Source organism: Amniculibacterium aquaticum, assembly GCF_003852705.1.
GTDB lineage: Bacteria > Bacteroidota > Bacteroidia > Flavobacteriales > Weeksellaceae > Amniculibacterium > Amniculibacterium aquaticum.
In genome coordinates this window covers 1-57,671 of sequence record NZ_REFA01000013.1, presented here as the reverse complement: position 1 = coordinate 57,671, position 57,671 = coordinate 1, and the positions used below count along the sequence as shown (strand labels likewise).

45 protein-coding genes (1 of these 45 running past the window's edge) are annotated in these 57,671 nt (G+C 36.3%); 23 read left to right on the top strand and 22 right to left on the bottom strand.

Annotation, left to right across the window (positions count from 1 at the left end; genetic code table 11):
- From EIY84_RS07270 to EIY84_RS07245, 6 genes are all read left to right on the top strand, one after another.
- Nucleotides 1-201: the 3' end of a T9SS-dependent choice-of-anchor J family protein gene (locus tag EIY84_RS07270; RefSeq protein WP_124641715.1), read on the top strand. The gene continues 603 nt to the left of window position 1, outside the view; only the last 201 of its 804 coding nucleotides appear in the window; its start codon lies beyond the left edge, outside the window; its stop codon occupies nucleotides 199-201.
- A 124-nt stretch (nucleotides 202-325) separates the two neighbouring features.
- Nucleotides 326-1,699 carry an oxygen-independent coproporphyrinogen III oxidase gene (gene hemN, locus EIY84_RS07265; RefSeq protein WP_124641713.1) on the top strand — a complete coding sequence of 458 codons (1,374 nt, stop codon included), beginning with the start codon at nucleotides 326-328 and terminating at the stop codon, nucleotides 1,697-1,699.
- A 271-nt stretch (nucleotides 1,700-1,970) separates the two neighbouring features.
- Nucleotides 1,971-4,868, top strand: a complete 2,898-nt coding sequence (gene secD, locus EIY84_RS07260; RefSeq protein ID WP_124641710.1) for a protein translocase subunit SecD — start codon at nucleotides 1,971-1,973, stop codon at nucleotides 4,866-4,868.
- Nucleotides 4,869-4,958: 90 nt separating this feature from the next.
- A complete protein-coding gene (gene priA, locus EIY84_RS07255) occupies nucleotides 4,959-7,409 on the top strand; it encodes a replication restart helicase PriA (protein ID WP_124641708.1) in 2,451 nt (816 codons plus the stop codon).
- Nucleotides 7,410-7,562: 153 nt separating this feature from the next.
- Nucleotides 7,563-9,035: a D-alanyl-D-alanine carboxypeptidase/D-alanyl-D-alanine endopeptidase gene (dacB, locus tag EIY84_RS07250; protein ID WP_187478082.1), complete on the top strand. Its 1,473-nt coding sequence runs from the start codon at nucleotides 7,563-7,565 to the stop codon at nucleotides 9,033-9,035.
- Between the two features lie 79 nt (nucleotides 9,036-9,114).
- Nucleotides 9,115-9,438, top strand: coding sequence for a hypothetical protein (locus EIY84_RS07245; protein WP_124641706.1), 324 nt, complete (start codon nucleotides 9,115-9,117; stop codon nucleotides 9,436-9,438).
- 189 nt (nucleotides 9,439-9,627) lie between these two features.
- Here EIY84_RS07245 and pnuC read toward each other — a convergent pair whose 3' ends face one another.
- The 12 genes from pnuC to EIY84_RS07185 form a co-directional block, all read right to left on the bottom strand.
- Nucleotides 9,628-10,281 (bottom strand): nicotinamide riboside transporter PnuC, encoded by a 654-nt coding sequence (pnuC, locus tag EIY84_RS07240; RefSeq protein ID WP_124641704.1) that lies wholly within the window; start codon nucleotides 10,279-10,281, stop codon nucleotides 9,628-9,630.
- 211 nt (nucleotides 10,282-10,492) lie between these two features.
- Nucleotides 10,493-11,629, bottom strand: coding sequence for an acyl-CoA dehydrogenase family protein (locus tag EIY84_RS07235; protein ID WP_124641702.1), 1,137 nt, complete (start codon nucleotides 11,627-11,629; stop codon nucleotides 10,493-10,495).
- Nucleotides 11,630-11,780: 151 nt separating this feature from the next.
- Nucleotides 11,781-11,978: a YgaP family membrane protein gene (locus EIY84_RS07230; RefSeq protein WP_124641700.1), complete on the bottom strand. Its 198-nt coding sequence runs from the start codon at nucleotides 11,976-11,978 to the stop codon at nucleotides 11,781-11,783.
- Nucleotides 11,979-12,191: 213 nt separating this feature from the next.
- Nucleotides 12,192-12,752, bottom strand: a complete 561-nt coding sequence (locus tag EIY84_RS07225; protein ID WP_124641698.1) for a DUF6705 family protein — start codon at nucleotides 12,750-12,752, stop codon at nucleotides 12,192-12,194.
- 67 nt (nucleotides 12,753-12,819) lie between these two features.
- Complete coding sequence (locus EIY84_RS07220) at nucleotides 12,820-13,488, bottom strand: outer membrane beta-barrel protein (RefSeq protein WP_124641695.1); 669 nt, start codon at nucleotides 13,486-13,488, stop codon at nucleotides 12,820-12,822.
- A gap of 431 nt (nucleotides 13,489-13,919) precedes the next feature.
- Complete coding sequence (locus tag EIY84_RS07215) at nucleotides 13,920-14,129, bottom strand: YgaP family membrane protein (RefSeq protein WP_124641693.1); 210 nt, start codon at nucleotides 14,127-14,129, stop codon at nucleotides 13,920-13,922.
- Nucleotides 14,130-14,214: 85 nt separating this feature from the next.
- On the bottom strand, nucleotides 14,215-14,511 hold the full coding sequence (locus EIY84_RS07210; RefSeq protein WP_124641691.1) for a P-II family nitrogen regulator: 297 nt from the start codon (nucleotides 14,509-14,511) through the stop codon (nucleotides 14,215-14,217).
- Between the two features lie 71 nt (nucleotides 14,512-14,582).
- On the bottom strand, nucleotides 14,583-17,792 hold the full coding sequence (locus tag EIY84_RS07205) for an efflux RND transporter permease subunit (protein ID WP_124641689.1): 3,210 nt from the start codon (nucleotides 17,790-17,792) through the stop codon (nucleotides 14,583-14,585).
- A 148-nt stretch (nucleotides 17,793-17,940) separates the two neighbouring features.
- Entirely contained in the window at nucleotides 17,941-19,029 is a 1,089-nt protein-coding gene (locus tag EIY84_RS07200) for an efflux RND transporter periplasmic adaptor subunit (RefSeq protein ID WP_124641687.1), read from the bottom strand.
- A gap of 224 nt (nucleotides 19,030-19,253) precedes the next feature.
- Nucleotides 19,254-20,564 (bottom strand): TolC family protein, encoded by a 1,311-nt coding sequence (locus tag EIY84_RS07195; protein ID WP_124641685.1) that lies wholly within the window; start codon nucleotides 20,562-20,564, stop codon nucleotides 19,254-19,256.
- Between the two features lie 104 nt (nucleotides 20,565-20,668).
- Nucleotides 20,669-21,748: a DNA replication/repair protein RecF gene (gene recF / locus EIY84_RS07190; protein WP_124641682.1), complete on the bottom strand. Its 1,080-nt coding sequence runs from the start codon at nucleotides 21,746-21,748 to the stop codon at nucleotides 20,669-20,671.
- 3 nt (nucleotides 21,749-21,751) lie between these two features.
- Nucleotides 21,752-22,321, bottom strand: a complete 570-nt coding sequence (locus tag EIY84_RS07185; RefSeq protein ID WP_241154753.1) for a hypothetical protein — start codon at nucleotides 22,319-22,321, stop codon at nucleotides 21,752-21,754.
- A gap of 299 nt (nucleotides 22,322-22,620) precedes the next feature.
- Here EIY84_RS07185 and EIY84_RS07180 point away from each other — a divergent pair, with 299 nt between their 5' ends.
- Nucleotides 22,621-28,377, top strand: a complete 5,757-nt coding sequence (locus EIY84_RS07180) for an alpha-2-macroglobulin family protein (protein WP_241154752.1) — start codon at nucleotides 22,621-22,623, stop codon at nucleotides 28,375-28,377.
- A 128-nt stretch (nucleotides 28,378-28,505) separates the two neighbouring features.
- Here the strand turns inward: EIY84_RS07180 and EIY84_RS07175 are convergent, their stop codons facing one another.
- Both EIY84_RS07175 and EIY84_RS07170 read right to left on the bottom strand, forming a co-directional pair.
- A complete protein-coding gene (locus tag EIY84_RS07175; protein ID WP_124641676.1) occupies nucleotides 28,506-29,684 on the bottom strand; it encodes a porin in 1,179 nt (392 codons plus the stop codon).
- 184 nt (nucleotides 29,685-29,868) lie between these two features.
- The gene (locus tag EIY84_RS07170) at nucleotides 29,869-30,192 is read right to left on the bottom strand and encodes a translation initiation factor (protein ID WP_124641674.1); all 324 of its coding nucleotides are present in this window, start codon (nucleotides 30,190-30,192) and stop codon (nucleotides 29,869-29,871) included.
- 111 nt (nucleotides 30,193-30,303) lie between these two features.
- On the opposite strand from EIY84_RS07170, the gene EIY84_RS07165 reads away from it, so the two are divergent.
- From EIY84_RS07165 to EIY84_RS07140, 6 genes are all read left to right on the top strand, one after another.
- Nucleotides 30,304-31,230, top strand: a complete 927-nt coding sequence (locus EIY84_RS07165; RefSeq protein WP_124641672.1) for a mevalonate kinase family protein — start codon at nucleotides 30,304-30,306, stop codon at nucleotides 31,228-31,230.
- 68 nt (nucleotides 31,231-31,298) lie between these two features.
- Nucleotides 31,299-32,189, top strand: a complete 891-nt coding sequence (locus EIY84_RS07160) for a UbiA family prenyltransferase (protein WP_124641670.1) — start codon at nucleotides 31,299-31,301, stop codon at nucleotides 32,187-32,189.
- 56 nt (nucleotides 32,190-32,245) lie between these two features.
- A complete protein-coding gene (locus tag EIY84_RS07155) occupies nucleotides 32,246-33,418 on the top strand; it encodes a proline dehydrogenase family protein (RefSeq protein WP_124641668.1) in 1,173 nt (390 codons plus the stop codon).
- 60 nt (nucleotides 33,419-33,478) lie between these two features.
- Nucleotides 33,479-34,684: a TCR/Tet family MFS transporter gene (locus EIY84_RS07150; RefSeq protein ID WP_124641666.1), complete on the top strand. Its 1,206-nt coding sequence runs from the start codon at nucleotides 33,479-33,481 to the stop codon at nucleotides 34,682-34,684.
- A gap of 75 nt (nucleotides 34,685-34,759) precedes the next feature.
- The gene (locus tag EIY84_RS07145; protein ID WP_124641664.1) at nucleotides 34,760-35,104 is read left to right on the top strand and encodes a Sec-independent protein translocase subunit TatA/TatB; all 345 of its coding nucleotides are present in this window, start codon (nucleotides 34,760-34,762) and stop codon (nucleotides 35,102-35,104) included.
- Between the two features lie 5 nt (nucleotides 35,105-35,109).
- Complete coding sequence (locus tag EIY84_RS07140) at nucleotides 35,110-35,694, top strand: phosphatase PAP2 family protein (RefSeq protein ID WP_124641662.1); 585 nt, start codon at nucleotides 35,110-35,112, stop codon at nucleotides 35,692-35,694.
- Here the strand turns inward: EIY84_RS07140 and rlmH are convergent.
- Nucleotides 35,691-36,164: a 23S rRNA (pseudouridine(1915)-N(3))-methyltransferase RlmH gene (gene rlmH, locus EIY84_RS07135; RefSeq protein WP_124641660.1), complete on the bottom strand. Its 474-nt coding sequence runs from the start codon at nucleotides 36,162-36,164 to the stop codon at nucleotides 35,691-35,693. The two genes, EIY84_RS07140 and rlmH, sit on opposite strands and share 4 nt — an antisense overlap.
- Nucleotides 36,165-36,287: 123 nt before the next feature.
- On the opposite strand from rlmH, the gene EIY84_RS07130 reads away from it, so the two are divergent.
- The gene (locus EIY84_RS07130) at nucleotides 36,288-37,244 is read left to right on the top strand and encodes a YihY/virulence factor BrkB family protein (RefSeq protein ID WP_241154751.1); all 957 of its coding nucleotides are present in this window, start codon (nucleotides 36,288-36,290) and stop codon (nucleotides 37,242-37,244) included.
- Nucleotide 37,245: 1 nt separating this feature from the next.
- On the opposite strand, the gene EIY84_RS07125 is transcribed toward EIY84_RS07130, so the two are convergent.
- Nucleotides 37,246-37,938, bottom strand: a complete 693-nt coding sequence (locus tag EIY84_RS07125; protein ID WP_241154750.1) for an MgtC/SapB family protein — start codon at nucleotides 37,936-37,938, stop codon at nucleotides 37,246-37,248.
- A gap of 91 nt (nucleotides 37,939-38,029) precedes the next feature.
- Here EIY84_RS07125 and EIY84_RS07120 point away from each other — a divergent pair, with 91 nt between their 5' ends.
- From EIY84_RS07120 to EIY84_RS07095, 6 genes are all read left to right on the top strand, one after another.
- Entirely contained in the window at nucleotides 38,030-39,610 is a 1,581-nt protein-coding gene (locus EIY84_RS07120; RefSeq protein WP_124641658.1) for a histidine kinase, read from the top strand.
- A gap of 104 nt (nucleotides 39,611-39,714) precedes the next feature.
- Complete coding sequence (locus EIY84_RS07115) at nucleotides 39,715-42,276, top strand: zinc-dependent metalloprotease (protein WP_124641656.1); 2,562 nt, start codon at nucleotides 39,715-39,717, stop codon at nucleotides 42,274-42,276.
- A gap of 95 nt (nucleotides 42,277-42,371) precedes the next feature.
- A complete protein-coding gene (locus EIY84_RS07110) occupies nucleotides 42,372-45,710 on the top strand; it encodes a SusC/RagA family TonB-linked outer membrane protein (protein ID WP_124641654.1) in 3,339 nt (1,112 codons plus the stop codon).
- Between the two features lie 13 nt (nucleotides 45,711-45,723).
- Nucleotides 45,724-47,043 (top strand): RagB/SusD family nutrient uptake outer membrane protein, encoded by a 1,320-nt coding sequence (locus EIY84_RS07105; protein ID WP_124641652.1) that lies wholly within the window; start codon nucleotides 45,724-45,726, stop codon nucleotides 47,041-47,043.
- An 80-nt stretch (nucleotides 47,044-47,123) separates the two neighbouring features.
- Complete coding sequence (locus tag EIY84_RS07100) at nucleotides 47,124-47,888, top strand: LytR/AlgR family response regulator transcription factor (RefSeq protein ID WP_124641650.1); 765 nt, start codon at nucleotides 47,124-47,126, stop codon at nucleotides 47,886-47,888.
- Nucleotides 47,889-47,979: 91 nt separating this feature from the next.
- Nucleotides 47,980-48,702 carry a DsbA family oxidoreductase gene (locus EIY84_RS07095; RefSeq protein WP_124641648.1) on the top strand — a complete coding sequence of 241 codons (723 nt, stop codon included), beginning with the start codon at nucleotides 47,980-47,982 and terminating at the stop codon, nucleotides 48,700-48,702.
- A gap of 132 nt (nucleotides 48,703-48,834) precedes the next feature.
- Here the strand turns inward: EIY84_RS07095 and EIY84_RS07090 are convergent, their stop codons facing one another.
- The 3 genes from EIY84_RS07090 to EIY84_RS07080 form a co-directional block, all read right to left on the bottom strand.
- A complete protein-coding gene (locus EIY84_RS07090) occupies nucleotides 48,835-49,242 on the bottom strand; it encodes a GNAT family N-acetyltransferase (protein ID WP_124641646.1) in 408 nt (135 codons plus the stop codon).
- A 295-nt stretch (nucleotides 49,243-49,537) separates the two neighbouring features.
- Nucleotides 49,538-49,849: a rhodanese-like domain-containing protein gene (locus tag EIY84_RS07085; RefSeq protein ID WP_124641644.1), complete on the bottom strand. Its 312-nt coding sequence runs from the start codon at nucleotides 49,847-49,849 to the stop codon at nucleotides 49,538-49,540.
- Nucleotides 49,850-49,910: 61 nt separating this feature from the next.
- On the bottom strand, nucleotides 49,911-50,513 hold the full coding sequence (locus EIY84_RS07080; protein ID WP_316248111.1) for a Crp/Fnr family transcriptional regulator: 603 nt from the start codon (nucleotides 50,511-50,513) through the stop codon (nucleotides 49,911-49,913).
- A 148-nt stretch (nucleotides 50,514-50,661) separates the two neighbouring features.
- On the opposite strand from EIY84_RS07080, the gene EIY84_RS07075 reads away from it, so the two are divergent.
- Nucleotides 50,662-51,216, top strand: a complete 555-nt coding sequence (locus tag EIY84_RS07075) for a Tll0287-like domain-containing protein (protein ID WP_124641639.1) — start codon at nucleotides 50,662-50,664, stop codon at nucleotides 51,214-51,216.
- A gap of 106 nt (nucleotides 51,217-51,322) precedes the next feature.
- Here EIY84_RS07075 and EIY84_RS07070 read toward each other — a convergent pair whose 3' ends face one another.
- Nucleotides 51,323-53,545 (bottom strand): TonB-dependent siderophore receptor, encoded by a 2,223-nt coding sequence (locus EIY84_RS07070; RefSeq protein ID WP_124641637.1) that lies wholly within the window; start codon nucleotides 53,543-53,545, stop codon nucleotides 51,323-51,325.
- A 309-nt stretch (nucleotides 53,546-53,854) separates the two neighbouring features.
- Between EIY84_RS07070 and bla the strand changes: the two genes are divergently transcribed.
- On the top strand, nucleotides 53,855-54,754 hold the full coding sequence (gene bla, locus EIY84_RS07065) for a class A beta-lactamase, subclass A2 (RefSeq protein ID WP_124641635.1): 900 nt from the start codon (nucleotides 53,855-53,857) through the stop codon (nucleotides 54,752-54,754).
- Between the two features lie 130 nt (nucleotides 54,755-54,884).
- Nucleotides 54,885-55,328, top strand: coding sequence for a carboxymuconolactone decarboxylase family protein (locus tag EIY84_RS07060; protein ID WP_124641633.1), 444 nt, complete (start codon nucleotides 54,885-54,887; stop codon nucleotides 55,326-55,328).
- Between the two features lie 26 nt (nucleotides 55,329-55,354).
- On the opposite strand, the gene EIY84_RS07055 is transcribed toward EIY84_RS07060, so the two are convergent.
- Together EIY84_RS07055 and EIY84_RS07050 are read right to left on the bottom strand one after the other, a co-directional pair.
- On the bottom strand, nucleotides 55,355-56,056 hold the full coding sequence (locus EIY84_RS07055; RefSeq protein WP_124641631.1) for a LytR/AlgR family response regulator transcription factor: 702 nt from the start codon (nucleotides 56,054-56,056) through the stop codon (nucleotides 55,355-55,357).
- Entirely contained in the window at nucleotides 56,043-57,104 is a 1,062-nt protein-coding gene (locus tag EIY84_RS07050; RefSeq protein WP_241154749.1) for a sensor histidine kinase, read from the bottom strand. Before EIY84_RS07050 ends, EIY84_RS07055 begins: the two co-directional genes overlap by 14 nt.
- Nucleotides 57,105-57,671 lie beyond the last annotated feature (567 nt).

Sequence of the window (57,671 nt, the reverse complement as noted above, 5' to 3'; positions counted from 1 at the left end):
CCTAATCCAACTACAGATGTATTGAACATCGAAACAAAAGACAAATTAAAGTCTGTTTCTGTATTTGACATGTCGGGTAAAAAAATGGATCTTAAACTAAACGGAACTTCTGTAGATGTAAAAGCTTTGAGAAGCGGAGCTTACATGATTTCTGTTGAAACCAACAAAGGATCTCAATCTTTGAAATTCATTAAAAAATAATTTCGAGATTACAAGATAACAATACCGCTGCTCTACAAATTTTGTAGAGCAGTTTTTTATGGATACAACTTTTTGTTTGTGGTTATTTTAAGCTAAATTTGTACATTCAAAAAAAGTAAATTACATGAGTTCGTTAATCGATAAATACAATATTCCAGGACCGAGATATACATCGTACCCTACAGTACCGTATTGGGAATCAGAAAATTTCACCGTAGAAAAATGGAAAGAATCTGTGGTGAAATCCTTCACAGAAAGCAATGACAAAGAAGGCATCTCCATCTATATCCACCTCCCGTTTTGTGAGGTATTGTGTACATTTTGTGCCTGTCATAAAAGAATTACCAAACAACATTCCGTAGAAAACCCTTATATCGCCCATGTTTTGGAAGAATGGAATTTGTATTTGGAATTGTTCAAATCCAAAGGAAACACCCAAAAACCCAAAATCAAAGAATTGCATTTGGGCGGTGGTACTCCAACTTTCTTTTCTCCAAAAAATTTAAGATTATTATTGGAAGGTATTTTTGCTAAGGCAGAAATTGCAGAACACCCTGAATTTTCTTTTGAAGGGCACCCGAACAATACCACCAAAGCACATTTGCAAACCCTTTACGACTTGGGTTTCAGAAGATGCAGTTTCGGTGTTCAGGATTACGATCCCATTGTGCAAAAAGCCATCAACAGAATTCAGCCTTTTGAAAATGTTAAAAATGTAACCGAATGGGCCAGAGAAATTGGCTATACTTCGGTATCTCACGATATTATTTTCGGATTGCCTTTCCAACATTGGGACGCAATGGAATTTACCATAAGAAAGACCCTGGAACTAAGACCGGATCGTTTGGCATTCTATTCCTATGCGCATGTGCCGTGGGTGAAAGGTGTTGGACAGAGAGGTTTTAAAGAAGAGGATTTGCCAAGTGGTGAAGAGAAAAGAAAACTCTACGAAGACGGTAAAAAATTATTAGAAGACCTGGGGTATATCGAAGTAGGGATGGATCATTTCGCCTTCGAACACGACGACCTTTATCAGTCGATGAAAAATGGAAATATCCACAGAAATTTTATGGGATACACCTCCAGCAAAACCCAATTGATGATCGGTTTGGGAATGTCTGCCATATCCGATTCTTGGTACGCATTCGGACAAAATATCAAAACCGTTGAAGAGTACCAAAATACCGTTGCCGAAGGAAAACTTCCCGTTTTCAACGGACATATTTTGAATGATGAAGATTTGATCATCCGCAAACACATCCTGAACATCATGTGCCGATTGGAAACCTCTTGGGACGAAACCAACTTTGTACCGGAGATGGCTCAGGCGGTAGAAAGTTTAAAAGAAATGGAAAAAGACGGCTTGGTAGAATTGGGTGAGAATTATTTGAAAATTACTGAAAAAGGCAGAGCTTTTACCCGAAATGTAGCCATGGCATTTGACCTAAGAATGCTTAGAAACAAACCGGAAACTCGTATTTTTTCGATGACGGTTTAGTTTTTTTAGAATTAAGAACAACAATAAAGCCTCATTTTGGATAAGTTATTCCAAATGAGGCTTTTGTGTTTCTATGATTTTTTCATCTGTTTTCCAGCATGAAGAAGGCATGAAAATTTAATTTTCTATCCTATTTCGGAATTTGTTAATAATTACCTTTAATGATGAATAAAAACATCTTAAAAAGCCTTAAAAATATAAAATTATTAATGCTTAATTCGTCATAATTTCATTATATTTGCCCACTATAAAAATTTAATGTTGTATTAAAATGCAAGGAAAAGGACTAATTACAATGATTGCGATTGTACTTGGACTGATCTGCTTGAACGAGTTTTTACCAACTTGGTATGTCAGCAATCAGGACAAGAAAATCGAAGCAGCAAAAGGTAATTTGAAGGAAATCGAGAAGATTAAAAAAGACACTCTAGATCTTGGTTTCACCAAATTATACTATTCAAAAGCCAAGGAAAAAGAAATGAAACTTGGTTTGGACTTAAAGGGAGGGATCAATGTATTGTTGGAAATCAACCAAAGAGATTTGGTAAACGATTTGGCCAACTATTCGACCAACCCGATTTTAGTAGAATCTTTAGACAAGACCGATTTGGCGATGAAAAATTCATCCAAGCCGTACATCGATGTGTTTTTTGAAGAGTTTGCTAAAGTAAACCAAGCCAAAAATACCAATCTTAAACTTGCAGATCCGGAAATCTTCGGAAATACCAATCTTACAGAAATAAAGTACAATACGACTGATGATCAGGTAAAAGCAATTGTAAAAAGAAAAATCGATCAATCTTTAGGGACTGCATTTGAGGTTCTTAGAACTCGTATTGACAAGATGGGGGCAGTACAGCCAAACATCCAACGAGTACCTGGTACAGGTAGAATCTCTGTAGAAATGCCGGGGATCAAAGATAAGGATAGAGTAATAAAAATGTTGCAGACTTCTGCAAAATTGCAATTCTGGGAAGTTCAGGATGTCAACGAAGTTTACCCTTACCTACAATCTTTGGCGGACGCTATTCCTGCTAAAGCCGATTCTATCGGAGTAGCAAAAAATACCGATTTCATGAAGTTATTGGATCTTCAATCGTTGAAAACCAACGGGGTAGCCAATGTAAAGCTTTCGGATACGGCAACGGTTAACAAAATATTAAATTCTAAAATAGCTCACAACCTTCGTCCATCCAACATCAAGTACACCCAATTCATGTGGGGATATAAGCCGGAGTCTGGTGACGAAAACAAATTGGTACTTTACGGAATCCGTGGAAACATTAACCAAAAAGCTCCTGTTGACGGTGCTGTAGAAAAAGCCAACATCTCTTATGACGAGTTGGGTAGAATAGTGGTGGATATGCAAATGGACTCTAAAGGTGCTAGAGAATGGAAACTGATGACCGAGAAAAACTTGAAAAAATCAGTGGCCGTTACTTTGGACAACCGAGTATACACTGCACCAACAGTACAAAGTGTAATCCCGAACGGTAGAACTCAAATTTCGGGTAATTTTACTCAAGATGAAGCTCAAGATTTGGTGAATGTACTAGGAGCAGGTCGTTTGCCGGCCGGTGCAAAAGTAGTTCAGGCAGATGTTGTTGGTCCATCTCTTGGGGAGCAATCCATTCAAGATGGTCTAATGTCTTTCGGTATTGCATTCGCATTAATTATTGCGTATATCGTTTTCTATTACGGTGGAGCCGGTGTGTATGCAGTAATTGCAATGGTTATTAACTTGTTTTATATTTTTGGTATTATGGATTCGGGTGACTTTACCCTAACCTTGCCAGGTATTGCAGGTATCGTGTTGTCTATGGCGATGGCGGTGGACACCAATGTAATTATTTACGAAAGAACTAAAGAAGAATTGTTCGCAGGTAAAAATATTAAGGAAGCGTATAAAGATGGTTTCAAACATGCACTATCTGCGATTATCGATGGACACGCAACCACATTGTTAACCGCTTTTGTATTGTATTTCTTTGGAACGGGGCCTATCAAAGGTTTCGCAGTTACCTTAATTATCGGTATTTTGATGACATTCTTCACATCAGTAATGTTGTCTAGAGTGATGATTTTTAGTAGATTAGAAAAAGGTAAAGGACTTTCTGTTTGGACTGCTCCAACCAAAAATATGTTTAGAAATGTTTGGATCGATTTCATTGGAAAAAGAAAATATGCCTACATTTTCTCACTAATCCTTACCATCGCTTGTTTGTTCTCCATTTTCACAAACGGATTCAAGTACGGGGTAGATTTCGAAGGTGGTAGAAATTATGTTATTCGTTTTGAAAAATCTGTAGATGCCAACAAAATCGAAGAAAGAATTACACCACTTTTTGCAACTCAAACTGGAAAAAACAATTCAGTAGATGTAAAAACATTTGGGAAAGACAACCAATTGAAAATTACTACGGATTATAAAATTGATGACGAGTCTCTAGCTGCAGACCAAGATATCGAAAAGAAATTGTTCGAAGGTCTGAAAGCGGATTTACCAGCTTCAGCAACTTTAGAACAATTCAAGTCAGCAGATTTAGGACATTACGGAATTGTATCTTCAACAAAAGTTGGACCTACCGTTGCTGATGATATTAAATTGGGCGGTACCATGGCAGTTGTTATTGCTTTGGGTGGTATCTTCATCTATATTTTATTTAGATTTAGAAAATGGCAATTCTCTCTTGGAGCTGTGGTTTCATTGTTCCACGATGCCATCATCATTCTAGGTGCATATTCATTCTTGTACAAGTGGATGCCGTTCAACATGGAGATCAACCAAGATTTCATTGCAGCCATCCTTACCGTATTGGGATATTCCATCAACGATACCGTAATTATCTTCGATAGAATTAGAGAATACCTTCGCGAGAAAAAATCCATTACATTGGCAGGGTTGTTTGATGATTCCATCTCCAGTACTTTGGGTAGAACTTTCAACACTTCATTCACAACCTTATTGGTAATCGCAGCGATCTTTATTTTCGGTGGAGATAACCTTAGAGGCTTCATGTTTGCTTTGTTGATTGGTATTGGTTTCGGTACCTACTCATCCATCTTCATTGCTTCGGCTATTGCTTACGATTTCCTAAAAGGAATTGGCAAAAAAGAAGAACATGTACACGGTAGATCTACTACCAACAAAGACGAAGTAAGCAAGTAATCGTTTATAATAATTTATTAAAATCCTTCAGTTTTTCTGAAGGATTTTTTTATGTACTTTTGTGTTCGATAATTTCTATTCCTCAATCCATTGTTATTTGCTCAAGTTGTATTGCCACTCAATTTAAAAGGAACTTTTACCTACAAAGTTCCGGTAGATTTTCATGAGGTCTTACAAGTTGGGATGCGGGTCTTGATTCCTTTTCGTGGCAAGAAAGTGTACACGGGAATAGTGGTCGAAATTCATACCAACGAGCCCGAAACTTTTGTGGCCAAAGACATCATCAGCCTTTTGGACGATAGAGCCATCTTGCCCAAAGAACAAATTCAGTTTTGGCATTGGCTTTCGGAATATTATCTCTGTACCATCGGCGAAATCTATCGTTTTGCATTCCCCGCTTCGTTAAAATTAGAAAGCGAAACATATCTAAAACTAAAAGCAAATGCCCAGATTGATTATCAAAATCTAGATGCCAACGAAATCTATCTGATCCAAGCTTTGGAAGTCAGACAACTGATTAATTTTACCGACATCGAAGCCTTTATACCGAAAAAACACATCATCAAAACCATCAATTCATTGATTGATTTACAATACATAGAGGTAGATGAAGTGATTGCGGAAAAGTACAAAGCTAAGGAAGTCGTTTTTGTAAAAATTAAAGATCCAAAAACCGTTCGTGATAACTTACCCGAAATTTTATTGTCCCTAAAACGATCGCCCAAGCAACACGAATTGTTTTTGACCATTTTGCAACACGAAACGGAACATCCCGAAAAGGAACTTAGAAAATCCAGTCTTTTTGAAGAAGGTATTTTTGCAGCCAGCCATCTGAAAGGTTTGGTCGATAAAAATTTGGTGGAAGAATATCTAATGTCCGTAGATCGATTGCCCAATTATCAAGGTGATTTAGAGGAAAAGGATCAGCTCTCTCCCGAACAGCAAATTGCTAAAATGGAGATTGACAACGCTTTTGAAGAAGGAAAAAATGTATTGCTCTACGGCGTTACGGCTTCAGGAAAAACCCATGTTTATTTAGAAAAAATTGAAGAAACAGTGGTTGCCGGTAAGACCGTTTTGTTCCTACTTCCGGAGATCGCCATCACCCAACAAATCGTTCAGCGAATAGAAAAAAAATACGGAAATCTACTTTGCTATTATCACCAAAAACTTACAGATTTTGAAAAAGTTGAAGTCTGGAAAAAAGTGAAAAATAACGAAATCCGTGTGTTGATCGGTACTCGAAATGCTTTGTTTCTACCGTTTCAGAATTTGGGCTTGGTCATTGTTGATGAAGAGCACGATTCGGCATACAGACCTCGCGAAGTTTCTCCCTATTTTAATGCCAAAGATGCGGCTTTAATATTAGCAAATTTTTATAAAGCACCTGCAATTTTAGGATCTGCAACGCCTTCTGTTGAGTCGTATTATGCAGCAGAAATCGATAAGTTGAGATGGGTAAAGTTAGAGAATCGTTTTGGAAATGTACCTTTACCAAGTTTTGAACTGATCGACTTTAAAGAAGCTTTGGAACTTAAAAAAGTAAATGGAAATTTTTCCTCAGAGATGCTCAACGAGCTTAGCCACTGTGTAGAAGATCACAGTCAGGCGATCGTTTTGCACAACAAAAGAGGGTATGCAACTGTGGTGGAGTGCGAAGCCTGTGGTCATGTTACCTATTGCTCCAATTGCGATGTGGTGATGGCGTATCACAAATCGTCCAACGAGTTGAAGTGCCATTATTGTGGGAGCAAAGCTGCAAAACCCAATCAATGTCCCAAATGTTTTTCAAATAAACTCAATACACGAGGCATTGGTGTAGAACAAATTCATGAAGAGGTTTCTAAGTTATTTCCAGATTCTGATGTGGAAAGAATGGATGTGGACGCCATGCGGAAGAAATTTGCCTATGAAAAACTTTACGAAAAAATAGAATCCGGAACAACGGATATCGTTGTAGGAACACAAATGATTTCCAAAGGTTTGGATTTTGACAAAATTGAATTGGTCTGCATTCCACGGGCCGACCAAATGCTTTATGTACAAGATTTTCGTGCCGAAGAACGAGCGTATCAACTGATCACCCAAGTATCGGGCAGGGCAGGAAGGGTTTCTGGAAAAGGAAAAGTGATGATACAAACCTACAATCCCGGCCATCCTGTTTTTTTCTTGATCAAAGAACAACACAACCAGGCTTTGGTGTACGATTATCTGTTGAAGGAGAGAAAAAAGAATCTTTATCCGCCGTTTACCAAACTTATTTTTATAGAACTTAGGCATAGAAAAGAAGATAAGGTGGAAAGAGCCAGCCGTTTTTTAAGTTCAGTTTTAGAGAAATATCTACCTCAAGAATGCATTTTTGGACCGGAAAAATCTCCCATTCCCAGGATCAATTCACTCTATCAATATCAGATTTTATTAAAATTACCAAGAGGAAAAAGATATCAAGAATTCAAATCTTTTGTATTGAAAAGTTTTGAAGAATTTGATGAGATCACCGCCTACCAAAGCATTAAAAAGGTCGTATTGGTGGACTTTTAACAAACTTTAACAGAGTTTAAAGCTTTTTAATTCTGAATATCAAGGACGGATTGTTTTTAATTAATACTTTTGACCCGTAGAAAGTTTTCATCATTTGTGTTGCTCGTGCATTTCTTGCAAAAGCACAAGAAATCTTTTATTAAGAAGGTATTTATGATTCAACTAAAAAAAGTACTGTTTTCGATCTCTCTTGTATCGAGCTCTTTATTATGGAGTCAGATTAATTTTTCAGATACAACAAGCTCTTCGGTGTACACATCAACGGCACCTACTTCAGCTCCAGTTTATGTTCAGGCTGTAGCGGTCGAAAAGCCACTCAGTCCAAAAGAACAAATAGATTTTACGCTCACCTCCATGGCCAGCGATCCGGTTTTGAAAAATGCCCATTGGGGATTTGTCGTTTACGATCCAAAAACAAAAAAAATTGTCAGTTCCTACAACGAAAGCCAACCGTTAATTCCAGCATCAACCACCAAATTACTCACTACAGAAACTGCTCTTAGCCTTTTAGGATCAGGATTTCAGTGGCTAACCCAGTTGGATTATTCGGGGACGATTGATGAAAATGGAGTGTTAAACGGAAATTTATATTTGGTCGGAAGTGGCGATCCAAGTTTGGGCACCAGCAAAGCAGGAGCTACCAGTTATGGAATGATCTCCATGGATTTTATCGCTGCTCTGGCAGAAAAAGGAATAAAAAGAGTGAATGGAGATATCATTACTCAAACTGCAGTTTTCAAAGCCAATAAAATACCAACTCTCCCGGAGAATATTGTTTGGTTGGAACACGGTGCATATTACCTCCCTGTGGGATCTAGCGCAGAGATAGATCCGGCGAAAGAAAAAATTATTGTAAAACAAAGCAATCCTTTCGCTCAAGAAAAAAGATATTTTTATGTATCGCCGTACATCAAAAAAATGGTTTATGCGGAAGAGTATCAATCGCTTCCTTTTACGACAAAACTTCCGGATGCACCTGTAGGTTTGGCCAATTCACTAAGAGCAGCCATGATAAAATCCGGAATCCCGGTTTCTGGAAAAGTTTCAACAAAAATGTTGGATACCGATCCTGAAAAAAGAATACTCATCTCCACTTACCGTTCCCCAGATTTGAATGATGTAGTTTTCTATACCAATCAGCACAGTGACAACGGTTTGGCAGAGGCAACTCTTAGGATGGTAGGCTTCCAAAAATTTGGAGATCAATCCTTGGACAGCGGAAGAAGAGCCGTGGTTGGTCATTTGCAATCTGTAGGTTTCGATATGGAAGGTCTTAATTTTGCCGATGGTAGTGGACTTTCCAGAGCTAATATGGTGACGCCCTTATCACAAGTGAAGTTTCTATCGTCTTTGATGACGACCAAATATTTCAAAAATTATTTCGATTCATTGCCCATTGCAGGACAAACCGGAACTTTGAAAAGAATGTTTGTTTACGGAAATGGAAATGGACAAATATTTGCGAAAACTGGTACTTTGAACAAAGTGAAATGTCTGACGGGATATCTAAAAACCAACTCGGGCAAGACTTTGGCATTTTCGCTTTTGGTGAATAATTATGCGGGTTCTACCGATGCTGTAAAACGAAAAATGGAAATGATATTGGAGCCGGTTTTAGGGTATTAATTATTTTTTTTAATACATGATCCTTTCAACAAAAAATTTGTTATCTTTAATTTCATAATAAAACAGCAAAAGAAAAAATATGAAAGAACATGAATTACTAATCAACAAAAAAATCTTATTAGCTCTTGTAATTATTGGTTTTGTTTTAGTTACAGTATCAATTTACCTAAAAATTATAAACAAAAATTTTTCAGAAAATTATTCTCACTTATTTCTAGGAATAGGTTTATTAATCCAATTAATTCCTTGGATAGTTGTGTTAATTGATTTAATCAGAAACCAAATTCATAATAAAATATTGTGGTTTGTAGGAATGTTTTCTTTTGGTTCACTGTGTATAATTCTTTATTTATTAAATCGAGAAAAACACTTGAGATTGTACAAGAGATTTAGAAATGTGTAATAAAACTCCTTCATCGTTTTTTACGAATAGACAATGAAATAACACAAGTGATATCCGTCTTTGACGGATGCTATGCGTAGTTATGAAGTCTTATTGTTGTAGATCCTTTGTGTCTATCCTGAAAAATCGGGACAAGCTGTAGCTTGACCAATAGATTATTTATGTGTTTTTTTGTAATACACAAAGGTTTTACTTAGAATTTCTCCAACTCAGCCAACCTTGAATGGCCAAAATGGTAAAAATAATGTATTGAATTGAGGTGATTCCCAAGCCTTTGTAGATCATCATTGGGATGCAAATAAGATCTCCGATAATCCAAAAAATCCAATTTTCTATTTTTCGTTTTGCCATCAACCACATACCGACCAGGAATAGGGAAGTGGTTATGATGTCCAACCCATTGGCCCAATCCAGATGATAAAAACCAAGCTCTGAATTTTTAAAATTAAAATTGTTGTCGATGACCGGTTTGTAATAATAAACTAATGCTACGGCAATAAGGCTCAGGACGAAGAGTAAGCAGGCGAGCCACCATTCTTTTTTTTCAGTCCACGAAACATGGACATGGACATGATCTTCTGCACTTTTGGACCATAAAATCCAACCGTAAATGCTCATTATGGTATAGTAAATGTTGATCATGCAATCCCCTAACAAACCAAAAACAAATAAGATGTAAACATACAAAGCGGTTGAAACGATACCCGTTGGATAGACCCAAATGTTTTTTTTGATGGAAAAATAGACACTTAGAATACCGAAAGTAGCTGCGATAATTTCCAATGCAATTTGAATTGGAGTATAGCTTTCATAAGGCTGTAAGAAAAGATTGTAGAAGTCCATTGATCAAATTTAAGGATTTGGGATTTCAAATTTTTAAGTTTAATAATTTTTTTTTGAAAATAATTTAGAGCCTGTGATAACTTTGGAAATGCGTGGATTTGTAGGTGTAAACTCGGTATTGTTGTGATTATTCAATAAAAAAAAGACCACCCAAAAAGAGTGATCTTAATTTAATTTTGAAAAGGTGATGGTTTATGATAAAAACATAAATTTACTTTACGATATCTCTACCGATAACCAATCTTTGGATTTCTGAAGTTCCCTCACCAATGGTGCAAAGTTTAGAATCTCTGTAGAATTTCTCTGCAGGGAAATCTTTGGTGTATCCGTAACCGCCAAAAATTTGAACGGCATTGTTGGAAATTCTCACACAAGCCTCGGAAGCGTATAACTTAGCCATTGCTCCTTCTCTGGTCATTTTTTGTTTGGCGTTTTTCAAAGTAGCCGCTCTGCGGATCAGCAATTCAGACGCATCAATTTCTGTTGCCATATCGGCCAACATAAAGTTGATGGCTTGGAATTCTGAAATGGCTTTACCAAATTGTTTTCTTTCGTTGGCATATTTTAGAGCAGATTTATAAGCGCCTCTTGCGATACCCAAAGATAGAGCAGCGATGGAAATTCTTCCTCCGTCTAAGATTTTCATGGCTTGTTTGAAACCTTCGCCAACCTCGCCCAATCTGTGGCTGTCCGGAACTCTGACATTATCGAAAATAAGTTCTGCAGTTTCTGATGCACGCATTCCTAATTTATTTTCTTTTTTTCCGGAAGTAAAACCTGGCATTCCTTTTTCCAAAACAAAAGCTGTGGAATTGTTTTTAGCTCCAATTTCTCCAGTTCTGGTCATCACCACTGCGATGTCTCCAGAAATGGCATGCGTAATAAAGTTTTTGGCTCCGTTGATGATCCACTCATCACCGTCTTTTACGGCAGTTGTACTCATCCCTCCGGAGTCGGATCCCGTATTGTGTTCTGTAAGTCCCCAAGCTCCAATCACTTTTCCTGTGGCCAATTGTGGCAACCACTTCATGCGTTGCTCTTCGTTACCAAATTCGTAAATATGGTTGGTACACAAAGAGTTGTGTGCAGCTACTGACAAGCCAATGGATGGATCTACTTGGGAGATTTCGTCCAAAATGGTTACATATTCGTGATAAGAAAGTCCAGATCCTCCGTATTGCTCAGGGATAACAATTCCCATGAAACCCATTTCCCCTAATTGGTGGAATAATTCTTTTGGGAAAGTCTGACTTTCGTCCCAATCCATGATGTTTGGCCTGATATGAGTTTCTGCAAATTCTTTCGCCGTTTGGGCGATCATTTCAATTTCTGTATTTTCAATAAACATGGTGAAAAATTTTGCCCAAATATAATTAAATTATCAGTTTTACGGATTATATCCCCTATATATTTTGCTGTTTTTTAAAATTTATTTCATTTATTTGGGGAAATAACTTGAATAAGTGAGACATTTAAAATTTTGACCCCATGATAAGTTTCTATCTTTTACAAGAGCTTTCAGTGTCTTTTATCCCCAATTTGTAAAGAATTTGATGCAGTAAACACCAATTGGACATGGAGTTTTGTAAAAGATTGGCGCCTACAAAAGCCGTTATCCAAAGCCAATTTTTGTTGTCGGTGGCGTAGGTGAGTGAGATGCTGGACAAGATGAGTATTCCTGCAAATGCGTGTGCTATTCTTTTGAACTAAACCATCAGTAGCTTTTCCCTAAAAATACGCAAATTCAGACACAAAAAAAAGAGCCCTTTCTTACAGGCTCTTCCCATGTTTTAAAATTTTTTGTCGATAATCCCATAAGCAGTTGAAAAAGCTTTCAAAGCTTCCGTTCAACAGGGTTTTTATTGTTCGTGCTATGCACGCAACGAAGACCTAGCTATTGGCAGAAGACTCTATTGTTTAGTGAAAATTAAGTTTTTTGTATCGGGTAGGTAAACAGTTAAATCCGAACCCTGTGGACAATTTACAAGTACAATACTTTCTGGACGATAATCCCATAAAATTTGATTTGCATTGATTTTACTTAGATAAATGTCGCCCCAACCAACATTACAATTGGTACCACTATAATAAAAAACAATCTTATTTTGGGCTGGTTTGGAACCAAAGCTGTATAATTCAATATTCGGAGTGCTTTGACTATCCTGTAATATGTTACCATTAGAATTTTTCACAATATATTGTATAACTAATGCATCTCTATAAAAATTTTTATTTACTCTTTTTTCTAATTTATCTTCAACTTTTGTTATAAAAAGAGTAACTTCATTTCCTTCAAAATTTGCTTTGTAAGTACCTACATAAGGATTAAGCTCGTTGTTAAAGTCTTTAACATGAGCATTTGCTGGTATGTTTTCCAAAAAAGTGTTTAGAGGTAAAACTTGTTGGGCGTTGTAATTAACAGTCCATAGTATAATAAAGACTATAGCGATTTTATTGATTATTGTTTTCATAGGGTTATATTATTTTTCATTTCTAATCCTTCGGGTAAAACGAAAACTTGCTTATTAGCCGCAGTCTTTATTTTAGATTAAATTTCATTCCAATATTGAACAAATAATTTTCCATTGCATAGTTTTGAGTTTGTTGGTGATTATTAAAGTCTTTTCCGGTTATTGAACCTCTTTTTGCACCAGCCAACGACTCAAAACCTACAAAATAAATTATTTTTTCAGTGTTATAATTTAAATTTATTCCGCCAGTTATTTTAATAAAAAAATTACCATAATCTTTTTTCACTTCAGCGGGATAATCATATTTGTTTGAAATTTCAGAATTTATAGAAGTTCCAAGTCTTAAACTTCCAGAAAGGCTTCGATATATTTTGAAATTGTAATTAGCAGTTATTGGTAAACTAATGATTATACCATCGTATTTGCAAGTGAAGAATTCATATTGATTAAATAACATTCCGGTGCCTACTATTTTTGAATATGGAAAAATAATTTGGCTTTCATAATATTTTAATTTTCCCATTACACTAAAATTCTTATTCAAAATATATTCAACTAAAATTCCTCCTTGAACTGAAATCTTTTTAGTGTCATTTATAAAGTCAGACTGATTTATGTTTATTCCAGTTTCGGCTCCAAATAAAAATCTATTTTCTGTGATATTCTGTGCAGGAATATTTACTGAAAAAATAATCATCAAAATTGTTAAAATTCGTTGTAAATCGTTTGTTTTCATATGATTGTGGCTAACTGGTTTGCAGCTTTATGAAGTGCGGAGTTTGATTATTAAGCACTTATACAATCCCGATACTAAGCAGAAAGACATTTTACTTTAGCTAAAATATAAAAATTAGTAAAAGAAAATGGCTTTTTGCGAGTAATTTCTCAAAAATTTCAACGCAAGAGCCAAAACTCTGCATTTCACAAAACCGTCTGTTGAACTTAATCTTCGGACTGTAGCTGCTTCCTTTCAACAGGGTTTTACCTCATTCTTATTATTTTTATGGATTCGATGAAGGGTCATTTCATTTCTAACCCTTCGGGCAAAACGAAAACTTGGTTATTGTACATAGTATTTGTTTTTAATAAATTCAAATTATTTATAATATCGAATGTTCTAAATTAACGGTTGCCAAATGTATTTTGGTTTTTATTTCTTGCTTTTGGTTAAATTTTACAGCTACTTTCAGTGTTTTTTATTCCTATTTTTTTTAGAATTTGATGCAGTAAACACCAATTGGACATGGAGTTTTGTAAAAGATTGGCGCCTACAAAAGCCGTTATCCAAAGCCAATTTTTGTTGTCGCTGGCGTAGGTGAGTGAGATGCTGGACAAGATGAGTATTCCTGCAAATGCGTGTGCTATTCTGTTGTACATGATTTTGAATTCTAATTTATTATTTGTAATCCTTCAAGGATTTTAAATCCTTGAAGGATTGAATAAAATTTGATAAATAAAGGGTTTAGATAGATTTTTCAATATCCCAACAAACCAAATGGATTTTTGTTTGAATATCTTGTTTTAGGTTGAAGTTTTCTACTTCAGAAAAAATCTCATCTGCACATTCTTTGTCTGATATTATGGTAAACTGCACCGAATCTGTCGATATTTCGTCGCTAATAAACCAAGATTGCAAATTATTATGATTTTGATAGCCTTTAACTTCTTGCATGGTAAAAGCCTTAATTTTTGAATGTTTTAGAATATTTTTTATCTCTTTTTCATATTCTTCAACCGCTATGATGAGGATTATTTTCATGTCTTTTATTTTAAATGTCAATGTTTTAAAGAACTTTTCCAAAGTTCAAAACTTTGGAAAAGTTTTTATTCTCAATCCAAATTTTTTCTCTGGATTTTCTCCCATTTTTTCTTTTCGGTGATGTAGTAAATCAACGGAACGACAATCAAAGTCAGTAGGGTAGAAACCACCGCTCCGAATACCAAAGATATCGCCAAGCCCTGGAAAATAGGGTCGAACAAGATGATTACAGCTCCTATCACAACCGCACCGGTTGTTAACAAAATTGGAGTTGTACGCACCGCACCGGCTTCTATAATCGCTTGTTTTATAGGGATTCCTTCCTTCAGTCTGATCTCGATAAAGTCGATTAACAGCACCGAATTTCTTACCATAATTCCTGCCAAAGCAATCATCCCGATGAAAGATGTTGCGGTAAAGAAAGCTCCCAACAACCAATGTCCCAGGACAATACCGATGAGCGAAAGAGGTATGGCAACCATCATCACAATTGGGGTTTTAAAATCTTGGAACCAACCAACAATCAGCATATAAATAATGATAATCACCACGGCAAAGGCAATCCCTAAATCTTTAAAAACTTCTAAAGTAATTTGCCACTCTCCGTCCCATTTTACGGTATAATTATCCTCATTTTTGGGTTGTCCCATGTAGATTTCGTTTAGGGAATAACCTTTAGGAAGTTCTATTTTCTTTAATTTTTCTTCCATACCAAGGATGGCATAGACGGGGCTTTCCAATCCACCTGCCATATCGGCAAGTACATATACCACCGGCATTTGGTCTTTTCTGTAGATGGTTTTTTCCATTTCCGTTTTCTCAATTTTCGAAACATCGCTTACAGAAACCATCCCGCCTGTGCCTTTTATTTTTAGATTGGTCACTTCTTGTATGCTGGTTTGGTCGGCATTTTTCAATTTCATCACCATTTCTACAGGGTCGTTGGATTTTTCATCGTAAAGATTTCCAATAGGATGTTTCCCGGTAAGATAGGTGAGGTTGCCCACAATTTGTTGTGGTGCAACGCCGTTCAGCATGGCTTTCTCCTTGTCCGGAATGACTTTGAATTCGGTTTGAGGTGCTTCTACCATCCAATCGATATCCACAACATCATCGGTTTTCTTCAGAATGTTTTGTACTTTGTCTGCAATTTCAACCTGTTTGTCGTAGTTGGGACCGTATATTTCGGCAACGATGGTCGATAAAACCGGTGGGCCGGGTGGAACTTCTACAATTTTGACATTGGCATTGTATTTTTCTGCAATCTTCTGAATTTGAGGTCTAATTTTCTTTGCAACATCGTGGCTTTGTTCGGTTCTATCGTCTTTATTCAGAAGATTAACTTGGATGTCGGCGGTATTTCCACTGCCTCGCATATCGTAATGTCTTACCAATCCGTTGAAGGTAATTGGTGCCGAAGAACCTACATAAGATTGATAATTGACTACTTCAGGTACGGTTTTTAGATACTGTGCGATGTCTTGTGCCACAGCTCCGGTTCTTTCCAAAGTGGTTCCTTCTGGCATATCAATCACCACTTGTATTTCGTTTTTATTGTCGAAAGGAAGCATCTTAACCGCTACCCATTTGGTAAAGAAAGCACCAACAGATATCAGTAAAAGTACCACCGTTATGAGCATCATGGTATTTCTTTTTTTACCAGAATCCAAAAGCGGTTGTTCTATTTTTTTATAAATTTTATAAATTTTACTGGTTTCCAAACCTTCTTCTTCCTTAAGTGCTTCGTTGTCTTTTACTTTAAGCAAGTGAAAACCAAGATAAGGCGTAACGGTAAGTGCGATAAACAAGGACAGCAACATGGCGATGGATGCACCAATCGGCATTGGACTCATGTAAGGTCCCATCATTCCGCTCACGAAAGCCATTGGCAATATCGCTGCAATAACGGTGAAAGTGGCCAAAATGGTTGGGTTACCCACTTCGTTAATGGCATAAATGGCGGCCTGTTTGAAGGGAAGTTTTTTCATGTGGAAATGCCTGTGCATATTTTCAGCGATGATGATGCTGTCGTCCACCACAATTCCGACCACAAAAACCAGAGCAAAAAGCGTAATTCTATTCAAGGTATATCCTAAAATATAATAGCTGAACAAGGTTAAAGCAAAAGTTAGAGGTACGGAGAAAAATACGACCAATCCGCCGCGCCAACCCATAGCAAACATCACCAAAACCGTAACGGCAATAATGGCAACACCAAGATGTAATAACAATTCGGAAACCTTATGCGAAGCGGTTTCACCATAATTTCGGGTAACTTCTACATGCACATCAGACGGAATAATATTTTTTTTCAGTTCATCTACTTTGGTCAAGATTTGTTCTGAAATCTTCATGGCATCGGCGCCTTTCACTTTAGAAATAGAAAGGGTAACAGCAGGATATTCGGATTTGTACTGATTGCCTTTTTCCACAGCATTTCCGTATCCAAAATTGACATAATTGATAGGATCTTCGGGGCCGTCTTTTATCTGAGCCACTTGTTTTAGATAGACCGGCATGTTTTGAGAAGTCCCGATAACCAAATTCTCTACATCTTCTGCAGAATGTAAAAATTGACCAGATGTCAGCAGATATTCAGTATCATTTGCATTAAATTTTCCTGACTGAGAACTTCCGTTGTTGGCCTGTACCATTTGCATTACCGAAAGAGGATCGACTTGCAATTCGGCCATTTTATCTTTGTCCAAAATAATTTGAAGCTGACGGTTTCTTCCACCCAGAATTTTGGTCAGCGAGACATCTTTTATTTTTTTTATTTCCGAAGATATTTCTTCCGTGATGCTTCTCAGTTCATCGTCCGAGAGTTTCTCGCTCCAAAGGGTAAGTCCCAACATGGGAACATCGTCTATGGAACGGGTTTTCACCAACGGTTCCATCACCTCTTTTGGGAGGATGTTTCGGTTTTTCATCAGTTCGTCGTACAATTTAACATAGGAGCGTTCGGTATCTTCGCCCACCAAAAATTGTACAATAATCATGGCTTGACCGTTCATTGCCATAGAGTGGATGTGCTCTACACCTTTGATGTTGGAAATTACTTTTTCCAACGGCTTTACCACTCGGCTTTCTATTTCTTTGGGAGAAGCACCGGGATATCCCACCATGACATCCGCCATGGGGATGATGATTTGGGGTTCTTCTTCTCTGGGTATTAATGTGGAGCTGTACACCCCGATGATCATCAACGAAACCATCAAAAGTATGGTCAGCTTGGAGTTGATGAACATCTCGGCAATACGCCCTGCGAATCCTTTTTCCATTTTTTTTTTAGGTTAAGGTTAAGATTGAGGTTAAGGTTGAGGCTTAGGTTGAGGCTTAGGTTGAGGCTTAGGTTAAGATTAAGGTTAAGATTAAGTATAGAAGTAAATATTCAAAAACCCAATTACTCAAAAACTCAATCACTTATTACTATTTTACACTTATTTTTGCTCCGTTATACAATCTTCCGTTGGCATTGGTGATGTACTGTTCTTTGGAATTTAATCCGGCCAAAACTTCTACTTTGTCGCCTAAATTTTTTCCTAATTTTACCCATCTTAATAGGGCTGTGTTTTGAGAACTGATGACATAAACGCCTGTTAGTTGTCCTTGCTCTACCACTGCAGATGTTGGTATGGTAAGGGTTTCTTGGAAATCTTGGTTTATTTTTCCGTGACTTTTAAATGGAAATTCTACATGGGCAAACATCCCCGGGAGAAGATCTTGCGTTTGATGCACATTCACTTTTACCATAAATTGTCCACCCGTATTGGCAGCCGATTTTGACACTTCGGAAACGGTACCGGAAACGGTTTTGTTGATGGATTTTAAAGATACTTTTACAGGCATTCCTTGACTCACTTGGTTGATGTTTTGCTCGGAAACCAATACCTGAACCTGCAAATTGGATGGAGATTCTATGGTCAAAATAGGCATTCCCGGACTTGCCATGTCACCTTGTTCGGCATATTTTGCAGTGATGGTTCCGGAAATGGGAGCAGAAATATGGGTGTATTTGTATTGGGCATTGACCTCATTTTTCATTTGCTGAGCTGCTTGTAAACCTGCCGAAGCCATTTCGTATCGCGCACGCATATCGTCCAATTCTTTTTGCGAAGCCGATTGGTTTTTGAATAAATTTTGAAATCTTTCAAAATCTTTTTTTGCCGAATTGTACGCCGCTTGTGCCTGTGCAATTTGTGCGTTGGCTTGTCCGCCTTTGGCTTGAATATCCGTTGAATTGATGCTGACTAAATTTTGTCCGGCACGAACATTTTGCCCAACTTCGGCTTTTAGAAAAGTGATGTAGCCCATCATTCGGGTTGAAATATTAACCGAATTTTTAGCTACCAATTTTCCACTGGCAGTGGTATTTCCACTTTCGTTGGACTCCACGGATCTGCTTACCGATACCTCGATGGGTACTTCTTTATTGACCGATTTTTTTGCATCGTCTTTGGAGCAGCTGCTCAGTAGCAGTACGACAAGTGCAATGCTGGTGATGATGTATTTATTCATTTGTTAAATTTTAAATTTTGGATTTTAATTTTGGATTTTGTATTTTTTTGATGTCGCTCCTCCGGAGCTTTTTCAGTTTTAAATAGAACAATTTATCTATGTTCAATCGTTAGTTTCTATCTCAACTTTAAAGTAATTTAGTTTGTGTAACTATTTGGTTATTTGGAAATAATATTTCTTTTACTTTGCTATTCATCCGACAACCATCAACCATCAACCATCAACTACTTCGATTGTAAAAACTGATAATAATCCACCGCTGTGTTGTATTCGAAAATGGCCTGTTGCATTTCCAATTCTTTTTGGGACATCAGGGTTTCTGCGGTGAGCAAATCAGACGATTTTTCAAGACCTTGGTCGTAGCGGTTTTTGCGGATTCTGTAGGCTTCGGCACTTTGCTCTAAAGCGAGTTGGGTAAAAGTTACTTTATCGTCGGCATCTGCAATTTGTCTTTCAGCCTTGCTCAGTTCCAGTTGGCTTTGTTTGGTATATTGTTCAATTTCCAGCTTTGCTTTTGTTCTTTCAGATTTTATTTTTTCTTGTTCGCTTTTGGCTTTCAATCCATCAAAAACATTCCAAGAAAGCTGAAGACCTGCCAAATATCCGTTGGCATCGAAGCTGGCGATTTTTCTATCGTGCATTTCGAAAGATCCAAACGCATTCAGCCTTGGCAAAAATTTGGATTTGGATGCTTTGTCCATCCAATCGTAGGCTTCAAGGGATTTTTGATACGCCCGAATGTCTTTTCGGTTTTCGTTAAGCAAAGTTGGATTTAACAAAAAAGAATTGTTGTACACCAAATTTTCTGAGGGTTTAAAGATTTTTCCGGATTTGTCTTCGTTCAGTAAGAAAAAAAGATAATCGGAAGCATTTTTGATGTTGGAATTTGCCAATTGAAGTTGGCTGTTGATCTCGCTCAGTCGGACCTCAATGTACAAAACATCGGACTTTTGGATGATGCCGTTTTTGAAATAATTGTCGATCACTTTTTTATTTTCCAAAGTCGTTTGTTTGGCATTTTGCAGCGTTTCCTCCATTTTATACGCCAGTTGAAGCATTCCGTAGGCTTTTTTCAGTTCGAACAAAAGATATTCGTGGGTTCTTTCGGCTTTCATTTTTAGGGCTTCAACTTTTACCTCTCCTGCTTTTTTTAGGTACATCGCATCCATGTTGATAATGGGTTGTAGCACTTCGACCTTGGTGGCGAAGTTGGAAATTCCCTTAGGATTATTGAGATCATCGGGATTGAAATCCATCATGGAGATTCGTTCCTGGTTCAGTTTGGATCCGAAAGCCATGAGCGGATTGTTGGTGTGGGTAAAGGTATAAGACGCTTTGATGTCTGGTAAATAGGCAGCTCTGGAACCTAAAAGTTCGGATTGGGCAAGATTAATTTCAGCCTTTGCTAATTTTACTTGAAGATTTTCGTCCAGAGATTTGCTTTCCAACTCGGCTTTGGAAATGCTAATAATATTCTGACTAAAAACAGCAGTAGAAAACACGATACTGAAAATAGAAACCAATAGTTTTTTCATTTTGTCTAATTTGATGGCAAAATTATATTGACAAAATCTATTTTACAGTGATGTTTGTTACAGAAGGAAAAAGAGGGGGAAATGGTTAATGAATGAAATTGAAATTAAATCTCAAAAATTTTGGCGTTGTTATCGATTTGTTTTACAATGATTTCTGTTCGTTCTTTATGGGTATCGGTGATGAACATCTGACCAAATTTTTCGTGATTAATCAAAGAGATGAGTTGAGAAACACGAAGGTCGTCCAGTTTATCAAAAATATCGTCAAGAAGGAGGATGGGGTTTTTACCGGTGAGTTGTTTTAACCTATTCAGTTGTGCCAATTTTAGCGCAATAAGAAAGGATTTTTGTTGTCCCTGCGAACCCATTTTTTTGATGAGTTCACCGTTCATTAAAAATAGCAAATCGTCTTTGTGTACGCCTTTGGAGGTGTAAGTAAGTTGACGGTCTTTCTCCAAATTTTCTTGAAGAATAAGGCTGAAATCTCCTTTTTGAAGTGGCGATTCGTAGTGCACCTCAACCGTTTCTTTAGCACCAGAAATGGTTTCGTAAAAAAGTCGAACAATAGGACTGAGTTGTTCTATAAACTCGGATCTTTTCTCGAAAATTACCGTTCCGTATTTGGTGATCGGTTCGTCGTAGATTTCCAAAGAATCTCTATCGAATGTTCTGTTTTTAGCAAAATATTTGAGAAGTGCATTCCGTTGTATAATGGTTTTTTGGTACTGGATCAGGCTGTAAAGATAGTCGTGATCGGTTTGGGAGATCATGGCATCCAGAAATTTCCTACGGCTTTCTCCGGAGTCCGAAATCAGGTTGGCATCGTAAGGAGAAATGGTTACACAAGGCAAATATCCGATGTGATCGGCTATTCTATCGTAGGTTTTATCGTTTTTTTTAATGATTTTTTTAGCTTCTTTTGCATATAAAACCTTCAGATTGTCGATTTTATCATCGTTCTGAATGTTGCTTTCTATGCTGAAAAAATCTTCATTGTTTTTGATGTTTAGAACATCCGAATTTCCCAAAAAACTCTTGCCCATCGCAGTATAAAACAAGGCATCCAGGATGTTGGTTTTTCCAACACCGTTATTTCCTACAAAACAATTGATTTTTGCTGAGAAAGAAAATTGTTTTTCGCTGTGGTTTTTGAATTGGATAAGGGATAAATTCTGAACAATCATGCCTCAAAAATACTTCAATAAAATTAAAAACAAAAACGGCAATGCCGAACAAGATTCGACCAAGAAAGAAAAGTACCAGTCCGGTCTTGAATTTTCTGAAAAATAAATGAGTATTAATGTAGGTACCGACGCCAATAGAAAAGCCAAACTAAAATCAGGTTGTAGTATAGCATTTGAAATTATTACGGAGGAAATGATCATTGCTGCAGCCAAAATTTTGGTTTTCTTTATACCAATCAGGTTGGGGAAGATCATCACATTTTCTCTTTTCATATCCCGAATATCAAAGGGGAGAACCAATGCCGTAATATAAATGAAAGAGATGAAAAATATGCCCCAACTAAAATACGGGAAACTGAGCCACGCATTCATTAAGCCCCAAATAAATCCAACATAAAATATCTTGAGCAGTGGAATTTTTCGGATGTTAAAATTGAGAAAAAAACTGTTGTATAACAGACCCAGTAAGCAGATAATCAGCCATTTGTATAATCTTTCAATGTTGTGATTCTGGATGATCAGAAGCGAACAGAAAATGCCGGCAACTGCACATATCACCAAAGAAAGTTTCATTTTTTTTGAATTTTGAAATTTGGTATAGGTGTATCCGCCAAAATAAGTTAGAAAAATCAGAAAAAATGTTGGAAAACGGAATGTGTTTTGCTCAAGCATAAAAAATGTTGCCAAAAATGTCCCCATCAGCGAAACATATATTTGGCTGTCAATAACATATTTTTTTAGTAATTTTAAAAAATCCATTTTCACAAAGATACTCAACTCGTACTGAGTTTCTATAAAAAAAAAAAATACAACTTATGAATAGATTCCTTCAACTCTTAATTTTCACTTTAATATTCTGTAATTCTGGATATATGAAATCACAAGATTTTTATCAAAAACAATGGAAAGAGATCGATAAACTTAGCAATTCTGGGCAGTACAAATCGTTGTTGCCAAAGGTTTTAGAGCTTCAAAAACAAGCCGTCAAAGAGGAAAATGCCTTAGAAATCATCAAATCGTTAAAAGCCGAATTTTCCATTTTAAAAAATACGAATAACGATGAGAAAAATAACGAAGCTTCCGTTTTTTTTGGTAAAATTTTATCCTTAGAAAAAAACACAAACGGGAACGATCGTTGGGTTTTTGAAATACTGAAACATGAATTCATTGCGGATTATTATGAACAAAATTCTTGGAAAATTAACAACAGAACCAACATCAACTCTCAGGATCTCACAAAGATTGAAACTTGGTCTGAGTTGGATTTTAAATTGTATTTACAAAAAAATTATGCAGAACTGTACCGCAATAAAGCATCGTTAAAGAATGTCAAACTGATGCCTTACCGCTCAATTTTCGATAAGGCGGAACATTTAGAGTATTTCCCGTCGTTATTGGAATATTTTGGGAAAAATTATATAAATTTTTTGAAGAGCAATGAGCTTTTTACGCCATTGGAAAGAAAAGAAAATCAGACCCAAATCACGACCATCGAAAACGATTTGATAGCAGAAAATACGGGAAATGCCAAACTCTATTTTCAGCTTCAAAAAATAAAAAACGATTGTGCTAATGGTTCATGTAAAAACAAAATAGAACAACTTACTTCTCTTTATCAATCGCCTACAGAAGGGGATTACAAAGTGTATATCGCTAAAGAAATTGTTGTTTTGTTAATGTCCAAAGAACAATTTACAGATGCCATGTCTTGGATTGCAAAAGCCGAAAAAGACCATCCTAAGTCACCTTTTTTAATTGAACTTCGCTTTTATAAAAATCAAATTGTACAGCCGAATCTCGTTGTGAAGTATGAAAAAACGACCTTGGCGAATAGACCCATACAAATGGTTGCAACTTATACTAATTTGGATCGTTTTCAGTTGAAAATATATTCGGTTAAAGGCAATGAAGCTGTTATCCTAAAATACATTCAGAATGCTTGGCAAAATGATATTTTTAAAACATTAAAAAAATCTCTTGTAAAAACTCAAACTTTTAATTTGTTGCCAACTCAAGATTATAAAAAGAAATCTACGGCTTTGGATGTTGGGGTTTTGCCCTCCGGATTGTATGTCGCAGAGTACGAAGTGGAAGGTAAATCTATAGACAATTTTTATTTTATAGTAACGAATACGGCTGTTATTTTTCAGCAAATAAGCTATTCGCCAAATGTACAAAATACTTGGAAATTGGTTGACAATTACGATGGAAAACCGTTTGCAAATACACCGATTTCTTTATTTCAGTTGGATGATAAAGAACTAAAACAAACTGATTTAATAACCAAAACAGACGGTAGTTTTTCGGCTGCAAATTCGGTAATGTATAATGCTACTTGCCTTGTGAAAAATAAGCTAACAGACGATTATTCTCTTGTAAAATTTGAACAACAGGTTAAAGTACATCATAATTTTGATAACCCCGATCAAAAGAAAATACAAATGTTTTTGGATAGAGCCATCTACAGACCCGGTCAAACGCTTTATTTCAAAGGGATTGCAACTCAATTGCTCAACAAAAAAGAGTCTGTAGAAAATAACCGAAAGGTGGTGCTGAAATTGCTTGATTCTAATGGACAAGAAGTGGATTCACAAAACTTTACAACAAACAGTTTTGGGTCTTTTCAGGGGAATTTTGTATTGCCAAAAAATAAAGTGAACGGTATTTTTTCCCTAAGAATCGACAATGAATCGTTGGTGTATTTTAGAGTTGAAGAATTCAAAAGACCCAATTTCGAAGTAGAATTTTCCAATATTAAAGAGGAATATCAATACGGTAAAACGATTGAGCTGAAAGGAAAAGCCGTTTCTTTTTCCGGAATTCCCATTGCCAATGCAACGGTAAATTATGAAATTATAAAAAGAAATATTCGTTGGAAGTATTTTAACTGGTATCATGAAAATACAGATAACGATAATTCCATTTTAGGTTCAACAAAAACCAATGAAAAAGGAGAGTTTACCGTAGCATTAGACTTGAAAAAAGATGAAAATCTGGATGGGATACAAGTGGATAATTATAAAATAAAAGCTTCGGTTGCCGACATCAACGGAGAAAGTCAATCGACCGAAAAATCGATTTTGGTTTCTTCGGTATCGCACCATCTATCTCTTTCGGATGTTAAATTCAATTATTTTTCAGATGAAAATATTTCTGTAAAAGTTGAAGCGAAAAATTACAACAACCAGATCATTAAAAAACCTTTCACCGTAAAATTGTCTAAACTCATAAGTCCTAAAAAGCTGTATAGAAGTAATTTTGAAAATGAGATTCAGAACGATCCGATGATGTCTGAAACCGATTTTAATCTAAAGTTTCCACACGATTATTTTTCGAATGAAGAGAAAAAAGATAAGGTAGAAAAAGTGATTTTTGACCAAAAAATGCAACCTGTAGAGGGCGGTATTTACCAAATCATGGACAAACTGGAAGTGGGAAATTACAAACTGGAAGTCTATAATGTAGAAGGTAAAGACACCATAATAACATCACAAAAATTTGAGGTTTTCGACAAAAAATCTTTGAGTTCCAAACTTCCATTTCTAAAAGTTGTCGAAGAAAAAAACGAATACAACAGAAACGATAAAGCTAAATTTTATATTTATTCTGGTGTGAAGGATGCTTTGGTACATATTTATACACAAAATGGCGATGGAAATACCAAATACGAAACCGTAAAACTGAACAACGGGTATTATCTTTATGAAACCAAACTTCCAAATGACGAAAGTATTTCGGATCTTGATTTTCAGTTTCAGTTGGTCGCATTGGGTGATGTACAAACTCAAACAAAAAATATTAAAATAAAATCCGAAAAGAAAGGATTGAATATAGAAACCATCACTTTTAGAGACAAGTTAGAGCCTGGACAAAAAGAAAAATGGACGATAAAAATTACAGGCGACAAAAACGAAAAAGTGAATGCCGAAGTCTTGGCGAATATGTACGACCAATCTTTGGATCAGTTTGCCTCCAACGATTTCGTTTGGAACCCACTCTATGAAAAAATACAGAGGTACATCAATTATTTTAGAAACTCCAAACAGGATATAGATAGATTCAGTTATTATAAAAGAATTCCTTACATAAAGTTTGTAGAGATTTACCAACCCCAATTTAGATGGATGGATGACTATATATACGCCAGAAAGAAGTACAAATCGGAAAATAGGGTCTATTCAGAAAGTAGTCCGGCTCCTTCGGTAGATATGATGATAAGAGGAACATCCAATTTTGGTTCTACTGCGGCTACTGAAGTTGTAATGGGGTATTCTAAAACCGCAACGAAACTTAAAAATCTTAATGCAGATTTATCTGGAGTAAAACTAAGAGAAAACCTTAGCGAAACGGCATTTTTCTATCCAAATTTATTGACTGACAAAGATGGAAATGTATCATTTGAATTTACTTCACCGGAAGCACTTACCCGTTGGAAACTCATGTTTTTGGCACATACCAAAAATGCAGAAGCCGCTACTTTGGAAAAAACCGTAGTTACCCAGAAAGAATTTTCCGTAACTCCCAATTATCCTCGATTTTTAAGGGAAGGCGATGAGTTGATCTTTAAATCAAAACTGAACAATCTGTCTAAAGAAAATTTAAACGGAACGGTTCAGCTTCAGATTTTGGATGCATTTTCTAATGAAGATATTTCGTCTAAATTCAATTTAAATGACATTCAAAAATCATTCACGGTAAAGGCTGGTGAAAGTACGATGGCTTCTTGGACTCTAAAAGTTCCGAACGGTGCCGAAGCTATCGTCATCAAGACCGTTGCCAAGACTGGAAATTTCTCCGATGGCGAACAAAAAGCAGTGCCCATTTTACCCAATAGAATTATGGTAACCGATGCCGTCCCTGTTTTCGTAAAAGAAGGTCAAACCAAATCTTTTGTGCTTGAAAATTTAGCCCAAAACAAATCCACCACAGCAACCAACATTTCCAATTCGTTGGAGCTAACGACCAATCCGATTTGGGAAGTTATTTTCGCATTGCCCGGTTTGAAAAACGATAACAACACCTCAGCAGATGTCGTCTTCAACAAATGGTTTGCAGATGTATTGGCTGCGGAAATTTTTAGAACAAACCCAAAATTGAAATCCGTTTTTGAGGACTATCAATCCAAAGGTTTACTTGGTTCTAATCTGAGCAAAAATCAAGAACTGAAACAACTTCTGTTGGAGGAAACTCCTTGGGTTTTGGACGCTAAGAATGAAGAAGGACAAATGCAAAAAATAGCCAGACTCTTTGATGCCAATACCATGCGAAATTCCATTAACCAAGATTGGGACGAGCTGAAAAAACTCCAAAATACAGACGGTGGTTTCTCTTGGATGGCGGGTTATCCAAGTTCGTATTCGTCGTCATTGTATATTCTGAAACAGTTGGGTAAATTAAATTCTTGGCTAAAAAATACTCCAAATGAGTATCAATCTACGGAACAAAATGAAATGGTGGGCAGGTTGATACGATTTGTTGATCAAGAGTTGAATCGCTATTTTGAAGTAAACAAAGGAAATGCATGGTCCAATTTTGCGCTGGACTATTTGGACACCAGAAATTATTGGGAAAGCCAATATCCTCTTTCTGGAAATGGTAAATTTTTGAAAAATTTAGTCGTTCAAAAAGCTAAAAAAGCTGAAATTGAAGATTTTTCGTTCTTCGGATTGCATAGAGCTGCACTCTTGTTCAACGATTATGGCTTGAAAGAATTATCGAAAAAACTGATGACTTACCTGAAAGAAACTTCGGTTGAAAGCGATAACCAAGGTGCATATTGGAAATCGAATATTGACAATTGGGGTTGGTACAATTCTCAATTGGTCAACCATGCAGGTGCTTTGGAAGCTTTTGAGAAATTGGGTAACGATCAAAAATTCGTAGAGGAAATGAAGATTTGGCTCATCACCCAAAAAGAGGTTTCGCATTGGGATACCAGCAGAAGTACAGCAGAAGTCATTTTTACCATTCTGAATTCTGGAAAATCTTGGACCGCAGATGCTTCGGACAAAGCAGAAATTCTTTGGGGTGGAAAAGAGATGCATCCACAAACCAAAGGTTCTGGATATCTAAAACAATCGGTTTACTCGGAGAAGATGGATGAAAGTTTGGCAACTGTCAGCATCAAAAAAGACAGTCCGGGAATTGTGCAAGGGGGCTTGTTTTGGCAATATTATGAAGATTTGAACCAAGTGAAATCTACAGAAAACTACATTTCGCTAACCAAAGAATTGTACAAAAAAGTGAAAACGGTAAACGGTGAAGAATTGCAGAAGATCACAGAAAACGCTCCATTAAAAATCGGTGACAAAATAACAGTTCGTATGATCCTGAATGCAGATAGACCAATGGAATTTGTTCTGCTTAAAGACATGAGAGCTGCCGGTTTGGAGCCTGTAGATGTGCTTTCCGCATACCAATGGAAAAATAATTTGGCGTATTATCAGGTGACAAAAGATGCTTCTACCCAATTTTTTATTGAGTATTTGCCAAAAGGCCAATTCGTTTTCGAGTACGATTTGGTAGCCAATGTCTCTGGAGTCTTCAGCAACGGAATTACAACTTTGCAAAACTACTATGCCCCACAAATGAACAGCAGAACCCAAGGTACAAAACTGATAATTGAATAATTTTTTAAGTTTCAAAACAAAGAGCTTTGCTACTTGGCAAGGCTCTTTTTTCGTATCAATTTTTAAGGGAAATAACGGCTTGTATCAATCTCTTTCCTTTTCTTCTGTAATGTACAGCGATTCATTTTTTAAAATATCCAAAGTGGTGTAGAAAGACCAACTTGTACTTCGCCGGTAGTATAATTGGATATGCCCAATTGGTTTCTAGCATAGTCTGAAAACCGGTATATACGAGCAATATAGGCCAAATAAAACCTCAATTTAATATCTTTGAAAGGTTGATAGTAAACCGTCGGTACAATCCCATAACTTGTTCTCAAATGGTTGTTTCCACTGGTAGTGCTTACCACATTTTTACCATAAGTATTGCTGGTCATCAATGTGAGTAGGGTCTGGATTTTTGGTGAAATTTGATATTCTGCACGAAACCAATTTTCAATGTAAGTAGCATCTTCGGAAATTTTAGGACCTTTTATCATTTCAGTTAATATCCCCTTCGTGTCCAGTTGTTCATGACTGTAGTTGAAGTCGTACATGACTTTTAAATTTTCCACTTGGTATTTATGCCCAAGAGAAAATGCATAAGTAGAGGCATGTCCTTTTGCAACACGAAAATTACTCATGCTGTAGATGGTTTCCAATTTGTTGTCAAAAAATTTTCCTTGCCAGTTCAAGACCAAGGCGAGAGGCCATTTGGGTTCTTGTACATTGTCGTACACATTTCCTTCGTACAGATCTGCGTACCTCATGGTTCTGGAGTTGAGTGCCTGAAAACCTATTTTGTGTTGTTCAGAAATCTGTTGGGTTATTCCGACGCCACTCACATAGTTCAGCAATTGGTTTATGGCATCGTTGTACTCTAAGATGTCGATGGGGTTATAGTCGTATTCGTACCCACCAAAATAGGCGTACATTTTCCCCACTTGAAGATTGGTTTTGGGTAGGATTTTAACATCCACAAAGGCCAATTCTACAGCTTTGTCCAACATGTCCAAGGATTGAACTTCACCATTTTTGTTGAAACGATATCTGAATCTGAAATTCACCTTATCATGAATTTTTCCTTGTACTCCAAGTGCGACTAAGGAATTTCTGAATTCGGTGAAATTATCCGTTCTTCCATTTTCAAAATGATTCAAGAAACCCAAACGCATATCCAAATAGACATGAATGTCCTTCAGAAACTTTTGGTTTTCAAGATTCAATAAAGGTTTTTGTGGGTTGATGCTGTCCTGAACGGTTTTGATCTCTTGTGCTGAAAAAGTAGAAAATACAACCGCAGATAGAAGATAGAGTATTCGTTTCATGGCAAGTTTTTTTTCTGTGAATGATGTTAAAATAAATTCATCGTATCAAAATTATTGAAAACTATATAAATAAAGCACATTTTTATTGTAAATTTCATGAAATGAAGAAATATTTTTACTCAAAAAAAAATCCATTGAGTTTGTTCTCAATGGATGAATTTGTTCTATCGAATTGTACTGCGATTTATCCGCCAACTCTTTTGGTTTTGTAGCCCATATCTTTTAGTAAAATCATGATTTTATCACGATTATCCCCTTGTATCACAATAATCCCATCTTTTTCAGAACCGCCAATCCCAAGTGTTGTTTTTATTTTTTTCGAAATTTTTTTCAATTCGTCGTCACTTCCCTCAAAGCCTTCAATGAGGGTTACAGGTTTTCCGTTTCTGCCTTTCTTCTCAAATTTACAAACAAGAGGTTCTTTTTGTACAAATTTTTCTTCAGGCATTTCAAAATCCTGTTCTTCGTGATCAGGAAATAAATTCTTTAGTTGTTCTCGAATATCCATAGAGGCAAAATTAGTATTTTCTGAATAAAATTGGAATGTTAAATTATTGAAATTTAGTGATAATTGTTAAAAAAAGTGTAATTTTGTATTTAATGACTTTAAATTAACAAGATGAACAACCCTTTGTTTTATGCAAAAATACTTCTCTTTGGCGAATACGGAATTATCGAAGATTCCCAAGGGTTAACTTTGCCATACAGCTACTATAAAGGGTCTTTGAAATTTTCAGACTTGGATTCTGAATTTATTTTAAAGTCCAACAGTTCTTTGAAAAAATACACTGAATATTTAGAAACTTTAGAGCTACCTTCGGAATTTTTATTGGATGTAGAACGGCTGAAGAACGATATTGATAACGGTTTGTATTTTGACTCCAACATACCGCAAGGTTATGGAGTGGGGAGTTCTGGAGCTTTGGTTGCAGCGGTTTTTAGCAAATATGCAATCAAGAAATTCGAACCGGAAACCATTTCTAAAGACGAACTGAAGGAATTGAAAAAGATTTTTGGACTCTTAGAAAGTTATTTTCATGGGAAAAGCTCGGGGATAGATCCATTAATTTGTTTTATGAACCTTCCAATTCTTATCGAAAATAAAGAAAGTGTTGATAAGGTAAATATTCCGGCCGAAGAAGTTGGCAAAGGAGCTATTTTTCTGATCGATTCCGGAATGGTGGGAGAGACCGGTCCTATGGTGCAGATCTTTTTTGAGAAAATGAAAACCGAAGGGTTCAGAAAAACATTGAAAGAAGAATTTATCCATTATAACAACGCTTGCATACATGCTTTTTTAAAGAAAGAAATGAATCCTTTTTTTAGAAATCTTAAAAGTCTTTCGATTTGGGCATACGAGCATTTCAAACCCATGATCCCCGAAAGTTTATACAAAGCTTGGAAAAAAGGCTTGGACACCAATGCCTATTATCTGAAATTGTGTGGCAGTGGAGGTGGTGGCTATATCTTGGGCTTTACCAAAGATTATGAAAAAGCAGATGAGATGTTATCCGGCTTTCAGAAAGAGGTTATCTATCGTTTCTAAGGATAAATAATTTATCTTTTACTTCATTAATATAAAAGTGTTTTTTCTGTCTTTAAGGTGGATGGATTATGGAAAATAAATTTCTCTACAGACTTTCCCAGCTTTTAGCATTTGTTTTGGGGACAAAACTGTTGATGGTGGTTGTACTTACATTTGCACTCTATGTTTCCACCTTTTTTTTATTTAATCAAGAAGAAAGTCTGAGGGCTTTTGCATTTGATTTTCGTGTTCATGCCATTATTTTCTGTGCAATAGTCAGTATTGGTGCAGGAGGAATCATCAATCAGTTTTACGATAAAGAAAAAGACAAAATCACCCGTCCTTTTCGTACAAAACTGCAAAGTTTCCTAAAGCAAAAGTATTTTTTATACGCTTATGTTTTTCTCAACAGCATTTCTTTGGCTGTAGCCGGTTTTATATCCGTCAGAGTCCTGATTTTTTTTCTGTTTTATCAGTTTCTCATTTGGTTTTACAGCCATAAAATTTCAAAAATTCTGATCCTGAATAACCTGACATTTGTCAGTCTTTCGTTGTATCCTTTTTTTGGAATGCTCATTTATTATCAAACTTTTTCCATCAAAATAGTATTGATGGCTACATTTTTATTTGGACTTTTATTGGTGATCGATATTATTAAAGACAGCCTAACCAAACACGCAGATGAAATTTTTGGATACCACACTCTACCGAATACTTTCAAAAAAACAGTGGTTAATCGTTTGATAATTAGTCTTTTGGTTTTCTTGATCCTGAATTCTATTTTAATTGTGATGAAAAAAGGATTAACAGGAATTATGGCGTATTATTACTTATCGGGTATCTTAATTTTTATTTTTTCGGCGTTTTTGTTGGTTTCAAATAAAAAAAATGCAAAATTTTATACGCTTAATATTTTACGATTCTGGATTTTTATAGGAATATTGGCCATGCTTTTTGATGGAATAATTATGAAGTGGTAATTTTTTTTTGAATGTATTAATGATTAATTTTGTACGATTTTAAAATACAATCTCCCATGTCAATTTTCAATGATACTCAGATCGCTTTTGTAGATAAAAGTACAAAGCAATTAGAAAAAGCAAAATGGATGTTCACCATGATACAGTATCCAAGCCTTACCAATGTAGGGATCAACGCTTTGAATTTTACCATAAAAAATAACTTTCCCTTTGTAGAAAATATTGTGAAAAACACCTTGTTCGAGCAATTTTGTGGAGGTGTAACCCGAGAAGAAAGTTCCAAAGTGGTACAACAAATGTACGCACACCACATCGGAAGTATCTTTGATTATGCCATTGAGGGGAAAGAAGACGAACAAACATTCGACCATACTTGCGAAGAAATTAAACAAAATATTCAGTTTGCAAAAGGAAACCCGGCCATTCCGTTCGTGGTATTCAAGCCAACAGGATTTGGTCGTTTGGATTTGTATGCAGAAATTCAAAAAGGTAAAGAGCTGACTTCTTCCGAAAAACAAGAATGGGAAAACATCAAGAAAAGATACCTCGAAGTGTGCCAATTGGCTTACGATCTTGGTGTAATCCTTATGGTTGATGCCGAAGAAACTCACATGCAAACTGCCGTGGATGATTTGGTAAACGACATGATGGAAAGATTCAACAAAGAAAAAGCCATCGTATGGAATACCATCCAAATGTACAGAACCGGAAGAATTGAATATCTTGAAGCTGATCTGAAAAGAGCACAGGAGAAAAATTATTTCTTAGGTTACAAATTCGTTCGTGGTGCCTATATGGAGAAAGAAAGAGAAAGAGCCGCTGCAATGGGATATCCGGACCCAATCCAACCAAACAAACAAGCAACAGATGATAACTACGATGCTGCTGTACAATTCGTAATGAATCATTTGGATAAAGTTTCTGCTTTCTTCGGTACACACAACGAAAAATCGACCGAGTTGGCAATGGATAAAATGAAAACCCAACAATTGGCGAACGACGATAGCCGAATCCATTTCGGACAATTGTACGGTATGAGCGATAACATCACTTATTATTTGGGGAACCAAAAATACAACGCCAGCAAGTACCTTCCGTACGGCCCTGTAAAAGATGTGGTACCGTACCTAACCAGAAGAGCCCAAGAAAATACTTCAGTCGCTGGACAAACCGGTAGAGAGCTTGGACTTCTGAACAAGGAAATTGAAAGAAGAAAAAAATTAAAATAATATTCGAAGAAAAAAACTTCCAAAAGATTTTGGAAGTTTTTTTGTCGAATCCCATAATTTATGCAAGAAACAAAAAAGAAAACGGCCATTTGGTTCATATTCATTACTTTACTGATCGATATCACAGGTTGGGGCATCATCATTCCTGTGGTTCCGGCTTTGATCAAAGAATTAATCCACGGGGATATTAGTTTGGCCTCCAAATACGGAGGATGGCTTAGTTTTGTATATGCAACCACACAATTTCTTTTTGCTTCTGTTTTAGGAGGATTGAGTGATAAATTTGGCAGAAGACCCGTGATCTTGGCTTCATTGCTGGGGTTTTCAATCAATTTTCTTATTCAAGGTTTGGCTCCAAGTATTTTTTGGCTTTTTGTTGGGCGATTATTCTCCGGGATAACCGGCGCCAGCATCACGCCGGCCAGTGCTTACATTGCCGATGTTTCTACAGATGACAACCGTGCCAAAAATTTTGGAATGATTGGGATGGCTTTTGGATTGGGCTTTATCATAGGTCCTGTATTGGGAGGACTTTTGGGACAGTACGGTAGCCGTGTTCCTTTCTTTGCGGCTTCGGCATTGTGTTTGGTCAACTTTATCTACGGATATTTTGCATTACCAGAAAGCTTAGACAAAGACCATCGCAGACCTTTTCAATGGAAAAGAGCCAATCCGATAGGCTCTTTGTTAAGGTTGAAAAAGTATCCACAAATTTTAGGTTTGGTAGTGGCTTTGGTTTTTATGTACATCGCGTTTCACGCACTACAAACCAATTGGGCTTTCTACACCATGTATAAATTTAATTGGAACGAAAAATGGGTTGGTATCTCTCTCGGAGTTTCTGGTTTGGTCGCTGCCATTGTGCAAGGAGGACTAATCCGGGTGATAAATCCTAAGATCGGAAACGAAAGAAGCATCTTGTACGGACTATTTTTCTACGCTGTAGGAATGTTTTTATTTGCTTTTGCCAATCAAAGTTGGATGATGTACGCCATCCTTATTATTTACGGTTTGGGTGGGATTGCAGGCCCTACATTACAATCTGTAATTTCCGTTCAGGTGCCTAAAAATGAACAGGGAGAATTGCAAGGAGCTTTGGCAAGTTTGGCCAGTGCCACAGCCATTGTAGGCCCACCGTTGATGACCAATACTTTTTATTATTTTACCCACGACGATGCTCCTATTAACTTTCCCGGTGCTCCGTTTTTATTGGGTTTTGGACTCATCGTTATCAGTCTGTTGTTTGTGTATAGAAATTTTAAATAGACTGCAAATCTTAAAATCTACTTAATTTTTCAATTTGGTTAATTTATTCATTCAAACTTTTGTAATTTCGCAGCTATGGAACTTAGTATAGGAGAAATGCTCGTTATCTTTTTGGTTATTGTGATCATGTTTGGTCCCAATAAACTCCCTCAAATCGCCAGAGATTTAGGACAAGGAGTGAGAAAGATGCGTGGTGCAATGGACGATATAAAAACAGAAATCATGAAGGATACAGACAATCCGATTTCTGAAATTAAAAAAGAAATTGATAAAGTAAAGGATCAGGTGAAAGAATTTGACCCTAGAGAACAACTTCGTGAGGAGATGGATCTTAAAAAATACATTGAAAATTCCAACGAGGTGCAATCTAATAAACCCAATCCTTCGGACAGCAACTATCAAGGTCCGGTGAGCCGATAATTTCTATGAACGAACTGATACAAGAAGACAAAGCAGCTTTGTTATTTTTGAATGGGCTTGGAGATTCTGCCTTCGATCCTTTTTGGTTAATGATTACCGGAAAATGGTTCTGGATACCGCTTTATGTTATTTTTCTGTATTTATTATTTAGAAATTATAAGGCCAAATCCGTGATTTTTATACTTATATTTATTGCATTGGGAATTACCATCTCCGATCAATTAGCAGGTATTTTTAAGAACGGTTTCATGAGGCTGAGGCCTTGTCACGATCCGGAATTGATATCGAAAATGAGAATGGTGACTTGTGGTGGACAGTTTGGCTTCTATTCCAGTCATGCCTCCAATACCTTTTTCTTGGCCACTTTTTTATCTTTTTTGTTGAGAAAAAAAATACCGTGGTTTCCTATTTTATTGTTTTCTTGGGCTATTTTGGTTTCCTACAGCAGGATTTATTTGGGAGTGCATTTCCCCGGAGATATCATTACCGGAATGGTAGCCGGAATTTTATTGGGTATTCTTTTTTCTAAATTGATGAAGAAAGTTTTACAAAAACAAAATTTGGAACCGCCTTCTGGCACCGGACATTAATCGTTGTGATAGGGCTTTCCTTGTAGGATTTGATCGGCTCTGTAGATTTGTTCTACGATGAATAAGCGAATCATTTGATGGGTAAAAGTCATTTTGGACAAGGATATTTTTTCATTTGCCCTTTGGTAGATTTCTTCTGCAAACCCGTAAGCACCACCAATCAAAATCACAATTCTTTTGATGGAACTGTTTTGCCAATGATCAATTTTTTGGGCAAATTCTCTGCTGGTAAATTGCTTACCTTTTTCGTCCAAAAGTACCAAAACATCGGTCGAATCAAGATTTTGAAAGATGAGTTTGGCTTCTTCTTTTTTTAGCAAATCGGGACTTAGGTTTTTAGCATTTTTAACATCCGGAATTTCGATAATTTCAAAATTCCAATATTTTGGCAAACGAAGTTTGTAGTAGGAAACCAAATTTTTTATTTCCTTGTCGTCTGTTTTGCCAATACACATCAAGTTTATTTTCATTTTCTAACGGAGGTTGTTGTACGGTTATTGGTACTGATGAATTATGATAACAATAGAAAATTAAAGTATTTGGATAATTCGGTCGTTTTCCTATCTTTGTTTTGCAAATATAAATGATGCATTTTGAAAACCCCTCAATTTCTTTTTAAAATCCGAGACTTTTTTCATGGGATACACATTCCATTTTTGGATATTTCACTTTGGAGAATGTTCGAAATTTATGGAAAAGGAATTTTCAGAATGCAAATCGGGAGGATGGCTGCCAGTATATCTTGGAGTTTTTTCTTGTCTTTGTTTCCATTTTTATTGTTCTTGTTGTCCCTATTGCCGTATCTGCCGCATTATCACGAGTTGCAGTATTATATTTTTCATGTCTTGTTGCATAATTTTTTTCCGGCCAAAGTTCAGGAAGATATCTCCAATTATATCGAGGATGTCATCAACCCCAATATTAAAAACCTAAGTTTTCTCACCATTTTTTTGGCATTAATTTTTGCCACCAACGGAACACATTCTCTGATCAACGGATTCAACCTGAACCACCGCAGAAAGGTGAATGCCATAAAAGAATATTTGGTTTCCTTTGCCATAACACTCTCATTTACAGCATTCATTATATTTTCCTTATTAGGACTTTATTATAGCGAAGTGGTACTAAAATTGTTTAGCCCAGAGATAAAAACCACCTGGTTAATAAGTAATTTGTCTAAAATTATTGGTTTTTTTTCCTTTCCATTGTTCTATTTTTTAGTCCTCAGTTTATTTTATTGGCTGGGATGTTTTAGGATCAATTCTTGGAAACAAGCGTTGCCAGGCGCTATCCTCACCACCGTTTTGTTCATACTTCTGACTTACTTTTTTGCTGTTTATGTTAAGGATTTTGCCCGATACAATGTCTTATACGGATCCATTGGTTCCATAATTTTGGTAATGGTCTGGATCAACCTTAACATCATTTTGATCCTGTTAGGGAATGAACTGAATCTCGCCATTAAAAATATTCGGCTAAAAAAAATAGAAAAAGATCAGAAAAGAACACAATTGATCGACATCGATAATAGCAGTGAGGTGATGGACTAAGTTATTGAGTCCAAAATATTTCTTTCACTTCTTTGTATTGTTCAATTTTTGCGATAATTACATCTATTTGGTTGATGGGAATGTTTTCAAATTTCAGTTCAAAAATATATTGATTTTCCAATTTCTCCACATTAAAATTTTGAACTTTCAGATTGTCATTGGTCAATAAAGATTTTAAAAACACGGCATGGTTGATGTCGTTGTGTGTAATGATTTTTAAAGACATGTGTCTGAATTTTCTGAAAACACGCTCTTCTAAAGGTTTTAGACCCCAAAGAATTATTATTGCTATGAGTGTAGTGGCGACCGCTGCGACAAACATTCCACTTCCGGTAGCAAGACCGATACCGGCAACGGTCCACAATCCAGAGGCAGTCGTAAGTCCCCGGATAATTCCTTGTTTGGAAAAAATAATGGTACCGGCACCTAAAAATCCTATACCACTAACCACTTGTGCAGCCACTCTGGACGGGTCTAGGTTAACATTGGGTGTTCCCAAAATATCTTGAAAACCAAAACTAGATACCATCATGACCAGACAAGATCCCACACAAACCATCATGTGGGTTCTGAGGCCTGCAGCCCAATTTTTTCTTTCTCTTTCAAGTCCGATTAATGCTCCAAAAATGGAGGCCAATGCCAGTCGTAATAAGATGTCTTGCCAAAGGATCATGGGGTTGTACTTTACTTCCAAAGTTAATGATATTTTTCATGGATTTGTATTTTGTAACAATTAATATGTTTTCTCACCAATTTTCATCAATTTTGTAGCATAATTCTTTTATGTGAAGTCTATTTTTTATAATCTAAATTCTCGAAAACCCATCTTCATCATCGCAATTGTCGTATGTGTTATTGCCTTTTTGGCTTTTGTTGTTTCTAGTTTTCTGATCACCAATGAAAGCAAGAAAATCAATGAAGAAAGTGCTAGAAAAGCATTTCAGAATAAATATATCGCCATAAGCAATGTGTTTTCGAATATTGAAAATTATCAGATTTCTCTGAATGAAATGACAAAGAACAGATCTGAAAACGAAATTAAAACAGAGTTTGAATTGTTGAATAAATTTAAAATTCAGCAAAATATCAAACCCTACAATTGGGTTTCGAATGTTGATAACGAAAAGAATTTGTTTCCGTATTTTTTTAAAAATAAAATTAACAATCAAAAAGATTTTAGTACAAAATCGTTTTTGACAACTACGAAACAGAACAGTTGTTTTGTAACAGTAAAAGACTCCATGTTTTGGGTCAATTACCAAAAAAATCGTTCTCCAGAATTTAATGGATATTACGGATTTACCATCAATCTAAATAATTTACACGATTATTTTTCAGAGGTCACACAAAGCCAAAACAATTATGCCTTTGTTTTTTCAAAAGACGGTACATGCATTACCCATCCCGAACAAAAATTTATTGGAAAAAATGTATTCGGCTTTACCAACATCGTCCCAAAAGACACCATAACTCCTGAAATGGGGAATACCGAGAGAAAAGTAAATTCGGAGTACCTTAATTTAGAAGTTTTACGATTTATAAAACCTCTGAAAACGAGAAATTTTGACGGTTATGTCGCTGTGAATTATGTGAATTTTTTGATTGATGAAAATGTCAATAAGACCAAAAATTATATTATCTACATCTTTCTAGCAACGATTTTGCTGATTTCCATTATTTTTATTGTGTTCCATCAAGCCACCAACAATGCGTATAAAGAAAAGGAATTGGTGCAAAATGAGAAGAATAAACTCCTGATCATAAATGAAGAAATGCATAAAGAAAATGCCATTAATCAATTGCAACAACTTAAAAATCAAATCAATCCACACTTTTTATTCAATTCATTAAATTCGCTTTATATGCTAATTGGTTTGGATCCGCAAAAAGCGCAAAAATTCACAATGAATTTGTCTAAAATTTACAGATACATCATCATTCCACCCAAAGAAAACTTGGTCTTGGTAAAGGATGAGTTGAAGTTCATAAATCCGTTTATGGACTTACAAAAAAGTCGTTTTGAAGATGAGATTCAGTTTGAAAAAAACATAGAAATACCTGAAAATCTCAATAAAAAGATTCCGTATCTGTCCTTGCAAATCGTAGTCGAAAATGCCATCAAACACAATATTGCTACTGTAGATCATCCTTTGTTTATAAAATTGTACGATAGCGAAAACGGAATTTTTGTGATAAATACCTATCAACCCAAACAGAAAAAACCGGTAGGTGAGCATTTTGGTTTGAATTATTTGCAAAAAACATGCACATTTTATAAAAATGATGAATTCAGAACTTGGATAGATAAGGACCAATTTCATGTTTTCATTCCGTTTTTGGATACGGATTATCCATTCACTCCATAAAATTATCCATTCACTCTCTTTTGTTTCATTTTTATTGCAGTCACCTTTATATTTACTGCAAATTCATAGGTAGAATTATGGATTTTATAATTTTATAATAAGGAATGAAACAATTTAGATTAGCCATTTATTTAGCCGTTGCTCTCTATTCTTCAGGTGTTTATGCCCAGAAAAAAGAGGACGACAAAGCAAATAAAGAGAAAACTGAAAAATCAGATTCTTCCAAAAAAGTGAAGAAAATTGACGAACTCATCAAAAAAGGAAGCTATAACAAAGGAATGTTTAATACCATTCAGGTGAAAACCGATGTGTATTTTGAGATTCCCGATTCTTTGATGGGCAGGCAGTTTTTGGTGGTTAATAAAATTTCTCAAGTTCCGATGGCGGTGAACGAAGCCGGACTGAACAAAGGGATGAATTATGAAAATAAAGTCATCACCTTTCATCACGATAAAGTGGCCAAAAAAGTTTGGGTAAAAACCTCAACGCCTAAAGTTTCTTCACCTGAAAATGACGCCATTACCCAATCGGTAAAAGAAAATTTTGCGGAATCCATCATAGAAGTTTTTGATGTGGAAGCTCAAAATTCAGATTCCACTTCTGTAGCCATCAAAGTGAACAAAATATTTGATGGTAATAAAAAAAGTTTTAACGATGTCTTGGCCAACACCGGTTTGGGAGGTTCGGTAAAGTCGGATCTGTCCTACATTGATGCCGTAAAAACTTTCCCTGAAAATGTGGTGGTTAAATCTCAACTTACAACTTCTGTGAATGAAGGTGGAGTAGATATGGCCGTAACTTTGGGGGTGACCAGCAATATTGTTTTACTTTCCAAAACACCGATGCAACCGAGGTTTGCAGACGATAGATTGGGATATTTTACAGAAAAACATTGGTACTTCAACGACGGTCAGCAGAAAATGGAAGAGAAAAAACTGATCACCCGTTGGAGGTTGGAACCTAAAGATGAAGACAAAGAAAAATATTTGCGAGGAGAATTGGTAGAGCCTAAAAAACCGATTGTATATTACATTGATCCGGCTACACCAAAGCAATGGCGCGAAAAAATTATCGCCGGGGTGCACGATTGGCAAGTCGCTTTTGAAAAAGCAGGTTTTAAAAATGCAGTACTTGCAAAAATGCCAACAGCAGACGACAAAGATTTTGATATTGATGATGTCCGTTATTCGGTAATTACCTATGTGGCATCTCCAAAAGCCAATGCCATGGGACCTTCTGTCGTGGATCCTAGAAGTGGCGAAATTTTGGAATCGGATATCGTTTGGTGGCACAATGTGATGACTTCCCTACACGAGTGGATGCGCATACAAACCGGCCCCATAGACTCTAAAGCCAGAGGAAATAAATTTTCTGACGAACATATGGGAGAGGCCATTCGATTTGTTTCTTCTCATGAAGTAGGACACACCTTTGGTCTGAAACACAACATGGGATCTTCTTTTGCCTATCCTGTCGAATCTCTAAGATCCAAAGAATTTACCGATAAAATGGGAGGTACAGCTCCTTCCATCATGGATTATGCCCGATATAACTATGTAGCACAACCGGAAGATGGTGTTACAGCCATTACGCCCAAAATTGGTGTTTATGACAAATATGCCATAGAATGGGGCTATCGTTGGTTTGAAAATTCGAATGTAGAAAAAATAGCTTTAAAAAAGCTGATCGAAACTCACCAAAACGATCCCTTGTATTTTTATGGCGAACAACAAAGTTATTTGGATACCGTTGATCCTCGTTCTCAATCCGAAGACTTGGGTGATGATGCCGTATTGGCCAGTGAATACGGAATGAAAAACCTAAAAAGAGTAGTCGACAATCTTTTGACTTGGACTGCTGAAGAAGGAAAAAATTACGAGGAAGCCGGAAAATTGTATTTCGGAACCATCGGTCAGTGGGATCTTTACAACCACCATGTTATGGCCAATGTTGGTGGTATCTATCTGAACCAAGCCGTTTTTGGAAATCATAAAAAAGCCTATGAAGCAGTACCGGCAGCAATGCAAAGAAAAGCGGTAGATTATCTGACCAAGAATATTTTAGAAATTCCAAAGTGGTTGTTTTTTAATCCAATATTAGAGAAAACTTACGCTGTCAAGAAATCCCCAATGGGTCCGTATGAGCAATCGCCTTATACTTTGGCAAGAGAAATGCAATATTCGAATATCTATTATCTTTTTGCAGACGATCGATTGTTAAGGATGTTGGAAAATGAACTGAAGCAAGAGGAGTTGGGAACAAAGAACGAGATATATACCGTTTCTGATTTGTTTGAACAAGTTCGCAATGTCGCATTCAACAAAAAAGGAAGCTTGAGTATTTTAGAAAGAATGACTCAGAAAAATTATGTGGATGCCTTAATTGTTTCAACCAATAAATTGTTTGAGAAGACTTCAGTAAAAGGCATTACCATAGATCAAACTTTAAGAATGCCTACGATATGCAATCATTTGGATGATGATAAAATGGCGAGAAACATCAACTATTCTTCCATGAAAAGAGTTTCTGAAGTCACCACATACAAAAGAGCAGAACTTCAAAAAGTTTTGGATATTGTACAAAAGAAAAAAAACAACGGCGACACCAATACGCAAGCGCATTACGCAGATTTAATCACCCGTATTAAAGAAGCATTGAATAAATAGTTATAGCCAATTATGCAATCGCTATACCCATGAAAATGAGAATAATCGTAAATTAGCGAAAGCATAGGGTCATTAAAAAAAAGATTTTACAACCTATGAAAAAATCATTAATTCTTTTACCTCTTCTAGCAGCAAGTTTCACTTATGCACAGGAGAAAAGAGTGATCACTGGATCGGTACAAGATGCCTCTACCTCCAAAGGATTGGTAGGTGCATCTATAAAGATCGATGCACAATCTGTTTCATCTACAACCCAGCAAAAAGGGATTATCGAAAGTGTTTCGGTTGGAACAATTTCTACGGCAAACGGTCAATTTTCATTAGAAATCCCGAAGGATACCCAAACGGTAACCATCAGTTTTCCAGGTTACGAAGCAGAAATACTTCAACTGTTCCCAAGTCAGACGGAATATGTTATAAAACTACAACCCGTAACAAGTTCTAAAAAAGAAACGAACATACAAGAAGTTGTACTTACAGGGTATCAAAAAATTGAAAAAAGAAAACTAACTTCAGCGGTGAATACGGTGAAGATGGCAGACATACAACAATCCGGAGTTGCCAGTGTGGATAAATTGTTGATGGGACAAGTTGCCGGAGTAGTTGTTACTCCAGAAACGGGTGCTCCCGGTAGTCCAGCCAAAATAAGAATTAGAGGTACTGCTTCTCTTTCCGGTCCTCAAGACCCACTTTGGGTGATTGATGGTTTGCCATTGGAAGGAAACGATGTGCCAAATTTTAGCGACAAAGAAAATTTAGATCAGCTCCAGAACTTCTCCATCGCCGGACTTAACCCCAACGATATCGAAGACATCACCATACTAAAAGATGCCGCTGCAACTGCAATTTATGGAGCTAGAGCAGCCAATGGTGTCATCTCCATCACAACCAAAAAAGGTAAAAAGGGTGCCATGAAGGTCAACTTCAACGCCGATACTTTTGTAAACCTTAGACCGGACTTTTCTAAACTAAATTTACTAAATGCTTCAGAAAAAGTAGATTTGGAATTGATGATGGCGGGAAGACCAGAACTTACCTACCGTGAAGATAAAGGTGAGGTTATGCGTATCCTGAATGCCAACAATCAACTTACGGCCTATAGAAATGGAGGTTGGGGTGCTTTGGATGCAACAACTCAATCTCAAATTAACGCCTTGAGAGCGAATACTACCGATTGGGGGAAATTGTTGTATAGAACAGCCATTAACCGTCAATACGGTGTAAGTCTGTCAGGAGGAAATGATGTTTCGGATTACTACGCCTCTTTTGGATATTTTAACGAACAAGGTACAACGATAGGAACTGGTTTTGACCGACTGAACCTTACTTTGAAAAATAATTTTAAAGTAAACAATAAATTGAATGTCGGAATTTCCGTTTTCGGTACTTCCAGCCAAAAAGATTCTTTTGTAACCGATGCCGATGCTTCCATCAACCCGGTGAACTATTCCAGAAATGCCAATCCGTATCTTTCGCCGTTCAAAGCCGATGGATCGTACAACTACGACAAAGATATTGATGGTTTTGATGATCGTTATGTGCCGTTCAACTTTATGGAAGAAAGAGAGAATACCCATTATTTCTTGAAAAATAAATCCTTGAAAGCCATTTTGGATTTGGAATATAAACTGTCCAAAGGATTGAAGTTGACTTCCCAATTCGGGGTGCAATACGATGTGAACGATACCGAAAAATATGCAGGGGAAAACACCTATTTCACTAGAAAAATGAAAGAAAGTACCCGCTACTATCAAAATGGCGGCTACAAATATTTCTTACCCGATGGAGCCATAAAACAAAATTGGGACAACGATTTCTTCCAATACAACTGGAAATTGCAAGCCCTGTACAGTACCAAAATTGGTAACCGTCACGAAATTGATTTGATGGCCGGTTCCGAATTGAGAAAAACTGAAGACCATACCACCATTACCAGAGCTTTTGGGTACAACCCGGTTACGAAAAGAGCAACATCTATCGTCTTTCCAAGCTCTAACTTTGCTTCCGACAAAAGATTTGAAGCATACAGAGAAGTAGCTCCAATAGAAAATGCGTACGCCTCTTTCTATGCAACGGGATCTTATACTTTGGACAAAAAATACACCTTCTTTGGTTCTGCCAGATACGATGGTACCAACCTTTTCGGTGTCGATAAAAAGTACAGATATCTTCCGATTTGGGCTGCCTCAGCTTCGTGGTTGGTGTCCAGAGAAGATTTTATGAAAAATCTAGATTTTATCTCCAATCTAAGATTACGAGCATCGTATGGACTTCAAGGAAATATCGACAGAAATACATCTCCATATTTTATCGGAGAGTACAGCGATACCACCATACTTCCGGGGAACAAAGAAGACATCATCAATGTCATCAGTCCACCAAACGGAAAATTGCGTTGGGAAAAAACCGCCAATACCAATTTAGGTGTAGATTTAGGTTTGTTCAACAACAGAATCAATCTAACTGCCGATGTGTATTATAGAAAAGGTACCGACATGATCAGCATGAAAGAAACCCCACTAGAAACCGGTTTCGAATATACCATGGTGAACTGGGGAAGTCTGACCAATAAAGGTTTTGAATTGGCTTTGTCCACAAAAAATATTAAATCAGACCATTTCCAATGGAATACCACCATCAACTTTGCACACAACAAAAGTGAAGTTTTAGACGAACAGGTGAGAGACAATTCGACCTTGCCTTCACGAGTTGGTTTGCCGGTTAATGCCGTATTTGCTCTGAAAACGGCAGGAATTGATCAATATGGAAATCCGTTGTTTTGGAAAGGAGATGAAAAGGTGTCTGCAGCAGAATTTTTCCAATTGTATGATGAGTGGGCCGATTTCTTCCCGGGACAATTGGTGAACACCAAATTAACCAATGAGCAAATCCGTGGATTGTTTACCTATGTAGGTGATAGGGATCCGAAATTTACCGGAGGGATTATCAATAATTTCAAATATAAAAACTTTGATCTATCCATTTCGGCAGCATTCAATTTGAAACAAACCGTAATGAGATCGCCGTCGTATAGAGGAATGGAGTTGGATCGTGGCCGAAACTATACCACCGATATTTGGCAAGCCGGAACTACACTGCCGGGGATTACCAGTCCGGACATCAACGCCAATCCAGAAGGATGGATGGGTAACAAATGGTTTGCTGATAACCGAGCCAATACCTATGCACTTTTGGATCTTTGGGCAAAAGAAATTTCGTATCTAAGAATTTCGAGCATCCGTTTGGGGTATACTTTGCCAAAACAATTCTCGGATGCCATAGGAGTTTCCACACTTCGTTTGAGTGTAGAGGGTAGAAACTTGTTTGTATTCAGTAACGGTTACAATGGATATTTCGACCCAGAAACTTATGGAAATATCTATGCTCAACCCATCCAAAAATCGGTAACGGTAGGATTTAATGTTTCATTTTAAGATTTAGAAAATTATGAAAAAAATATTCGCAATCATAGGTTTGGTAGCACTTAGTTTAAGTTCAGTAAGTTGCGACCGCTTTTTAGATATACAACCGGAAGGTAAAGTAATCCCTACGACTACAGAAGATTACAGAAAAGTGTTGACTTCGGCTTATGCCAAATACCCAACGCACAAATCATTAACAGCACTTCGAACAGATGAATTGATGATTAATGACAACAGCATGGATTTCCCAAATTACCGAGAAATCGCCATGTGGAAAGATTCTAACCTGGATGCAGTAACTGTAGAATTTCCTTGGGTAAGTTTTTATTCCGTGATTTTTTATGCCAACCAAACCATCAACGAAGGGACAAAAACCATGACGGAAGGGGCCGAGAAAAACCAAATTTTGGCGGAAGCCTATGCTCTAAGAGCATACACCTATTTTGATTTGGTAAATTTATACGGAAAACCGTACAATGCAGCAACGGCTTCGTCTGACAAAGGAGTCCCAATCAGTTTAGAGATTGATCTGGAACAGGTGTTGCCAGCATCTTCTGTTCAGCAAGTTTATGATCAAATTCATTCGGATTTAGACAAGGCCGAATCGTTGATGAATGCAGAAAAACAGGAGCAAGCTACCAAATACCGTTTCTCAAAAGTTGCTTTGAAAGCTTTGCAAGCCAGAGTTTCTTTGTACCAAAATAACCATCAATCTGCCATGGATTTTGCCAACCAAGCATTGGCCATTCAGAATGACTTGGTAGATCTCAATACCAGCACGGCTGCTCCCAACCGTTTCGATTCTAAAGAGTCCATTTTAGCTTTGGATTTTGCTCTTAATAATGGAGTTCAAAATGTGGCTTACGCATCACCAGAGCTTATTGCAAGCTACGATGCCAACAACGACAAAAGATTCGGAATCTATTACGAAAAAACAGGCAGTAAATACAAAGTGAAAAAAGGAGGCAGTACGGACTTTAGAGTTTCTTTCCGTACGGCTGAGCTGTATTTTATAAAAGCTGAAGCCTTGTTGAAACTGAATCAGTTACAAAATTCAAAAGATGTTTTGATGCCTGTTTTAGAGAAAAGGTACAATGCAACCGGTCTTGCAACGGTACAAGCATCCATTTCTACCATGGACAATGCAGCATTTATGAATTTTATTTTGGACGAAAGAAATCGTGAGTTTGCCTTGGAAGGACAAAGATGGTACGACCTGAGAAGAGCCAACCAAAAACAAATTGTTCACAACATCAACGGTACGGTATTTACCCTACAAGCCAACGATGTTCGTTACACCATTGCAATACCACCTTCGGCAAAGAAAAATAACCCGAACTTATAATAAATTCTTCATATCAATTTTTATTGAGGAACCGTTTAGACTTTTATAGTTTAGGCGGTTTTTTGTATTTTTGTACCATCATGAAAATTGCCATTGTTGAAGACGAAATCCTCGCACAGAACTATCTGAAAGAAATTTTAGAAAGACAAAACTTGGTGTCCATTTCATCCATAACCGGCTTGAGATCCAAGAAACAAGCTGTTGATTTTTTTTCTGAAAACACCGTCGATCTCATTTTTATGGACATCCATTTGGGCGATGGTAAAAGTTTGGAAATTTTTGAAGAAGTTGAACTGAAAACACCCATCATTTTTACCACAGCTTATGATGAATATGCCCTAAAAGTGTTTAAACATTTTACCATTGATTATTTGTTAAAACCTTATGAAGAGGAGCAATTGTTATCCGCTTTGGAAAAATTTTTGTCCATTTTAGAAAATTTTAATCCCAGCGATTCGATACAAAAATTAGCCAAATTGGACTTGATCGATCAGCCCAAGTTGATGAGCCGCTTTTTGGTTGCCGATGGGCATCAGCTAAAATCGCTTCAGGAAGAAGATATTGCTTATTTTTTTGCTTCAGGAAAATACTTGTTCATCACGACAAAAGACAAAAAATCGTACATTTATGAAGACACCATTAAAGATATTATTGGGAAAATAAATCCCAATTTGTTCTTCAAAATCAATAGAAAATTTATTGTGAACATCGGTGCCATTTCCGATGTCATAAAACATTCCAGTCAAAAAATTGAGCTGAAACTGCAACCCTCACCGGATACGGAGTCCGATGTATTTGTCAGCAAACAGCAAATCAACGATTGGAAGGATTGGATGAACCAATGACAACGATTGTTTTTTTCGTTTTGATGATTGGTAAAAGCCCTGTATATTTGTCCTCATACGATGGTGATAACCGTCAAGAAATACATTCAACATGGAAAAATTTAAAGTAGAAGTTTGGAGCGATATTGTCTGTCCATTCTGTTATATCGGGAAAAAGAATTATGAATTGGCTTTAGAAAAATTTGAACACTCCTCTGAAATAGAGTTGGAGTTCAAAAGTTTTCAACTCGACCCACAGTTCAGCCATAACCCCGATGATCGTTATGATCTGAATAAAGGTTTGGCCGAAAAATACAATAAATCGCTAGCAGAAATTGAACAAATGCAAGTGCATATAAAACAAAGTGCACATGCTGTAGGGTTGAATTTTGATTTTGAAAATTCGTATCGATTCAATACTGAAAATGCACACAGATTGTTGCACAAAGCCCACGATAAAGGCATTGGTACAAAAATGTCTGAAGCTTTTTTCTCGGCATATCTTGAAAAGGGATTGAATTTGGCAAAACCAGAAATCTTAAAGCAAGTTGCCGTAGAAAACGGTTTGAGTCCTGAGGAAGTGGATGATGCATTGACCAATGAAACTTTTGCCTACCGAGTGCAACAGGACATGCAAGAAGCTGGAAATTTGAGAATTTCCGGAGTTCCGTTTTTTGTTTTTAACAGAAAATACGGAGTTTCTGGAGCCCAACCTGTTGATGTATTTCTAAAAACTTTGGAACAATCCTATGAAGATTGGAAGAAAACGACGCCTTCAAAATTAGAAATAATCGATGATGGAGCCCGCTGCGATATCAATGGAAATTGTGAATAAAATAGGTGTTCTTTAGGGATTAAGCCCATTTTTTTGGCTTCAATAAAAATCAAATCTCCTCTGCAAATCGTATTGCAGAGGAGATTTAATTTTTATAGACTATTTTTTGGTTTATAAAAAACGGTTAATAAACTATTTCAAATCGGTTATGTTTTCTAAAAAATAACAATTTTCGTGTCTTGTCATACCGATTTTTGAATAATAATTTACTGCTTTTGGTGCAGCAAGTAAAATAAGTTTAGCTTTTGGAGTTTCTAATTTTGTTAGTCGTACAAGTTCTTTTCCAATACCTTGTTTTTGAAATTTGCTATCAACGGCTAAGTCTGACAAATAAGTACAATAAAAAAAGTCTGTCAAAGACCTTGCTACACCAATTATTTTCCCATCAAAACGAGCCGTAACAATTAAATTTCCGTATTCCAGCATTTTAGCAATTCTGCCGGGATCGTTTACTGGTCGTCTTTCGCTCAATGTTGAGTTTATTAATACTTCGGTAAATTCTTCAACACTAAGATTTTTTTCTATTTGGTAGGTTAGCATAGTATATATAATTTCTAAATACAAAACAAAAATCACAACTTATTGAAAATAAGTGAAATAAATTGCTGAAAGTTTTCATAAAAAATTGATTTTTTGTAAATTAATAAATGTTCTTTATGCATTTAGCAAGCCACACAAAAACCAATTATGAGAATAAAAGTACAGAATTAAGTTCAGTTTTAGAACAAAATTTTCACTTTAAATTTAACCACAAATCCTTTTTGGCTTCAGTAAAAATTAAAAACTCCTCTGCAATACGGTTTGCAGAGGAGTTTTGATATATGAATAGGTGTTTTTATATTTTATTGTTCAGGCTGTGCCATCCACCTCCATTGAACACTTGGGTATATCCGTTGCTTTTTAAAATTCCTTTGGCAGTTGCAGAACGCATCCCGGATGCACAGCAAGTAATGATGGTTTTGTTTTTATCTTTCAAAATGTTTAGGTTTTGAGAAAGGGTATTCAGAGGGATGTTCAACGATCCTTTGATGTGTCCACCAGCAAATTCGACTTTGCTTCTTACATCTATAATGATTGCTCCGTTTCTTTTCAGCTCGACAAAATCGACCGACTGCAATCCTAAAAGTTTTTTAAAAAATCCAAACATAACAATCTCTTTATTTTTTTGCAAACTTATGCAATCTTCCTATTTTTTTTGGTGATGAAGATTACAAAAGCGTAATTTTATTTCTGGACAATACGATGAGTTTATTTTTCTCCATTTGCTTTAGCGTTCTGCTGGTCGCCTCTCGGGATATGCCCAACTCGTCGGCCAATTGCTGATGGGTAGCTGTGACTTCATTGCTTTCGTAGAGCTGACTTTTCTGTTTTAGCAAATGCAAAATTCGGGCATCTACTTTTTGGAAGGCTACAGAATTGACCACTTCTAAAAGTTCTTCGAATCTTTTTTGATACAAAGTGAAAATAAAATCGGTCCATTCCGGATATTTTTTAATCCATTCTTTGGCTTTTGGGATGGAGACCATTAATATTTCGGCTTCTTCTTCGATTACGGCGCGTATCTTGGATTTGTCCTGTTTCATTCCAGAAAGGATAGAGACAATGCAACTTTCTCCAGGTTGTATGTAATAGAGGAGGATTTCTCTGCCATCTTCTTCAGTTCGTATCACTTTTATACTTCCAGAAACGACGATAGGAATGTAATTGACATAAGAATCCACATCCAAAATTACCGTTCCGGTTCGAAAAGTTTTCAGTTCGCCCGAGTTTTTTATCTCGTCTTTTAGTTCGGTTTTAAATTGTTCCATCATGTTCATCTTTCAAAAATAGTCAATAATAATTTTGTGTTCAAAATATTTGGGTAAAGTAATTCATTTCCTGATATCTATTCTGTAACCACGGTCACATTGGAGTTTGTTTTGATTGAATAACTTTGAATGAACTAAAATTTGGAGAACTATGAAAAGATACATCACCGCTACTGCAATTGTTGCTCTATCATTTTTGATGGTTTCTTGTACGGCCAATAAAACGGCTACAACGCCTTTGGATCAAGAAAAAGCTTTGGCTTATGTACAAGAAACTAAAGAACTTTTGATGGGTACTTTAATGAAAAAAATTAAAGAAAACGGAACCGAAAATGCATTGGAATTTTGTAACATCAATGCATTGCCATTGACCAAGTCGGTTGCTGTAAAGCATCAAACTCAAATAAAAAGGGTATCGGATAAAAATAGAAATCCACAAAATAAGGCCAATGCTCAGGAGATCGCACTCATCAATCGTTATAAAGCTCAGTTATTGGAAGGTAAGGAAGTGGGAGCGGTGATGAAAGACCACCAACTTTATGTACCCATTGTGACCAATTCCCAATGTTTGAAGTGCCATGGAGTTGCGGGTGAAACGATAGAACTAAAGACGGCTGAGAAGTTGAAAAAACTCTATCCGAACGATTTGGCAACGGGTTATAAAGTCAATGAAATCCGTGGGTTATTCGTGGTAAGTAGTAAGTGATTTTGAAAAATGAAAAATGCGAATCTAAAGAAAATTATACATTGAAAAGTAAAAAAGGCAGTCATTTTCACGACTGCCTTTAAAATAATTAATAGGTTTGAAAAAATTAAAATTTGTAGTTTAATTGAACTGCAAAGTTTCTTGGTTGGATTTGGTCGATGTAACCTCCTCTAAAATAAGAAGTATAACCCACCGCATCAAAGATATTATTAAGATATGCTCTCACAGAATAATTTTGGAAGCTGTATCCAACTTGTGCATTAACCGTAGTGTAAGACGGCATGTCGAACGGCTTCAGACCTGGTTTTACAGAGTTTACATGGCTGTTGGTGAATGTCTTTTGTGTCCATTCGTCTACCGGTCTGGCTCCTACGAAATAGATCCCTGCACCTATATCGAGGCCTTTTAGTAAATCGTGATCAAATTTATAATTCAACCAACCGTTTGCAGTATGTTTTGCAGAGTTCATTGGTGCAGATCCGTTTACATAAGCCGGGCTGTCTTGGTATTGTGCATCCAAATAAGAGTATCCGGACATCACTTGCAAGTTAGGTAAGATTCTACCGATTAATTCTACTTCTACACCTTTTCTTCTTAGATTACCTGCCAATCCATAAAGTGTATTTCCTTCTGAATCTTTTACCGGATTGTAGTTTGCATCCAAGATGCTGTACGATAGGTTGTCGGTGTTGATATCAAATAGGGTTACATTAAATCTCAATCTTTCGCCAAACCAATCCGATTTAATTCCTGCTTCCCATTGTTTGGTATGAGATGGACCTACGAAACCACCCGTTTGTAGTACATTGTTTACCGATCTTAGAGAGGTTGTTGTTGTGTACGACCCGAAAACATTCACATTTTCAATAGGAGAAATGATTAATCCGAAGGAAGGATTCCAAGAATCGGTCACTCTTCTTGTAGATCCGTTTAGGTTAGAATAACGGATTCCCAGATGTGCTTTCACATATTTCCCAAACTGCATAACATCTTGTGCCATCAACCCATAAGTTGGGGTAAGCACAGCATTGGACCATCCTTGGCTTGCGTAAACTACATGTACAGGTAGGTGGTTAGGAATTGATCCGTTCACCACATCAATAACATCCAAAGGATTGGTTGAACCGATTAAATTGGCATTGGAAACCGAATTTTTGTAAGCATTAAAGGTCTCATAAGATGTTTTAGACTCTTTCCAGTCAAATCCTAATTGGAACAAATGCTTGATAGGTCCTGTCTGAATATCTTGACCGATAAAATCGAATTGGAATACTTTGTTAATATCTTCGCTTGCCGATTTACCAATCGTTCTTTGTCTTACTGTGTAGCCTGCATTTTTTACCGGTGCAATGGATGAAGCTTCGCTATCGGAATTTCTGTTGGCTTGGATGTATGTGGCTCTAACTTTAAATTTATTGGAGATTTTTCTATCGGCAGAAATGGCAAAATTATAAGCCTCAGTTTTGTTATAATCGCTGGCATAACCCAAAAATTTATCTTTAGGCATGTGATACAAAGCTTCTGTATCTCCATTTGCTGTGTTGATGGTACCTCTGTCCGGAGTTTGGTTGTTGTACAAATAATCCATTTCCAATACAATGTTGGTTTTATCATCCGGACGGAAAGCTACGGACGGATTAACATAAACCCTCTCACCTTGAACAAAAGGACGGAATGAATTGTTATTTTGATATGCACCGTTGAAACGAACCGCAACCTTACCTTGCTTATCCAAAACTCTTTGTACATCTAGTGTTGGTCTGTAAAAATCCCAACTTCCGTAACGGAAACCTACATTTCCAGAATTGATGAATCTTGGAGTTTTAGTCACCACATTGATCACCCCACCTGCAGATCCCAAACCATCACCAATACCTTGGGTAACGGCAGCTGATCCCTTGATAACCTGCACATTTTCTATCCCTTGCATATCGGTAAGCATCCCTGCAGTACGGAAATCGGAGTCCATAGAAACCCCATTTTTCAATACAGGAACCCCACGGTATCCACGGATGGTCATACTTTCGTTAGAACCTCCATAGCTGGAAAAACGAGTAACGCCAGGTACATTTTGTGCTACTTCAGTTAGGGTCATTGCTCCCAATTCTTCAATGGCTTTATAAGAAATTACAGAAATACTTTGGATTTGATCTCTGGTTTTTAGAGGAAGTCTGGTAATGGCTTCTAGACCTTGGGTTTTTTGTTTAGCAACACCAAACAATTCAACTTTTTCAATTTCTTTTTGTTTGATGGAATCTTTTGTTTGATTTTGGGCATTGGCAAGTACTCCAGATAAGATAAGTACTGAGGTTGCAATATATTTATTCATAACTTTTATTTTACGAGTGCAAATTTATTTTTAATTATTCTAAATAACAACATGATGAATGTCATTTTGTTAAAGAACTCATAATTTATAATGTTAATATATTGGTATTAAGTGTTTTATGACAATCTTAAACGCTTATTTATTTTTAATAATTCTAAAAAAGAATAAAATCTTAATAAAATAAAGATGTTTTTATCCTTTTTTTAGGTTCTTTTTAAAACAAAAATGTGGATTAAATAGGATAATTTGTCCTGAATAGGGATTTATAGATTTCAAATAAAATCATAAATTGCATTGATAAAATTCATTATGAAAAAAAGCATTTTTATACTTAGCCTACTGCTTATACTTTTAAATTGTAAAACGGCAGACAAGAAAGGAGGTGATCTTCAGAATAAGATCAACCAAATAACATCCGATAAAAAAGCGCTAATCGGAGTTTCAATTTTAAACTTAGACGGTAGGGAAGTGGCCTCCATTAACGGACAAGAAAAACTTCCCATGCAAAGCGTGTATAAATTTCACATTGCTTTGGCCGTGCTTTCAGAGGTGGATCGTGGTCGATTTTCTTTGGATCAAAAAGTTGACATAAAAAAATCCGATTGGTATCCGAATACTTGGAGTCCCATGCGAGATGATAACCCCGAAGGTGGATCTTTTACCGTAGCTCAACTGTTGGAATATGCCGTGTCTAAAAGCGATAATATCGCTTGCGACGAGTTGTTAAAATTACTGGGTTCTCCAAAAAATGTAGATGCCTACATCAAAAGTCAAGGCATCAAAAATGTTTCTATAAAGCTTACCGAAAAAGAAATGCAAGCTACTTGGGATGCCATGTATGAAAACTGGACAACACCCCATGCAGCATCTGAAATTGCATATAAGTTTTACACAGACAAAAAATTATTATCACAAAAAAGCCACGATTTCCTTTGGAAAATTATGCATGAAACCAACACAGGAGAAAATCGTTTGAAAGGAAACTTGCCCAACGGAACAATCGTAGCGCACAAAACCGGTACCTCTGGCAGGAAAGATGGTGTACTCGCAGCGTGCAACGATATGGGCATTGTGATGTTGCCCAATGGCAATTATTTTGTAATTACGGTTTTTGTAACGCAGTCTAAAGAAAATGATGCAGAAAACGAAAAGATAATTGCCGAAATTTCCAAAGCGGCCTACGATTATTTTTTAGCCAATAAACTTTAATTCATGTATCTAACAAAATAATTTAATTGAAACAGCATAGTCTCATAATGCACCCTTATTGTTATAAATACTATGTTTCTATGTTGTTTTTCAATTTTTGTCAAGTACTTAACCAATAAACAATAAAGAAATGAATCAGTATAGAAAATCCATTAATGAAATGGATCCATCTGCTTTTAAAGCGATGTTAGCTTTAGAAAATTGGGGGAAAAGTTGTGATCTGGATCCCAAACTAAAAGAATTAATAAAGATCAGAGCCTCGCAAATTAACGGTTGTGCCTATTGTTTGGACATGCATACCGAAGATGCTTTGGATTTGGGCGAAAGCAGTCGAAGGATATTTGCCGTTTCGGTTTGGCATGAATCGCATCTTTTTTCTGAAGAAGAAAGAACCCTTTTGCAATACACCGAAGAAGTTACAAATATCGCACAGGAAGGAGTTCAGGACGAAACACATCGTAAAATGCTTCAGTTTTTTGGAGAAAAAATGACCGCTCAAATTCTCATGCTCGTTGTAACCATAAATGCTTGGAACAGAATTGCAGTAGCAACAAAGTTGATTTATAAAGATTAAAATAATGGAAGGGCAACAAGCATTGGTTACCCTTCCAATATTTTTGATTTCACCTCTTTGGTATAGGTCCTGCCAATCGGGATTTTGTATCCGGAAATGTGCAGAAGATTTCCCTCAATTGAGTTTATTTTATCCAAAGAAACGGTAAACGATTTATGAACTCTATAAAATTGCTGATTGGGTAATTCTTCAGAAACCGAAGTTAGCGTCCTGTGCGTGATATAGGACTTTTCAGGGGTTATTACTTTCACATACTCCTTCATGCCTTCAACAAAAATAATGTCGTCATGGTATAATTTTACCATTTTTTTATCGACTTTCAGGATGATGAAATCGTTCTTAGGAGCAGCGGTTTCCGGCTTTTTAAAGGTGCTTTCAATTTTGTTAATGCACTTGATAAAACGAGAGATTGGGATGGGTTTCACCAAATAATCCAAGACATCCAAGTCGTAGCTTTCGGCAGCAAATTCTCTGTACGCTGTGGTAATAATAATTTTTGTTTTGTGCTTGTTATCGTAGAGTTTTATCAGTTCGAAACCTGAAATAATGGGCATATTGATATCGACAAATAAAACATCGACTTGGTTTTTGTTCAGGAAATCCAAAGCTTCTACTGCGTTATGAAATGCAGCTAATACCTCAAAATCAGGAAAGGTTTTCAGGTAATTTTGGATGACTTCCTGAGCCAAAGGTTCGTCATCGATAATAACACAACTAATTTTCTTCATAATTAATCGGGATTTCTAGTTTAGCAATATAATAATTCAACTTGGTACTGTGTTGAAACTGAAATTCTTTACCAAATAAAAGGTGCAATCGTTCCAAAACATTTTCATTCCCAATTCCGCTTTCTATTTTCTTCTTTTTGGACGGGTCAAAATTGTTGATGACTTCAAATGTAAGATATTTTTTGTTTTTTAGAGAACAATTTATTTTTATTCGAAAAATATCATTGAATCCACCATGTTTGAACGCATTTTCTACAAAATTTATAAAAATCATGGGTGGCACAACAATTCCACTAAGATCCGTGTTGATGTTGGTACGAACTTCTATATTTTTAAACCTTAGCTTTTCAATATCAATATAATTTTGAATATAGTCCAACTCCTTTGTCATCAGTACAGTATTACTTTCTTTGATGTCATAAATAAGGTGTTTCATGAGTTTGGATAGCTTGATGATGGTGGGTGCTACCAATTCGGATTTGGACAGTGATAGAGCGTAAAGATTGTTCAATGTATTGAAAAAGAAATGCGGTTGTATTTGCAATTCCAAACTACGAACTTTTATTTTTAATTGTTCTTCGCTCAAAGCTCGGTTTCTTTCTCTTTCCTTCAGCCAATACAATGTAAAATAGACCGAAGTTGCCATACCCACAACATACAATTCGCCAATTACCACTGCAACAATATGGTTGATGTCAAAAGAATGATACTCTCTATTGGCTTCTGGCCAAATATTTTTAGAAATCAAGAAATAGGTAAGCCCTGTTTTCATCAGATACAAGAGCAGTAAACTACAAAGTAATGCAAAAATGTATAGGATGTATTTGGACCTTAGTATTAGCTTAGGTACCAATACAAATAAATTGAAATAAACCAATGGTATGATGAGCGAAAACTCGATCAGGTTGGATTTTAACGAGTACCAATAATCATTGAAGTAGGATCCCCAGCGTAAAAAATTTAGGAAAAAATATACGAACCAAAATAAGAAATGGTGTAATATTTTAATCTCAAAATGGATCAATTTATTGGTCATGTTACTCTCCATCTACTGTGGTTTTTCTTAATTATGGTATGTTTAAAGGCTCTAAAAATAGAAAAATTTATCAATAGCCCTGCAAAAAATATTTTTAAGTTGGGTTAATTTAATGATAATGAAGTGTTTTGTTTTTTGAATTTTTATTAATAATGATGATTATTAGGTTGTTTATTGAAAATATTGGTATTAAACTGTTAAAATCTATTATTATATAACAAATATTTTGTGATTGTGCATTTTTGCTGTGATTTTGTGATTGAAATTACAGGATTTTACTTTTGACCATCTTTTTTGCATAAACAAATGTTTAAAATTAGGCTGAAATTATTGTTAATTATCCATTAAAACTTTAAGCCGTATTGTTGATGGTCAATAAAAGAATGTCGTTGGTAGAAAATTAAGCTCAATTGGTTTAATTTTTTTTTGAGTGCCAATGAATATTAAATATAGAACTTGTTTAAAGTAAAAAAATCGATAAACACCTTTAAAAAAAGGCGTTAATTATTTGTTTAAAAGACTGGTATTCAGTATATTAGAGGAAAAATAACTACAAATTTCTCTATGCAAAAGAATACC

Excerpts from the sequence above, each read along its gene's own strand:
- hemN (WP_124641713.1), top strand. The coding sequence starts at position 326 with ATGAGTTCGTTAATCGATAAATACAATATTCCAGGACCGAGATATACA.
- secD (WP_124641710.1), top strand. The coding sequence starts at position 1,971 with ATGCAAGGAAAAGGACTAATTACAATGATTGCGATTGTACTTGGACTG.
- dacB (WP_187478082.1), top strand. The coding sequence starts at position 7,563 with ATGATTCAACTAAAAAAAGTACTGTTTTCGATCTCTCTTGTATCGAGC.
- EIY84_RS07245 (WP_124641706.1), top strand. The coding sequence starts at position 9,115 with ATGAAAGAACATGAATTACTAATCAACAAAAAAATCTTATTAGCTCTT.
- pnuC (WP_124641704.1), bottom strand. The coding sequence starts at position 10,281 with ATGGACTTCTACAATCTTTTCTTACAGCCTTATGAAAGCTATACTCCA.
- EIY84_RS07235 (WP_124641702.1), bottom strand. The coding sequence starts at position 11,629 with ATGTTTATTGAAAATACAGAAATTGAAATGATCGCCCAAACGGCGAAA.
- EIY84_RS07225 (WP_124641698.1), bottom strand. The coding sequence starts at position 12,752 with ATGAAAACAATAATCAATAAAATCGCTATAGTCTTTATTATACTATGG.
- EIY84_RS07220 (WP_124641695.1), bottom strand. The coding sequence starts at position 13,488 with ATGAAAACAAACGATTTACAACGAATTTTAACAATTTTGATGATTATT.
- EIY84_RS07215 (WP_124641693.1), bottom strand. The coding sequence starts at position 14,129 with ATGTACAACAGAATAGCACACGCATTTGCAGGAATACTCATCTTGTCC.
- EIY84_RS07210 (WP_124641691.1), bottom strand. The coding sequence starts at position 14,511 with ATGAAAATAATCCTCATCATAGCGGTTGAAGAATATGAAAAAGAGATA.
- EIY84_RS07205 (WP_124641689.1), bottom strand. The coding sequence starts at position 17,792 with ATGGAAAAAGGATTCGCAGGGCGTATTGCCGAGATGTTCATCAACTCC.
- EIY84_RS07200 (WP_124641687.1), bottom strand. The coding sequence starts at position 19,029 with ATGAATAAATACATCATCACCAGCATTGCACTTGTCGTACTGCTACTG.
- EIY84_RS07195 (WP_124641685.1), bottom strand. The coding sequence starts at position 20,564 with ATGAAAAAACTATTGGTTTCTATTTTCAGTATCGTGTTTTCTACTGCT.
- recF (WP_124641682.1), bottom strand. The coding sequence starts at position 21,748 with ATGATTGTTCAGAATTTATCCCTTATCCAATTCAAAAACCACAGCGAA.
- EIY84_RS07185 (WP_241154753.1), bottom strand. The coding sequence starts at position 22,321 with ATGAAACTTTCTTTGGTGATATGTGCAGTTGCCGGCATTTTCTGTTCG.
- EIY84_RS07180 (WP_241154752.1), top strand. The coding sequence starts at position 22,621 with ATGAAATCACAAGATTTTTATCAAAAACAATGGAAAGAGATCGATAAA.
- EIY84_RS07175 (WP_124641676.1), bottom strand. The coding sequence starts at position 29,684 with ATGAAACGAATACTCTATCTTCTATCTGCGGTTGTATTTTCTACTTTT.
- EIY84_RS07170 (WP_124641674.1), bottom strand. The coding sequence starts at position 30,192 with ATGGATATTCGAGAACAACTAAAGAATTTATTTCCTGATCACGAAGAA.
- EIY84_RS07165 (WP_124641672.1), top strand. The coding sequence starts at position 30,304 with ATGAACAACCCTTTGTTTTATGCAAAAATACTTCTCTTTGGCGAATAC.
- EIY84_RS07160 (WP_124641670.1), top strand. The coding sequence starts at position 31,299 with ATGGAAAATAAATTTCTCTACAGACTTTCCCAGCTTTTAGCATTTGTT.
- EIY84_RS07155 (WP_124641668.1), top strand. The coding sequence starts at position 32,246 with ATGTCAATTTTCAATGATACTCAGATCGCTTTTGTAGATAAAAGTACA.
- EIY84_RS07150 (WP_124641666.1), top strand. The coding sequence starts at position 33,479 with ATGCAAGAAACAAAAAAGAAAACGGCCATTTGGTTCATATTCATTACT.
- EIY84_RS07145 (WP_124641664.1), top strand. The coding sequence starts at position 34,760 with ATGGAACTTAGTATAGGAGAAATGCTCGTTATCTTTTTGGTTATTGTG.
- EIY84_RS07140 (WP_124641662.1), top strand. The coding sequence starts at position 35,110 with ATGAACGAACTGATACAAGAAGACAAAGCAGCTTTGTTATTTTTGAAT.
- rlmH (WP_124641660.1), bottom strand. The coding sequence starts at position 36,164 with ATGAAAATAAACTTGATGTGTATTGGCAAAACAGACGACAAGGAAATA.
- EIY84_RS07115 (WP_124641656.1), top strand. The coding sequence starts at position 39,715 with ATGAAACAATTTAGATTAGCCATTTATTTAGCCGTTGCTCTCTATTCT.
- EIY84_RS07110 (WP_124641654.1), top strand. The coding sequence starts at position 42,372 with ATGAAAAAATCATTAATTCTTTTACCTCTTCTAGCAGCAAGTTTCACT.
- EIY84_RS07105 (WP_124641652.1), top strand. The coding sequence starts at position 45,724 with ATGAAAAAAATATTCGCAATCATAGGTTTGGTAGCACTTAGTTTAAGT.
- EIY84_RS07100 (WP_124641650.1), top strand. The coding sequence starts at position 47,124 with ATGAAAATTGCCATTGTTGAAGACGAAATCCTCGCACAGAACTATCTG.
- EIY84_RS07095 (WP_124641648.1), top strand. The coding sequence starts at position 47,980 with ATGGAAAAATTTAAAGTAGAAGTTTGGAGCGATATTGTCTGTCCATTC.
- EIY84_RS07090 (WP_124641646.1), bottom strand. The coding sequence starts at position 49,242 with ATGCTAACCTACCAAATAGAAAAAAATCTTAGTGTTGAAGAATTTACC.
- EIY84_RS07085 (WP_124641644.1), bottom strand. The coding sequence starts at position 49,849 with ATGTTTGGATTTTTTAAAAAACTTTTAGGATTGCAGTCGGTCGATTTT.
- EIY84_RS07080 (WP_316248111.1), bottom strand. The coding sequence starts at position 50,513 with ATGATGGAACAATTTAAAACCGAACTAAAAGACGAGATAAAAAACTCG.
- EIY84_RS07075 (WP_124641639.1), top strand. The coding sequence starts at position 50,662 with ATGAAAAGATACATCACCGCTACTGCAATTGTTGCTCTATCATTTTTG.
- EIY84_RS07070 (WP_124641637.1), bottom strand. The coding sequence starts at position 53,545 with ATGAATAAATATATTGCAACCTCAGTACTTATCTTATCTGGAGTACTT.
- bla (WP_124641635.1), top strand. The coding sequence starts at position 53,855 with ATGAAAAAAAGCATTTTTATACTTAGCCTACTGCTTATACTTTTAAAT.
- EIY84_RS07060 (WP_124641633.1), top strand. The coding sequence starts at position 54,885 with ATGAATCAGTATAGAAAATCCATTAATGAAATGGATCCATCTGCTTTT.
- EIY84_RS07055 (WP_124641631.1), bottom strand. The coding sequence starts at position 56,056 with ATGAAGAAAATTAGTTGTGTTATTATCGATGACGAACCTTTGGCTCAG.
- EIY84_RS07050 (WP_241154749.1), bottom strand. The coding sequence starts at position 57,104 with ATGGAGAGTAACATGACCAATAAATTGATCCATTTTGAGATTAAAATA.